At 65.8% G+C, this 48,440-nt stretch carries 43 protein-coding genes and 1 riboswitch (1 of these 44 cut by a window edge); of the genes, 20 read left to right on the top strand and 23 right to left on the bottom strand.

Features of this window, described 5'->3' with window-relative positions; all coding sequences use genetic code 11:
- On the top strand, positions 1-790 hold a 790-nt coding region (locus tag VJ673_RS15810), incomplete at its 5' end, for a type I glyceraldehyde-3-phosphate dehydrogenase (protein ID WP_324127093.1).
- A 66-nt stretch (positions 791-856) separates the two neighbouring features.
- Positions 857-2,041, top strand: coding sequence for a phosphoglycerate kinase (locus VJ673_RS15805; protein ID WP_324127092.1), 1,185 nt, complete (start codon positions 857-859; stop codon positions 2,039-2,041).
- Positions 2,042-2,125: 84 nt separating this feature from the next.
- Here the strand turns inward: VJ673_RS15805 and VJ673_RS15800 are convergent, their stop codons facing one another.
- Positions 2,126-2,380: a hypothetical protein gene (locus VJ673_RS15800; protein ID WP_324127091.1), complete on the bottom strand. Its 255-nt coding sequence runs from the start codon at positions 2,378-2,380 to the stop codon at positions 2,126-2,128.
- A 125-nt stretch (positions 2,381-2,505) separates the two neighbouring features.
- Positions 2,506-3,381, bottom strand: a complete 876-nt coding sequence (locus VJ673_RS15795) for a cache domain-containing protein (RefSeq protein WP_324127090.1) — start codon at positions 3,379-3,381, stop codon at positions 2,506-2,508.
- Between the two features lie 189 nt (positions 3,382-3,570).
- On the opposite strand from VJ673_RS15795, the gene pyk reads away from it, so the two are divergent.
- The 5 genes from pyk (at position 3,571) to VJ673_RS15770 (ending at position 9,180) form a co-directional block, all read left to right on the top strand.
- On the top strand, positions 3,571-5,019 hold the full coding sequence (pyk, locus tag VJ673_RS15790; RefSeq protein ID WP_324127089.1) for a pyruvate kinase: 1,449 nt from the start codon (positions 3,571-3,573) through the stop codon (positions 5,017-5,019).
- Positions 5,020-5,058: 39 nt separating this feature from the next.
- A riboswitch (cobalamin riboswitch) is annotated at positions 5,059-5,262 on the top strand.
- A 45-nt stretch (positions 5,263-5,307) separates the two neighbouring features.
- Entirely contained in the window at positions 5,308-6,063 is a 756-nt protein-coding gene (gene bluB / locus VJ673_RS15785) for a 5,6-dimethylbenzimidazole synthase (RefSeq protein ID WP_324127088.1), read from the top strand.
- Between the two features lie 135 nt (positions 6,064-6,198).
- Positions 6,199-7,218: a peptidoglycan-binding domain-containing protein gene (locus tag VJ673_RS15780; protein WP_324127086.1), complete on the top strand. Its 1,020-nt coding sequence runs from the start codon at positions 6,199-6,201 to the stop codon at positions 7,216-7,218.
- A gap of 169 nt (positions 7,219-7,387) precedes the next feature.
- Positions 7,388-8,452: a class II fructose-bisphosphate aldolase gene (fba, locus tag VJ673_RS15775; RefSeq protein WP_324127085.1), complete on the top strand. Its 1,065-nt coding sequence runs from the start codon at positions 7,388-7,390 to the stop codon at positions 8,450-8,452.
- Positions 8,453-8,508: 56 nt separating this feature from the next.
- A complete protein-coding gene (locus VJ673_RS15770) occupies positions 8,509-9,180 on the top strand; it encodes a hypothetical protein (RefSeq protein ID WP_324127084.1) in 672 nt (223 codons plus the stop codon).
- A gap of 43 nt (positions 9,181-9,223) precedes the next feature.
- On the opposite strand, the gene VJ673_RS15765 is transcribed toward VJ673_RS15770, so the two are convergent.
- The gene (locus VJ673_RS15765) at positions 9,224-11,092 is read right to left on the bottom strand and encodes a diguanylate cyclase (RefSeq protein ID WP_324127083.1); all 1,869 of its coding nucleotides are present in this window, start codon (positions 11,090-11,092) and stop codon (positions 9,224-9,226) included.
- Positions 11,093-11,234: 142 nt separating this feature from the next.
- Here VJ673_RS15765 and VJ673_RS15760 point away from each other — a divergent pair, with 142 nt between their 5' ends.
- From VJ673_RS15760 to VJ673_RS15700, 13 genes are all read left to right on the top strand, one after another.
- Positions 11,235-11,939, top strand: coding sequence for a methyltransferase family protein (locus VJ673_RS15760; RefSeq protein WP_324127082.1), 705 nt, complete (start codon positions 11,235-11,237; stop codon positions 11,937-11,939).
- 116 nt (positions 11,940-12,055) lie between these two features.
- Complete coding sequence (locus VJ673_RS15755; RefSeq protein WP_324127081.1) at positions 12,056-14,629, top strand: putative bifunctional diguanylate cyclase/phosphodiesterase; 2,574 nt, start codon at positions 12,056-12,058, stop codon at positions 14,627-14,629.
- 100 nt (positions 14,630-14,729) lie between these two features.
- Positions 14,730-15,455, top strand: coding sequence for a YiaD family glycine zipper/OmpA-like lipoprotein (locus VJ673_RS15750; RefSeq protein WP_324127080.1), 726 nt, complete (start codon positions 14,730-14,732; stop codon positions 15,453-15,455).
- Positions 15,456-15,566: 111 nt separating this feature from the next.
- Positions 15,567-16,874, top strand: a complete 1,308-nt coding sequence (locus VJ673_RS15745) for a DUF3422 family protein (protein WP_324127099.1) — start codon at positions 15,567-15,569, stop codon at positions 16,872-16,874.
- A gap of 50 nt (positions 16,875-16,924) precedes the next feature.
- A complete protein-coding gene (locus VJ673_RS15740; protein WP_324127079.1) occupies positions 16,925-17,860 on the top strand; it encodes a phosphoribosylaminoimidazolesuccinocarboxamide synthase in 936 nt (311 codons plus the stop codon).
- 317 nt (positions 17,861-18,177) lie between these two features.
- Positions 18,178-18,690: a type IV pilin protein gene (locus tag VJ673_RS15735; RefSeq protein ID WP_414635665.1), complete on the top strand. Its 513-nt coding sequence runs from the start codon at positions 18,178-18,180 to the stop codon at positions 18,688-18,690.
- On the top strand, positions 18,684-19,190 hold the full coding sequence (locus tag VJ673_RS15730) for a GspH/FimT family pseudopilin (protein ID WP_324127077.1): 507 nt from the start codon (positions 18,684-18,686) through the stop codon (positions 19,188-19,190). Before VJ673_RS15735 ends, VJ673_RS15730 begins: the two co-directional genes overlap by 7 nt.
- Positions 19,184-19,663 (top strand): type IV pilus modification PilV family protein, encoded by a 480-nt coding sequence (locus tag VJ673_RS15725; protein WP_324127076.1) that lies wholly within the window; start codon positions 19,184-19,186, stop codon positions 19,661-19,663. The genes VJ673_RS15730 and VJ673_RS15725 overlap by 7 nt, the downstream gene beginning before the upstream one ends.
- The gene (locus VJ673_RS15720; RefSeq protein WP_324127075.1) at positions 19,651-20,802 is read left to right on the top strand and encodes a PilW family protein; all 1,152 of its coding nucleotides are present in this window, start codon (positions 19,651-19,653) and stop codon (positions 20,800-20,802) included. Before VJ673_RS15725 ends, VJ673_RS15720 begins: the two co-directional genes overlap by 13 nt.
- Positions 20,790-21,380 (top strand): pilus assembly PilX family protein, encoded by a 591-nt coding sequence (locus tag VJ673_RS15715; RefSeq protein WP_324127074.1) that lies wholly within the window; start codon positions 20,790-20,792, stop codon positions 21,378-21,380. Before VJ673_RS15720 ends, VJ673_RS15715 begins: the two co-directional genes overlap by 13 nt.
- 25 nt (positions 21,381-21,405) lie before the next feature.
- A complete protein-coding gene (locus VJ673_RS15710) occupies positions 21,406-24,648 on the top strand; it encodes a pilus assembly protein (RefSeq protein WP_324127073.1) in 3,243 nt (1,080 codons plus the stop codon).
- A 123-nt stretch (positions 24,649-24,771) separates the two neighbouring features.
- Positions 24,772-25,548, top strand: coding sequence for a DUF2189 domain-containing protein (locus tag VJ673_RS15705; RefSeq protein ID WP_324127072.1), 777 nt, complete (start codon positions 24,772-24,774; stop codon positions 25,546-25,548).
- A 153-nt stretch (positions 25,549-25,701) separates the two neighbouring features.
- Complete coding sequence (locus VJ673_RS15700) at positions 25,702-27,765, top strand: M3 family metallopeptidase (protein ID WP_324127071.1); 2,064 nt, start codon at positions 25,702-25,704, stop codon at positions 27,763-27,765.
- A 47-nt stretch (positions 27,766-27,812) separates the two neighbouring features.
- Here VJ673_RS15700 and VJ673_RS15695 read toward each other — a convergent pair whose 3' ends face one another.
- The 20 genes from VJ673_RS15695 to epsL form a co-directional block, all read right to left on the bottom strand.
- Positions 27,813-27,992, bottom strand: coding sequence for a hypothetical protein (locus tag VJ673_RS15695; protein ID WP_324127070.1), 180 nt, complete (start codon positions 27,990-27,992; stop codon positions 27,813-27,815).
- Positions 27,993-28,178: 186 nt separating this feature from the next.
- Complete coding sequence (locus tag VJ673_RS15690; protein ID WP_324127069.1) at positions 28,179-29,282, bottom strand: nucleotidyltransferase family protein; 1,104 nt, start codon at positions 29,280-29,282, stop codon at positions 28,179-28,181.
- A gap of 49 nt (positions 29,283-29,331) precedes the next feature.
- On the bottom strand, positions 29,332-30,156 hold the full coding sequence (locus VJ673_RS15685; RefSeq protein ID WP_324127068.1) for a polysaccharide pyruvyl transferase family protein: 825 nt from the start codon (positions 30,154-30,156) through the stop codon (positions 29,332-29,334).
- A gap of 45 nt (positions 30,157-30,201) precedes the next feature.
- Positions 30,202-31,680, bottom strand: coding sequence for a lipopolysaccharide biosynthesis protein (locus VJ673_RS15680; RefSeq protein WP_324127067.1), 1,479 nt, complete (start codon positions 31,678-31,680; stop codon positions 30,202-30,204).
- Entirely contained in the window at positions 31,677-32,717 is a 1,041-nt protein-coding gene (locus tag VJ673_RS15675) for a glycosyltransferase (RefSeq protein ID WP_324127066.1), read from the bottom strand. The genes VJ673_RS15680 and VJ673_RS15675 overlap by 4 nt, the downstream gene beginning before the upstream one ends.
- A gap of 23 nt (positions 32,718-32,740) precedes the next feature.
- Positions 32,741-34,156: an MBOAT family O-acyltransferase gene (locus VJ673_RS15670; protein ID WP_324127065.1), complete on the bottom strand. Its 1,416-nt coding sequence runs from the start codon at positions 34,154-34,156 to the stop codon at positions 32,741-32,743.
- Positions 34,153-35,187 carry an SGNH/GDSL hydrolase family protein gene (locus tag VJ673_RS15665; RefSeq protein WP_324127064.1) on the bottom strand — a complete coding sequence of 345 codons (1,035 nt, stop codon included), beginning with the start codon at positions 35,185-35,187 and terminating at the stop codon, positions 34,153-34,155. The genes VJ673_RS15670 and VJ673_RS15665 overlap by 4 nt, the downstream gene beginning before the upstream one ends.
- 41 nt (positions 35,188-35,228) lie before the next feature.
- Positions 35,229-35,978, bottom strand: a complete 750-nt coding sequence (locus tag VJ673_RS15660; protein ID WP_324127063.1) for a WecB/TagA/CpsF family glycosyltransferase — start codon at positions 35,976-35,978, stop codon at positions 35,229-35,231.
- The gene (locus VJ673_RS15655; protein ID WP_324127062.1) at positions 35,975-37,159 is read right to left on the bottom strand and encodes a glycosyltransferase family 2 protein; all 1,185 of its coding nucleotides are present in this window, start codon (positions 37,157-37,159) and stop codon (positions 35,975-35,977) included. Before VJ673_RS15655 ends, VJ673_RS15660 begins: the two co-directional genes overlap by 4 nt.
- Positions 37,156-38,361: a glycosyltransferase gene (locus VJ673_RS15650; protein ID WP_324127061.1), complete on the bottom strand. Its 1,206-nt coding sequence runs from the start codon at positions 38,359-38,361 to the stop codon at positions 37,156-37,158. The genes VJ673_RS15655 and VJ673_RS15650 overlap by 4 nt, the downstream gene beginning before the upstream one ends.
- Positions 38,358-38,948 (bottom strand): serine acetyltransferase, encoded by a 591-nt coding sequence (locus VJ673_RS15645; protein WP_324127060.1) that lies wholly within the window; start codon positions 38,946-38,948, stop codon positions 38,358-38,360. Before VJ673_RS15645 ends, VJ673_RS15650 begins: the two co-directional genes overlap by 4 nt.
- Positions 38,949-38,970: 22 nt before the next feature.
- Positions 38,971-40,389: an Atrophin-1 multi-domain protein gene (locus VJ673_RS15640; RefSeq protein ID WP_324127059.1), complete on the bottom strand. Its 1,419-nt coding sequence runs from the start codon at positions 40,387-40,389 to the stop codon at positions 38,971-38,973.
- On the bottom strand, positions 40,386-41,786 hold the full coding sequence (locus VJ673_RS15635; RefSeq protein ID WP_324127058.1) for an O-antigen ligase family protein: 1,401 nt from the start codon (positions 41,784-41,786) through the stop codon (positions 40,386-40,388). The genes VJ673_RS15640 and VJ673_RS15635 overlap by 4 nt, the downstream gene beginning before the upstream one ends.
- Position 41,787: 1 nt before the next feature.
- A complete protein-coding gene (locus tag VJ673_RS15630; RefSeq protein WP_324127057.1) occupies positions 41,788-42,750 on the bottom strand; it encodes a glycosyltransferase family 2 protein in 963 nt (320 codons plus the stop codon).
- 3 nt (positions 42,751-42,753) lie between these two features.
- Complete coding sequence (gene epsG, locus VJ673_RS15625) at positions 42,754-43,623, bottom strand: chain length determinant protein tyrosine kinase EpsG (protein WP_324127056.1); 870 nt, start codon at positions 43,621-43,623, stop codon at positions 42,754-42,756.
- Between the two features lie 3 nt (positions 43,624-43,626).
- The gene (epsF, locus tag VJ673_RS15620; RefSeq protein WP_324127055.1) at positions 43,627-45,042 is read right to left on the bottom strand and encodes a chain length determinant protein EpsF; all 1,416 of its coding nucleotides are present in this window, start codon (positions 45,040-45,042) and stop codon (positions 43,627-43,629) included.
- A gap of 13 nt (positions 45,043-45,055) precedes the next feature.
- Positions 45,056-45,874, bottom strand: a complete 819-nt coding sequence (epsE, locus tag VJ673_RS15615) for a polysaccharide export protein EpsE (protein ID WP_324127054.1) — start codon at positions 45,872-45,874, stop codon at positions 45,056-45,058.
- 17 nt (positions 45,875-45,891) lie between these two features.
- Positions 45,892-46,848 carry an EpsD family peptidyl-prolyl cis-trans isomerase gene (locus VJ673_RS15610; RefSeq protein ID WP_324127053.1) on the bottom strand — a complete coding sequence of 319 codons (957 nt, stop codon included), beginning with the start codon at positions 46,846-46,848 and terminating at the stop codon, positions 45,892-45,894.
- A gap of 105 nt (positions 46,849-46,953) precedes the next feature.
- Complete coding sequence (locus VJ673_RS15605; RefSeq protein WP_324127052.1) at positions 46,954-47,421, bottom strand: hypothetical protein; 468 nt, start codon at positions 47,419-47,421, stop codon at positions 46,954-46,956.
- A 331-nt stretch (positions 47,422-47,752) separates the two neighbouring features.
- On the bottom strand, positions 47,753-48,440 hold the 3' portion of the coding sequence (epsL, locus tag VJ673_RS15600; RefSeq protein WP_324127051.1) for an XrtB/PEP-CTERM-associated polysaccharide biosynthesis outer membrane protein EpsL. Its footprint extends 509 nt past the window's final position; only the last 688 of its 1,197 coding nucleotides appear in the window; the start codon falls outside the window, past its right edge; the stop codon is at positions 47,753-47,755.

Below are 48,440 nucleotides of genomic sequence, written 5' to 3'. Positions count from 1 at the left end.
CCCCTTCTTCTCGACGAAGGATCCGCTGGGCGTGAATTGGGGCGACCTGGGCGTCGACGTGCTGCTCGAGTGCACGGGCGCGTACACCGCCAAGGCCAAGGCCGAAGTGCTGCTGAAGCAGGGCGCGAAGAAGGTGCTGATCTCCGCCCCGGGCGGCGACGACGTCGATGCGACCATCGTCTACGGCGTGAACCACGAGGTGCTGACCTCGGCGATGACCGTCATCTCGAACGCCTCGTGCACGACCAACTGCCTCGCCCCCGTCGCGAAGGTGCTGCAGGACAACATCGGCATCGAGAAGGGCCTGATGACGACCGTGCACGCCTACACCAACGACCAGGTGCTGGTCGACGTGCGCCACAAGGACCTGCGCCGCGCCCGCGCTGCCGCTCAGAACATCATCCCGACCAAGACCGGCGCGGCGAAGGCCGTCGGCCTGGTGCTGCCCGCGCTGAAGGGCAAGTTCGACGGCTTCGCGCTGCGCGTGCCGACGATGAACGTCTCGCTCGTCGACCTCACCTTCACCGCCAGCCGCGCGACCACGAAGGAAGAGATCAACGCGCTGATGAAGGAAGCCGCCAAGGGTCCGTTGAAGGGCGTGCTCGCCGTTAATGAAGATCCGCTGGTGTCGATGGACTTCAACCACGACTCGCACTCCTCGATCTTCGACGCGACCCAGACCCGCGTGATGGACGGCAACCTCGTCAAGGTGCTCGCCTGGTACGACAACGAGTGGGGCTACTCCTGCCGCATGCTGGACGCCGCCCGCGCTGTCCACAACGCCAAGTAAGCCACCGGCTCCGCACGCAATCCGACGCCCTGCTCAGCGGGGCGTTTTCACATCGGGAAGGAATCCATGCAAGTCAAGAAACTCGCCGAGCTCGACGTCGCCAGCAAGCGCGTCTTCATCCGCGCCGATCTCAACGTGCCGCAGGACGAAGCCGGCAACATCGTCGAAGATACCCGCATCCGCGCCTCGCTGCCGTCTATCAAGTACTGCCTCGACAACGGCGCCGCCGTGATGGTCACCTCGCACCTCGGTCGTCCGACCGAAGGCGAATGCCGCGCCGAAGACACGCTCGCACCGATTGCGGTGCGCATGGGTGAGCTGCTGCACAAGCCGGTGCGCCTGATCCGCGACTGGGTCGAGGGCGGATTCGAGGTCAAGGCCGGCGAGATCGTGCTGCTCGAAAACTGCCGCTGCAACAAGGGCGAGAAGAAGGACAACGAAGAACTCTCGAAGAAGATGGCCGCGCTGTGCGACGTCTACGTCAACGACGCCTTCGGCACCGCTCACCGCGCCGAGGCGACGACGCACGGTATCGCCCGCTTCGCCCCGGTCGCCTGCGCCGGCATGCTGATGGGCGCCGAAATCGACGCGCTCACCAAGGCCACCGAAACGCCCGCACGTCCGCTCGTGGCGATCGTCGGCGGCGCCAAGGTGTCGAGCAAACTCACGATCCTGAAGACGCTGGCCGAGAAGGTCGATCAGCTGATCGTCGGCGGCGGCATCGCCAACACCTTCCTGCTCGCCTCGGGCAAGCGCATCGGCGACTCGCTCGCCGAACCGGAACTGGTCAAGGAAGCGCAGGCCGTCATGGACATCATGAAGGCGCGTGGCGCCGAAGTGCCGCTGCCGGTCGACGTCGTCGTCGCCGACGAAGTGTCGGCACTGGCGCGCGCGAACCGCATCCCGGTCGATGAAGTCGGCCCGCATGACCGCATCCTGGACGTCGGCCCGAAGACCTCGGCCAAGCTCACCGAAATCATCGCCCACGCCGGCACCATCGTCTGGAACGGTCCGGTCGGCGTGTTCGAGCACAATCAGTTCGCCGGTGGCACGAAGATGATGGCCTCCGCGATCGCCCACTCGGACGCCTTCTGCATCGCCGGCGGCGGCGACACGCTGGCCGCGATCGCCAAGTTCCACATCGCTCAGGACGTGGGCTACATCTCGACCGGCGGCGGCGCCTTCCTCGAGTTCCTCGAAGGCAAGACCTTGCCCGCGATCGCGGCGCTCGAAGCGCGCTTCAACGATTGAAAGGCTTCACCCGGGGCCGGGTTTCCGGTCCCATCATGAAAAACGGCCACCCGAGGGTGGCCGTTTTGCTGACGCGCAGGCGAATCAGTTGCAGCGACAGCTGCCGCAACTGCCGCAGCCGCCTTTCTGTTTGCGCGTGACCAGGTATTCGGCAATCTGGTCGCGATCGAATTCGAAATCGTCGCTGCTCTCGTAGCCGATGCCGGGGCGGAAGCTCTCACCGTCGATCACGATTGTCAGCGCATGCAGATTGCTTTCGGCATCGTGCACCACCGACAGGTCGTAGCTGGCGCCACGCGGCAGGCTGTCAAGCAGGGAACGGGTTACCTCGTCGATCATCGGGACTCTTCCTCGGATATTCAGATAGTTAGACGCCGAAACCGGCGACGCCATTGTCACGGATCAACGCCGGGGCGATATTGTCCGAGGTCAACCCGCGGCGTCGCAGCGTCCGATGAGCCCGATCAGCGCGTGTAGTACCCGACACCGACCAGCATGCCATCGACCTTGCGGATGAACGAGTGCTTAGTTTCAACCTTGTCGGTGACCGGATTGCGCCAAGTGTAATCGAGCTCGCCCGCGCCTTTGCGGCTGGCGATATTCACCATGTCAGCAACGATCGCCTTGCCCTGGGCGTCCCGCAACTCGTGGCCGTCCGTGCCGACCATCTTGGGCATCGCACCGTGCGCGAGGAAACGCTGGGAATCGAGATCGATCGCAAACACGTAGAGGTCATCCTGCATGAAGCCGCCATTGAGCGCGTTGAAGGATTCCAGCGCCGCCTGCGCCCCCTTCTCCTTCACCCGCGCAACCGCGCGCTCCAGCAGGTCCTTCGCCTGCGCCGGGGTTGCACGCGGCACGTAATAGCCGACCGCGACCACGCGCTCGCCCACCTTGCGGAACAAGGTCACCTTATGCTCCTCGCGCTTGTCCTCGCGATTGAGCCAGCGATACTCGACGCGGCCTGCGTCGCTCTTCGCCGCGGCGTCGAGCATTTCGCGGAAGAAGGGCTTGCCGGCGGAATCCTGCATCGTGGCGACATTGCGTCCGACCAAGGCCACCGATGTCCCGCCGCTGGCGAGCATGGTGCCATCCATGCCGAGCACGTACACGTAGAGCTCGCGATCCTTGAACTGCGGCGCGCGGTTGAATTCGTCGAACGCCGCGTCGCCGACCTCCCGGAAGCGCGCGACCGCCTTGTCGAGCAGTCGCTGACTGCGGCTCTCGTCGACCCGTTGTACGAGCGGCCCCTGTCCGTACGCGGGGACGGGATCGGCCGCGAGCACGGGCTGCACCATCAGGATGACTGCACAGAGTGATGCGAGGGAAGCAGGTTTCATGGCGTTCGAAGGTCCGGGAGTTGGATTGATGCAATCAAAATTATAGGAAGCCGCAGCATCTGTCGAGGGGCTTGCGTAAGGCAAGCTGCGCACGATTCCGACCGGCGACGAAACCGGGTGACGCCCGGCCTTGCAAGCGGCCGCAGAGGTAGAATCATGCTCTCGGATGCATAACGACACGGAGACAGCATGCCCCGCCACACCAAGATCGTCGCTACCCTCGGCCCCGCGTCAACCGATCCGCAAGTTCTCGAACGTATGGTGCATGCCGGCATCGATGTCGTGCGGATGAATTTTTCGCACGGCAAGGCGGAGGACCACATCGCGCGGGCGGCGGCGATTCGCGAAGCGGCGGCGCGATGTGGACGCTCGGTCGGCATCCTCGGCGACCTGCAGGGGCCGAAGATCCGCGTCGGCAAGTTCGCCGGCGATCGCGTGCATCTGCAAAAAGACGCGCCCTTCATTCTGGATGCTCAATGCGAGCTGGGCGACAGCAGCCGGGTCGGTCTCGACTACAAGAATCTGCCGAAGGACGTGAAGCCGGGTGACGTGTTGCTGCTCGACGACGGGCGCCTCAAGCTGATCGTCAACCGGGTCGTCGGCCACGAGATCCACACGACCGTGCGTGTCGGCGGGGAGCTCTCGAACAACAAGGGCATCAATCGCCAGGGCGGCGGCCTGACCGCGCCGGCCCTGACCGCGAAAGACATGGACGACATCAAGACCGCCGCGCAGATCGGCGTCGACTTCGTCGCGGTGTCCTTCCCGAAGAGCGCGGCCGACATGTACATGGCGCGCCAACTGCTGCGCGCCGCCGGCTCCGAATCGCTCCTGATCGCAAAGATCGAGCGCACCGAAGCCGTTGCCAACCTCGACGAGATCCTCGACGCCTCCGACGGCATCATGGTCGCCCGTGGCGACCTCGCGGTCGAAGTCGGCGATGCCGCCGTGCCGGCACTGCAGAAGAAGATGATCCGCGCCGCGCGCGACCGCAACAAGCTCACGATCACGGCGACGCAGATGATGGAGTCGATGATCACGAGTCCGGTGCCGACCCGCGCCGAAGTCTCGGACGTCGCCAACGCCGTGCTCGACGGCAGCGACGCGGTGATGCTGTCCGCCGAGACCGCCTCGGGCAAGTATCCGGTGGAGGTCGTCGAAGCGATGAGCCGCGTCTGCCTCGAAGCCGAGAAGTCCTCCGATGCCTCGCTCGATCGCGACGTCCTCGACCGCGTCTTCACGCGCATCGATCAATCGATCGCGATGGCGGCGATCTGGACCGCCTGGCACCTCAAGGTGAAGGCCATCGCATCGCTCACACAGACCGGCTCGACCGCGCTGTGGATGAGCCGCCTCAACAGCGGCGTGCCGATCTACGCACTGACGCCGGAAGCCGCGGCCCGCAACCAGATGACGCTGTACCGCGAGGTCTTCCCGCTGCTGATGTCGCAGACCCATCAGGACCGCGACGTGCTGTTGTGGGAAGCCGAGCAGATCCTGCTCGACCAGGGCGTCGTCGAACGTGGCGACCTGATCGTGCTGACCATCGGCGAACCGATCGGCACCACGGGCGGCACGAACACGCTGAAGATCGTGCGCGTGGGCGAACATCCGGCGCCGCATCTGACCGAGCAATAAGCGCCAGGGACCGAGCACGACTGCTACACTTCGGCGCTCGACCAGATATTGCCTCCGGGTGCCTGCCATCGGCAGGAGAATCGGAAATGCGGTGAGGCGCCTTCGAAAGCTCGCGCCGATTCCGCTACGTGCCCAACGCTGTGAGGGGGACCGCCGCCGCAAGATGCCACTGCCCGTCCGGGCGGGAAGGCGCGGCGCGGGACGATCCCGAGTCAGAAGACCGGCCTGGAGGCTACTTTGCGGCAGGCAGGCCCGCTTGCCGCCCACTGTGCTTCAGAAGGGGAATCCATGAACAGCACAAGCCCGGGCCATCAGGCTCACCACCATTTCGACGACGCCGAGCGCGCCACCGTCTATCGCAATATCCTGGCGCGGCGCGACGTGCGCGGCCAGTTCCTGCCCGATCCGGTCGGCGACGACGTGCTCGCGCGCATCCTCACCGCAGCCCACTTCGCGCCCTCGGTCGGCTTCATGCAGCCGTGGAGCTTCGTCGTGATCCGCGACAAGGCGGTCAAGCAACAGGTGCATGGCGCCTTCACCGAAGCCAATGCCGAAGCCGCGCAGATGTTCGAAGGCAAGCAGCGCGAGGTGTATTCGGGACTGCGCCTGCAGGGCATCCTCGAAGCGCCCGTGAATCTCTGCATCACCTGCGACCGCGACCGCGCCGGCCCTGTCGTGATCGGGCGCACGCACATCAAGGCGATGGACCTCTACAGCACGGTCTGCGCCGTGCAGAACCTGTGGCTCGCGGCGCGGGCCGAGGGACTCGGCGTGGGCTGGGTCAGCATCTACCGCCAAGCCCGCATCCGCGAGATCCTCGGCCTGCCCCAGCGCATCATCCCGGTCGCCTACCTGTGCGTCGGCCACGTCAGCCATTTCCTCGACCAACCGGAGCTGCAGACGGCCGGATGGCGCCCCCGCCTGCCGCTCGAGGACCTCGTCCATTTCGACGGCTGGGGCGGGGCGGCGCCCGAGGGTGAGACTCTCCGGGAGGCCCTGAAACGGGCGCAACATCGCGCGGCGCAGGGCATTCCGCCTATCTGACCCAGAGCAGCCATAACGCGTTGAGAGGGGCCGATCGGTAACCTATACTGGCTAACGTATGGTTACACCCGCGGCGGCGTCGCACACATGCGGCGTCGAGTTCAAAAACAGAGAACAATCGCGTGAGGCCCCAACATGAAGGCTCAACTTCCGGTAATTGCCCTTGCCGTAGCCGCGACCTTCATGGGCGGCTGCGATCAGATGCCGATCAAGATGGGGGACGCTGGCGCGAAGACGCCGGCCACGGGCGCCGCAGGCGGAGGCTCTGCGGAAAACGCCAGCAGCCAGCTCGAGCGTTGCGACAAACCCTTCGGCACCGCCGCCGTCGTCGAAGACCAGAACTCCGGCTGGTATCGCATCCTGACCAGCCGCTATCAACTCACCTCGACCGTGCCGGTGCTGCGCCTGCTGATGCAGCAGTCGAACTGCTTCATCGTCGTCGAACGCGGCCGCGCGATGGCCAACATGCAGCAGGAACGCGCGCTGCAACAAGGTGGCGAACTACGCGCCGGCAGCAACTTCGGCAAAGGCCAGATGGTGAGCGCCGACTACTCGGTAAACCCTGAAATCCTGTTCAGCGAACGCGGTACCGGGGGCTTGGGCGCCGCAGCGGGCGCAATCGGCGGCGGCGTAGTCGGTGCGATCGTGGGCAACATGAAGACCAACGAGGCCTCGACTATGCTGACCCTCGTCGATAACCGCTCGGGCGTGCAGGTGGGCGTCGCCGAGGGCAGCGCCAAGAACACTGACTTCGGGCTGGGAGGCCTGATCGGAGGGGGCGGCGCGGCGGCCGGACTGGGGGGCTACACCAACACGCCGCAGGGCAAGGTGATCGCCGGCGCCTTCATGGACTCCTTCAACCAGATGGTCAGGGCGCTGCGCAACTACACGGCGCAGTCCATGGGCGACCGCGGACTCGGCACCGGGGGCAAGCTCGCCGTCGACGGAGCATCCCAGCCGGGGGGCTACTCCGGTGGAACTATCAGCATGAAGGACGCTCAAACTAAACTCAACAAGCTCGGTTTCGATGCGGGGACGCCGGACGGCAAGATGGGCAGCAAGACGACGAATGCGCTGCGCCAGTACCAGACCGACCGCAACATCCCCGTCACCGGACGTCTTGATGCGGCAACGCAGGCGGAGTTGCTCAAGTAAGGTAACCCCCTCCAGCCCCGTCTGTGGTGGCCGCGATGGCCCGGAGTTCGCTCCGGGCCATTTTCTTGTGTGCGTCCCGGCCACGCACGAAGCCCATCGGGTGCCGACTGACGTTAAAATGCGCGGTTAGTCGCACAAATTGCGTCAGAAAACCTATCGGAGAAGTTCCATGCCCCTCGTTTCCATGCGCCAGCTGCTCGATCACGCCGCCGAGAACGGCTACGGCCTGCCGGCGTTCAACGTCAATAATCTGGAACAGGTCCAGGCGATCATGGAAGCCGCGGCCGAAGCCGACAGCCCGGTCATCATGCAGGCCTCGGCCGGCGCGCGGAAATACGCCGGCGAAGCCTTCCTGCGCCACCTGATCGACGCCGCCGTCGAAGCCTACCCGCAGATCCCCGTCGTGATGCACCAGGACCACGGCCAGTCGCCCGCGATCTGCCAGGCTGCGATCCGCTCGGGCTTCTCCAGCGTCATGATGGACGGCTCGCTGATGGAAGACGGCAAGACGCCCTCCTCCTACGATTACAACGTCGCCGTGAGCCGTGAGGTGGTCAAGTTCTCGCACGCGATCGGCGTGACCGTCGAAGCCGAACTCGGCTGCCTCGGCTCCCTCGAAACCGGCCAGGCCGGCGAGGAAGACGGCGTCGGCGCAGAGGGCACGCTGGATCACTCGATGCTTCTCACCGATCCCGACCAGGCCGCCGACTTCGTCAAGCAGACCGACTGCGACGCCCTCGCGATCGCGATCGGGACGAGCCATGGCGCCTACAAGTTCACGCGCAAGCCCACCGGCGACATCCTCGCGATCGAGCGCGTCAAGGCGATCCACGCACGCCTGCCGAACACCCACCTCGTGATGCACGGCTCGTCGAGCGTGCCGCAGGAACTGCTCGAGATCATCCGCCAGTACGGCGGCGACATGAAGGAAACCTACGGCGTGCCGGTCGAGGAAATCCAGACGGCCATCAAGTTCGGCGTGCGCAAGATCAACATCGACACCGACATCCGTCTCGCCATGACCGGCGCGATCCGCAAGTTTCTGTTCGAGAACCCGTCGAAGTTCGATCCGCGCGAATACCTGAAGCCGGCGCGCGAAGCCGCCAAGCTCGTCTGCAAGGCGCGTTTCGAGGCTTTCGGCTGCGCCGGCCAGGCGAGCCGCATCAAGCCCGTGCCGCTCGATAAGATCGCCGCCCGCTACAAGTCCGGCGAACTGACGCAGGTCGTTCGCTGACGGCCGAGCCGGTCGGCCTGCGGCACAAGAGGCCAGCCGACCGACCGGCGACTTTCATGACACGAGCCAATCTCAAACTCAGCATCGGGTTCGAATTCGAACTGGATGCGCCCGAAGCTTTCCTCCAGGCCAGCCACGAAAAATTGTGCAAGGCCATGCAGGAGCTGCTCGGCAATATGGTGCTGCAAGGGATGCCCACGGTCACCGCGAAGCAGCTGGGGAAGGCGGGGATCTCGCTCGTCTCGCATCATCACCATCTCGACGTCGTGAGCACCGCAGCTGCGGCTTTGCCGCGCGAAGCGCTGGTCGCCGCGGGCCCGCATCTCACCGACGAAGAATTGGAGCAACTCTCGCGCCGCACCGCGGGACGCGCGCCGCTGCAGGGAGCCGAACTGGCTCGTTTTCTGCGGCGGCATGCGCTGACCTTGGTCGCCGATTTCCGGACCCTGCCCTGCATCGTGGCGGGCAAACTGAGTTCGGGCCGGGACGTGAGCTTGCGCGGACGATTGAACCTGACCAACGGCAGCGTCGTCCTCGACGAGCAGGACCGGCATAACCGTCTGCAGCCGAACCAGGACGCGCTGCGCGTGGACGTCAGTGGAACCGACGCCAGCCTGCGTGCGACGTGTGCCGGCAACACGCTGAGCGGACCGGTGATCGAGGTCGCGCTGACGGAGCTTGCAGCCCACCGCGACCCTCTGGTCGCCGCCTGGCAACAGACGAGCTGAAAAGGAAGCGGGCTGGAGCGGGGACGCAGCTCCGGGACGGTCGTCAGTACGACTCGGCCGAGTGCCCTTCCCACAGTTCCGGACGGAAGCGCACCACGCGGTTGCGCCCATCTTCCTTCGCCCGATAGAGCGCCACGTCCGCAAATTTGACGCTTTGCCAGAAGGTTTCGCTGTCTTCCGGGAACATCGCGACGCCGATCGAGATCGTCTTCTGCAGCGTCGAAGAGCCGACCTGAATCTTCATCTCGGCGACCGCGATGCGAATATTCTCGGCGACCCGCATGGCGTTCTCGGCGTCAGTTTCCTGCAGGATGATGACGAACTCCTCGCCGCCGAAGCGGATGACCATGTCGGACGCGCGCACCGAACTCTTCAGCACGTTGGCGAGCGACTTCAGTACGATATCCCCGGCGTCATGACCGTAGGTGTCGTTGACGACCTTGAAGTAGTCCAGATCGAGCAACAGCACCGCCAGCGTCGTCTTGCGGCGTCGTGCCGAGGCGATCAGCGTATCGACGTACTCCTCGAGGAAGCGCCGGTTATTGAGGCCGGTCATGGCGTCCCGCAGCGACGATTCGCGCAGTGTCTCCGTGAGCCGCTTGGCTTCGAGCACCGGCGTCATCTCACGCACATAGACGTTGACGTAAGGCACCTGTGACTGGAAGGCCTGCGCCTCGGACTCGCGCACGACGATCTGGATGACGTTGCCGACCGCGCCCGACTGCATGATCGGCACACAGTAATGGCGCCGCCCCTCGCCCAGCCCCTCGGGCGGCTGGAAGGCATAGCAGATGCCGGGCTGGCTCAGGCCGTCGACGACATGACCTGAGCGCTTGGCGCGACACATGTCGCTGCGCACGAGGATCTGCGGATCGCACCAGCGGCAAGGCGCACCCTGCACGCCATCGACCGAAAGCGGTTCGAGCTGTTTCGGGCCGGAGGTCTCGTAGATTGAGAATTCACGCACGCCGAAGCGCTCGGTCAGCACCTTGCCGAAGCGGTCGAAGATCTCCGCCTTGGTCTCGTCCTCCTCGATCGCCTGCTTGAAGCTCGATGCGTCGGCCAAGCCATTGACCATGTCGATCGCGACCTCGAGCTGATTGTCGTCCTGGCGCATCGTGCGGCCCGTGAGCTGCACGACCCGCTGGCTGATGCGCGCGAGACCATCGTCGAGGAAGACCAGCAGGCTGTTGGTCTCGGTCGCGATCTGGCCGATCTCGTCGTCGGTACGCTTTTCGACGCGCCCCTTGAAATCCCCGCGCAGTGCGCGTTGCACCGCGCGCTCCACGGCCTGTGCCGTCGAGCCGACGGGCAGGATCAGGCGGCGCGCGAGCAGGATCGACAGCAGCGAAAAGACCGCCACCGTGACGATGATCAGCGCGACGGTCGTGAGCGCCTTCTCCTTCAGTTCACTCAGCGAAACCTCCATCGTGACCGCACCGAGCACGGTCCCCTCGGTGACGTGGTGGCACTGCAGGCAGTTCGGTTTGCCGCGGGTCGAGGCCGCAAAGGGAATCGTGCCGCGGAACACCGAATCGCCGCGCTCGTCGACGATCACGTAGCGAGGCTGGCCGTCGGCGAGGACCAGCTTCTCGATATCGTCGGGATGCATCTCGCGCGCCATGCCGGCACCGAACTGCTGCGTGACGTAGGACGACCGGATGATCCGCGCCGAGCGCAGCCCCTGCACCTCCAGGAGGCGATCGAGGAACTGTTCGCGCTTGTCGATCGTTCCCTGGATCATCGCTTCGGTCAGATGCACCCGCACCATTTCGGCGGCGGTGCGCACATGCGCGGTCGACGACGCGATCGAGTAACTGCGAAAGGCGACAAGGCTGATCAGGACGAGCATCACCAGGGTTCCCAGGGCGATGGCGCCGAACAACAATGTCATTTTCCGGTTGAGATTCATTCCAGCTCCAGAGGTGCCGGCAGCGGCCCGCTCCGATTAACTTTTTTGATTGGCGCGATTATGCCCTGAAACGGATCGGCTTATGCCGAAAGGCATGGACGGTGCTGGCATTCAGGACGCATTTGCCGCACAGTAGCGGCGCATGGCGACCCTGGACACCTGGCCGATTCTTCACATCGCGGCGCTCGCGGCCGGCTGGGCGGCGTACGGAGCGCTGCATTCGCTACTCGCGTCGAACGCGGTCAAGCGCGCCATTGGGCAGCATTGCCGGTTTGCGACGAGCGCGTACCGTCTTCTGTTCAATGCGATCGCAGCGATCCTGCTGCTTCCGCTGCTGTGGCTGACTTTTGCATGGCGAACGGCGCCGCTCTGGCAGTGGACCGGGATTTGGGGCTGGGTGGCCGACGCGTTGGCGCTCGCCGCTTTCGGCGGCTTCCTATGGTCCTGCCGCTACTACGACATGGGCGAATTCAGCGGATTCGCACAGTGGCGTTCCGGAGGAAGTCCGTTCCATAACTGCGGGCCACTGCGGATCTCGCCGCTGCATCGCTACGTTCGCCATCCCTGGTATTTCCTGGCGCTGGTCATCCTATGGACGCGGGACATGGACGGCGCGCGCTTGGTCACGACCCTATGCGTATCGATCTATTTCTGGATCGGCTCGCGCTTCGAAGAACGCAAGCTCGTCGCCTGTCACGGCCGCGCCTATGAGCGCTACCGACGACGCGTCGCCGGTCTCTTTCCGATTCCGTGGCGCCATTTGAGCGCTGCCGAGGCACGCGAATTGTGCGACGCATCAGCCGCTTCGCGCTCGCCGCCTTTCCCTGAACGGGGCGGGAGAGTATAGTCCGCGCAAAAGCCCTGGTTGTTACGGGGTGTTACGACTTTCATCCTACTTCGCGCACGAATCCGGCCTGAGACGGACAGCATCCGATCATCGGCGGGACCAGGACAGCTCGCTCGATGACTCGAATCAAAACAATCCGGGGCCTGCTGCTGATCGCGGCAATCGTGTTCTCGGCGGCCCTCGTTGGCGCGACGCACTATGCCGTGTCGAGCCTCTTCGAACGCTCCGTGCGCGACAACGCAATGCGCGACGCGAACACCTTCGCGGAGATGACCTTCCAGTCGATGTTCCAGCTGATGCGCACCGGCTGGTCGCGGCAGCAGCTCGAGGAATTCATCCGCGCGGTCCGGCGCTCGGTGGACAACACCCAGCATCAAATCCAGATCTACCGCGGACCGCGGGTCGCCGAGTTGTTCGGCGAAATCGCCCAGCCCGCCTTCGACGACCCGATCCGCAAAGTCATTGCCAGCGGCGATAGCCTGCGCCTCAACAACGGCCCGGAAGTGCGCTTCATCCACGCGCTGCGCGCAGAGGACCAGTGCCGGGTCTGCCATACGAACGCCCAGCCCGGCGAGGTGCTCGGCGTGATCGATGTCCGCCAGGACATCACGCCGCTGCTCGCGGCGAGCAACCGCCAGTTCCTGCTGGCGTTCGCACCGATCCTCCCGGTCGCCATCATCGCGACCTTGCTGATGGTCGCTTACATCCGCCGCCGGCTCGACCGGGGGATCGGCAGTTTTGCGACCAATATCCGCTCCGTCAGCAAGCTCGCCGACCTGCGCCAGATCGAAAAGGCGAGACTCGACTTCGGCTTCAGCGAATTCAGCCCGGTCGCCGGCGAAGTGAAGCAGTTGCTCGAACGCGTGCGCGGCGTTGCCGTCGATAAGGAGATGCTCGAATTCGAGATCCGCCTGCTCGAGAAATTCATTCTGACTTCGGACGTCGTCAAGGACTGGCGCGAGTACGTGAACCGGCTGCTCCTCGACATCGACGACGTGATGCCGGCCTACGCGCTGTTCTCGATCTTCAAGATCGGCGACGACATCTTCGATCTCGAAGTGTTCTGGCGCTACACGCCTTCCGCCAAGAGTCAGCAGCTCTTCGAGACGACGGTCAAGGAATCGCTCGGACGCAACCCCTACTTCGCCGGCGGCTACGCGGTCAGCATCGAACACAACATCGCCGACAGCTCGCGGCCCCTGCCCGAACTCGTACGCGAGGACATCGAGGTGCAGACGAAGTCGCTGCTCGTCGAGGCGCCGAAGATCGGCGGCATCGTCGGCATCGGCATGCAGGCGCAGCCGGGAGCGGACAACACGCGCTGGTTGGTCGTCGAAAGCATCCTGTCGACGCTGCTCAACGTCGTCGGCTCGGTGAAGGCGATCGACAAGTACACCAAGGATCTCGAGTACTACGCGACGCGCGATCCGCTCACGAACCTGTACAACCAGCGCGTGTTCTGGGAACTGCTCGAGAGCGAGACCATCCGTTCGGGGCGCCACGGCTACAAGTTCGGGTTGCTGGTGGTCGACGCGGACAACTTCAAGTCCGTCAACGACACTTACGGCCACGGCTTCGGCGACATCTTCCTGCAGGAGGTCGCCGCGTCGATCCGCAGCGCGATCCGCGAGGACGATCTACTCGCCCGCTACGGCGGCGACGAGTTCGTCGTGATCCTGCCGGAGACGGATCTCCCCGGAACGACGGAAGTCGCCCAGCGCATCATCGACTCGGTAACCACGATGTCGATCGAGACGCCGGATGGGGCCAGGGTGAGCGGTTCGCTGTCGGTCGGGATGGCGGTCTATCCCGATCACGCGGTCGAGACCAAGGATCTCTTCCTCTTCGCCGACACGATGATGTATCGCGCGAAGGCCGAGGGTAAGGGGCGCCTGGCGATCCCCACGCCGCAGGACGTGGTCGAGGTGTTCCGCTCGCTGTCCGAGAAGAGCATCCTGATCCTCGCCGCCGTCGAAGCACGCGGCGTGATTCCCTACTTCCAGCCGATCGTCAATCCCAAGACGGGCGAAGTCGAGGCGCTCGAAGTGCTCGCCCGCATCCGGCTCGAAGACGGCAGCATTCTCGTCGCCGACGCCTTCGTCGCGATCGCCGAGAAGATGGGCCTGATGCACAAGCTCGACTACATCCTGATGGAGCGGGCGCTGGAGCTCGTCAGCCAGTCCGATTACAAGGGGCTGCTGTTCCTGAACATGTCGCCGCGGGCGCTGGTGCTCAACGACTTCGTGCAGGAGACGCGCCGCATCGCCGCCTCGTTCGACTTTGATCCGGGCCGGATCGTATTCGAGATCACCGAGCGCGAAACGATCAAGAACATGGCGCTGCTCGATCGCTTCATCAACACCCTGCGCGCGGAAGGCTTCCGGCTGGCGATTGACGACTTCGGCTCGGGCTTCTCGTCCTTCCATTACGTGAAGCGCTTCCCCATCGACTTCCTGAAGATCGAGGGCGACTTCATCGTCGGCATGAAGCACAACGAGAAGGACCGCGCGCTGGTGCGCAGCATCGTCGCACTCGCCCGCGATCTCGGCATCCGGACCGTCGCCGAATACGTCGAAGATACGGAGGTGCTCGCGAAGGTGGTCGAACAGGGCATCGATCTTGCGCAGGGCTACCACATCCGCCGTCCGACCCCGTCGATCGAGGAAGCCCTCGATATCACGCTCGGTTGAAGCGCCCCGCCACTTACATTTGCTTATCGATGCTGCGCACCGCTTTCTGGGGAAGCGCGCACAATGAAAGCCTCCTGACTACCCGACAACGGAGGCGAACATGTCGAAAAAGGCGTGCATCTTCGCCGCAGCTGCCGTCATGGTGGTTGCCGGCTGTGCCCAGAATCCCTTCTACGGTGAAAACGCCAACACCAGCCGCGGCGCGGCGATCGGCGCTGGCGCTGGCGCCGTACTCGGCAACGTCGCCGGCGGCCACGGCGATCGCATGAAAGGTGGCCTGATCGGCGCCGCGATCGGAGCGACCGTGGGCGGGCTGATCGGCCGCCAGATGGACAAGCAGGAAGCCGATCTGCGCCAGCAGATGGCCGGTACTGGCGTCGCCGTTCAGCGGCAGGGCGACACGATCCGCCTGCAGGCCCCGGAGAGCATCACCTTCGATACCGGTCGCGCCGACGTCAAGCCGCAGTTCACGCCGGTGCTGACACAGATGGCGCAAAGCATCCGGCAGTACCCCGGTACGGTCGTGCAGATCGAAGGACACACCGACTCGACCGGCTCGGCCGGCTTCAACCAGACGTTGTCGGACAATCGCGCCGAAGCTGTGCGCAGCACGCTGATCCGCAGCGGGGTCGACCCCCGCCGGATCGCTGCGGTCGGATACGGAGAGTCGCGCCCTGTCGCCAGCAACGACACGACGCAAGGCCGCGCACAGAACCGCCGCGTCGAAGTGCTCATCGTACCGGCGCAGGAGGGCTCGCAATCCGCTCCCGCACCGTCCTCGGAGCGCCCGACAGGCCAGCCGGCGCTGCAACCCTCACGCTATTGACGAGAGGAAGCGCCTGCGCGTGTGGCGGCTTCGCGACGCCACGCAGCGCGGGGGCTTCCGCCGCATCTCCCGGACCGGTACGCTAGCGCCACCATGGATCGCGCGCCCAACATGCCCCTGTTCGAACAACACCCGCTGCGTCAGACACTCAATGACGAGGTTCACGCACGCCCGCCCGTGCCGTTGCAGACGCCCGAGTTCGTCACCTATCTCGCTTTCCTGCACACCGAGGACAGCGCCGACGCCGAAGCCGCGCACCTGTGCCAACTCGCGGAACAGCTCGGCCTTCCGGCACCGCAGACGGCCTCCGGACACGTATTCCTCGACGCCGGCGACTTCCGGCTGAAGTGGGAGCGCCACCACGAGTTCACGAGCTACACCTTCGTCCGGCGTATCGAAACGACGGACACGGCGGGCGAGCACGCGCTGATCGAAGTCCCGGCGAACTGGCGCCAGGACATCCCGGGCCTGCTGATCGTCGCGACCCACATCGAGTTGCGCAGCATCCAGGAAGTGTCGCCCGAGACCGTGCTGAGCCAGTATTCGCCCACCGGCATGAACTCGATCGCCTCGCAGGTCGCAGACGGCGCCGGATGGGTATTCACGGACTTCCAGATCGCCGACGGCTTCTCGCGCTTCCTGGTTCTCGACGATTCGCTGACACCGCGACAGGCCGGACGTACGGTGCAGCGCCTGCTCGAGATCGAGACCTACCGGGTCATGGCGCTGTTGGCCTTCCCCGTCGCGAAGGAAGTGCGCGCGAGGTTGTCGCAGGCCGAAGGCGAACTCGCCGACCTGATGGACAACATGGGCGACGCGGGCTCGCCCGAGGACGAGCGTCACGTGCTCGGCCATCTGACGCGACTCGCTGCCGACGTCGAGCGGTCGGTCGCCCGGACGGCTTTCCGCTTCGGCGCCGCCGCAGCGTATTACGGGCTTGTGCGCCAGCGCATCGACGACCTGCGCGAGGTGCGCGTGAGCGGCTATCCGACTATGCGCGAGTTCATGCAGCGGCGTCTCGCACCGGCGATCGATACCTGCGCGACGACCGCGCGACGCCAGGAAGATCTGTCCGGCCGCATCGCGCGCAGTTCCCAGCTGCTGCGTACCCGCGTCGACGTCGAACTCGAGCGCCAGAACCAGGCGCTGCTTGCGCAGATGAATACGCGCTCGCGCTTGCAGCTGCGGCTGCAGGAAACGGTCGAGGGATTGTCGGTCGTTGCGATCACCTACTACGGCTCGCAGCTCGTGCAGTACATCGCGAAGGGCGCCAAGGACCTCATCGCGCCCGTGACGCCCGAGATCGCCACCGCCGTGTCGATCCCGATCATCGCCGGACTCGTCGCGCTCGGTCTGCGGCGCATGCGCCGTCAGCTCGCCGCCGAAGAGAGCGGCGCGGGGCACGACGGCGGGCATTGAGAGCAAGCTGTCCTATAATCCCGTTTTTGCCTGAAAGAGCGTTAACCATCGTGGCCACTCCCCTGTTCGAATCCTCCATCAAGAGCCTGCAATTGCTGGGCCGCGGCAAGGTGCGCGACATCTATGCCGTCGACGCCGACAAGCTCCTGATCGTGACCAGCGACCGCCTGTCCGCCTTCGACGTCATCCTGCCGGACCCGATTCCCGACAAGGGGCGCGTGCTGACCGCGATGGCGAGCTTCTGGTTTGACCGCCTCGGCGCGATCATCCCCAACCAGCTGACCGGCATCGATCCGGAATCGGTCGTCGCCGCCGACGAGCGTGAGCAGGTGCGCGGCCGCGCGCTGGTCGTCAAGCGCCTGAAGCCGCTGCCGATCGAGGCCGTGGTGCGCGGCTATGTAATCGGTTCGGGCTGGAAGGACTACCAGGACAGCGGCGCGATCTGCGGCATCAAGCTGCCCGCCGGCCTGCAACAGGCCGCGAAGCTGCCCTCGCCGATCTTCACCCCGGCGTCGAAGGCCGACGTCGGCGACCACGACGAGAACATCTCCTTCGAGCAGGCCCAGACGCGCTGCGCAGCGGCCCTCACCGAGGAGCTCGCCGGCACCGGCAAGAACGGCGCCCAGCTCGCAGCCCAGGCGCGCGATGCGGCCATTGCGCTATACACCGAGGCTTCGAACTACGCCGCCGGCCGCGGCATCATCATCGCCGATACGAAGTTCGAGTTCGGCGTCGACGCCGCGGGCACGCTGCACCTCATCGACGAGGCGCTGACGCCCGACTCCTCCCGCTTCTGGCCGGCCGACGGCTACCGCGAAGGCATCAGCCCGCCCTCCTTCGACAAGCAGTACGTGCGCGACTATCTCGAGACGCTCACCTGGAACAAGAAGGCGCCCGGCCCGCGCCTGCCCGCCGAGGTCATTGAGCGCACCGCGGCGAAGTACCGCGAGGCGTACGAGCGCCTGACGGGTCTTACGCTGGCCTGATCCCTTCCGCCGGGGCTATTCAGCCCCGGCTCCTCCTGCCGAACGCAACACTCCTCCCAATCGGCAGTCCTCGCCTCCGCGCACCCCCTCGACGTTTTCTTTGCGACGACGCCCCACATGTGGGGAAATGTCCTGAAAAACGTGAAATAATTTGCAATATTTCCGGCAGCGCGCTTGCCGGCGGGATAACGCGGAACGTAACATCCGCGCGCCAAAGATGTCTGACATCTGCGGCTGACACTCGCGTGGAACGGCCGCAGGGACATATACCACCCACATGCTCAGGCAATCCCTGGGCAAGATGATCGACTCAGACGATGACTGCATCCAATGCGCCGCTGGCGCCTGCGCGCGGCCGAAATCCGCATAAAAGACCACGCTCGAACCATTGTTATCGACCGCCCGCGCTGCGCGGTTTCACACTCATCGAGTTGCTGATCGCGATTGTCGTCATTGCGATTTTGGCCGCCGTGGCCCTGCCGTCTTATCAGGATCACGTTCGGCGTAGCCGGATCGTCGAGGCGACGAACGAGCTTTCGACGCTGCGGATTCGACTCGAGCAGTATTTCCAGGACAACCGCAATTACGGTTCGACTGCCACCCACTGCGGCGTCGGCGTTACGACGACCGACTCGTTCGACTTCAGCTGCACGAACAACGGCGCCGACAACCAGGCCTTCCTCGCGACGGCGACCGGAAAAGCGTCCGTCGGCATGACCGGTTATACCTTCACGATCGACAACAACAACCGGCGCCAGACGACGGCCTTCCCCGACACTTCCGGGCTGCCCGTCGACTGCTGGATCACCCGCAAGGGGGGTACATGCTGAGATGGTCGCGGACTCGCGCGGCCGGTTTCACCCTGATCGAAGCGCTGGTCACGATTTCCATCCTCGCGATCATCACCGCGATCGCGGCGCCCAGTTTCGAAGGTGCGTTCGCAAATTTCCGCATCCGCACGAGCGCCGAGGCGATCATGTCCGGCCTGCAACTCGCGCGCATCGAGGCCTTGCGCCGCAACCAGCCCGTCTCCTTCACGCTGACGACGGGGACGGCCGACTGGACGGTGGCCACGCTCAGCCCTGCGAGCCAGATCCAGGCCAGCAAAGGCAACGGCGCCGGCAACCTGTCGATCGAGACGAACTCGAGCCAGTCCGCCGTCACCTTTCTTTCCAGCGGCATGGTCGATACGTCCGGCAGCCGTCTCCAGCAGATCGACATCAGCAGCGACCTGATCGACCGGCAGCTGCGCATCGCAGTGCATAACGGCGGACAACTGCAACTATGCGATCCGGCGATCACGATCTCCGGTGATCCACGTACATGTTGAATTCCGGGACGTCGCGGCGCAAACAGGCAGGCTTCAGCCTGCTCGAAGGGCTGGTCGCCATCCTCGTCTTTTCGCTTGGCGCGATCGGTGCAATCGAAATGCAGGCCAGGGCCGTCCAGTTCGGCAGCGAAGCCCGGGATCGCGCGACGGCCGCCTTTCTCATCAACAAGCTGATCGCCCAGGTCGAGCTGCAGGACGCGACGAGCGGCGATCCGTCGTCGGAGTTTCTGCTCGACCGGACCGAATGCCCCGCATCCTTGGGCACCCATCCGGCAGCGGCCTGGGTGCTCGAAGCTTGCGAAAACTTTCCCGAGGCGAGCGTCACGATCGCGAGACCGTCCGGCGTGACCACCGGCTTTCTGACCATCACGCTCGAATGGAGCGCGGAGTTCAAGCAGCCCGACGGGGCCGGCGGAGCAGTACGCGACTCGCACAGCATGAGCGTCACCAACCGCTTTCAATGGCAGTCATGATGACCGACAAGGGCCCCGGTTGCTCCGGTGCACGAGGCAAGCAGGTGGGCCTCTCGCTGATCGAATTGATGATCGGCCTCCTCATCGGCCTCATCATCACGCTCGCGATCACGGCCTCGGTGGCGACGATCAGCAAGCAACTGCGCACGACGGGCGGCGGGACCAATGCGGGAGAAGAGGCGCAACTCTCAGTCACGCTGATCGACCGCGACCTGCGCATGGCCGGCGCTGCGATCTTTGCGAACTCGGTCGCGACGATGTGCCCGAGCGTGAATGAGTACAAGAACGGGACCACGCTCTACGACGGCGCGACGCTCGGGTCCGCGTTTGCGGCAGTTCGGATTACCGACGGCGGGGCGACGGGGTCCGACACGATCGACGTGGAGAGCTCACCTCCCAGCACCGCCGGCACTTTCACCGCCGCGATCGTCAAGGAAATGCCGGCGACTGCCGGGGTACTGAAGGTCACCGACCCCCGGAACAATCTCTACAACGGAGACCTCATCTTCGTCGCCCACCCCTTGCCCAATCCAGACGGCGATCCTTGCACGCTGATCCAGGTCACCGGCATTACAGGCTCATGCACGAGCAGCACGACGGGCTGCAACGTGGTCTTCGACTCCGGTCAGTCCGGCTACAACCCGTCGAATCCGAACACCGCATTCAGCAGCCCCCAGACCTACGGCCCGGGCTCGGTGCTGGTCAAGATGCCCGCGTTTGCGTACACGCGCTACGAGGTGAAATGCAACGCGCTGCTGCGCCACGACAAGACTCTGACTCCATCCTGCACCGGTTCGCCGTCCTTCCACAACAGCGCAATTGCCGACGGGATCGTGATGCTCAAGGCCCAGTACGGCATCGCCGACGCGGGCAGCGACGTGATTGCAAGCTGGAAGAGTGCGGCGGCCATCACGGAGGACGAGATGGACCACGTCAAGGCAGTGCGCGTCGCCGTCGTCGCTCGTAGCCGCGAGGCGGACGCCAGCGCCGTGACGACCTCGGCGCCGACGGTTTTCGGCGGCGCGCTGACGCTCGACCTGTCCGGCACGAGCGTTCCCGCCGGCAAGACTTGGCAGAACTTCCGCTACCGCATCTTCGAAACGATGACGCCCTTGAGGAACGTCGCATGGAACCGCTGAACCGGGGGCTCCGCGCGCAGACCGGCGTGGTCCTGATCGTCGCGCTGATCATGCTCGCGCTGCTGAGCCTGGCGGCCCTCGGCGTCATCCGTGCAACAGATACCGGTACCCTCGTCGCGGGCAACCTCGCCTTCCGGCAAGCGACGATGCACGCCTCGGAGGTCGCAGTCGACCATGGCTGGGAGGAGTTGGCGAGCGGAAGCTTCGCGTCCAAGGCCTACTATTACGCGATCCGCCAGACCGGCTCCCCGGACCTATCGAGCACCGCCGCGATTGCAACGAGCGCGATATGGGACGGCAACGCCGTGCCGTGCATCGACGAACGCGGCGCGAACACGAACTGCGGCACTGACACGGGCGGCGTGCGCATCCAATACGTGATCGAGCGTCAGTGCGAGAGCGCGCCCGACCTCAGCAGCGCCGACAGCATCAAGTCGGTGTGCGACGTCGATCCCGCGACGGCGGCGAACACCACGCCGGACACGCTCGGCATCTACTATCGCGTCATCATCCGTGCCCGCGGTCCGCGCGGCACGCTCGGCTTCTACGAAGCGATGATCAGCGGCCCCGCCACCTGAGCTCTCCCCCATTGCAGAGAACGTCGTGAATACGCTCCTCCGTCGGATCACCCTGCCGGTTCTGCTCGGCATTGCCCTGTTCAATCCGTTCCTGAACGCGCCCGACGCGGCCGAGACCGACATTGCCGACACGCCGATGGCGGTCGCGAACAACGTGCCGCCGAATTTCATGCTGATGGTCGACAATTCGGGCTCGATGAGCAACATCGTTCCGGATTCGCCGTACAGCACGACCGGCGCATCCTACCTTCCGGGAAGCTGCACTGCGGCCAACCAGCTGATCGACACGGGCAATCCGGTGTCCTTACGCGTGGTCGGCGGCGCGCCGAAAGTCGAACTCGCCAACACGCTCGGAAGCGGCCGCAGCGCAACCAGCTGCACCGCGGGCTGCGCCCTCGGTACCGGCAGCGGTCAGGTGTGCTTCGACGACGCGGCCACCTACACGAACGTTCGTCTGGTGGCGACCCAGTCCTGCGGCACCAACTGCACGACGGCGGCAGGCGCGTCCTACCTCCCGTCCCAGTACTCCGGTCGCTACCTCAACTGGTATTTCGGGAGCGGAACGCTGTCCGGCTGGAGCTCGCGCAAACCGGGCACCGAAACGCGTCTCGAGATTGCCAAGAAAGGCGCCAAGGCCGCACTTGACACGATTCCGCTGAAGACCGCATCCACCGCGACCAAGGCGCGCGTCGGCCTCGCGAGCTATAACGGCGATAACGGCGGGACGCTGCTGCGTGCCGTTGCCGCCCTCGACGCGACCCAGCTGAGCAACCTGAAGACCAGCATCGACGCGTTGACGGCGACCGGCAGCACGCCTCTCTCCGAAACGCTGGCCGACATCGGGCAGTATTTCACGACCGGCTACGGCGGCAATCTGACGATCCACCCCGGCAAGGCGTCGCAGGCCAGCGTCACCGTCCCCGCGCTGTTCAAGCAGGGGACGACCTCGCCGCATAAGCTTAGCGGCGCGCCCGCGGGCTGCACGGGGAGCGCGTGTCCCGTACAGTACTGGTGCCAGGGGTCGGCCGCGGTGCTGATGACGGATGGGCGTCCTCAGCAGGACCAAGCGCTGTCGACCAATTCCTACCTGTGCGACTACGACGGCGACAGCGGCTCCTGCACGACCAACGGCTCAAAGCAGTACGACGAGAAGACCGGCGCAGCGGCGACGAGCCACCCGGGGCACATCGGCGGTCCGCACACCTACGAGAGCGCGGGCAGCGACTACCTCAACGACGTCGCGCAGGCAATGTATGAGACGGATCTCCGGCCCGACATCGTTGCGCCCAACGGCCGCAGGAAGTCGAACAACATGCGGACCTACACGGTCGGCTTTGCCGACGATCAGGCGAAGAACGACCCGCTGCTGCAGGAGGCGGCCCACCAGGGAGGCGGGCTCTTCACCACCGCCGACAATACGGCAGCGCTCACGAAGGCCTTCACCAACGCGATCAACGACGCGCTGGCGAGGGACGGGGCCGCGGCAGCGGTCGCGGTGACGAGTTCGCAGATCGCGACGAACAACACCAGCTACGCCTCAAGCTACAACTCGGGCTACTGGAGCGGCGATCTCGAAGCGTTCTCGCTGGACCTCGCCACCGGACTTCCGATCACCCCCCATATCTGGTCGGCCCAGGAGAAACTCGATGCACTGACGAACGCGGCGAGTTCGCGCAAGATCGTCTCCTACAACGGATCGAGCGGAAACGCGTTCACGGCCGCGAACTACGAGAATGCGGGCATCGGCCTAACGGCCGGCGTCATCGACTTCCTGCGGGGCAACCGCAGCGGCGAAGGCAGCACCTACCGCATTCGCCAGCATCTGCTCGGCGACATCATCGATGCGGAACCCGTGCTCGTCACCGACGGCGGCGCCACGACCGTCTATCAGGCCGCCAACGACGGCATGGTGCACGCGTTCGACGGCAACACGGGGAGCGAGCTGTGGGCCTATATCCCGAGCATGGTGCGCCCCGCACTCGCCCAGCTGGCGGACCCGATGTACCGCCACCGCTATTACGTAGACGCGACCCCGGCGGCAGCCAAGGTCGCCAACGCGACCTTCAGCAAGAAGATCCTCGTCGGTGGTCTCGGCAAGGGCGGTCGCGGATACTACGCACTCGATGTGTCGACCTCGGGCGCAAGCAGCGAAAGCGACGCCGCAAGGAAGGTGCTGTGGGAAGCGCTTGCGACGAACGCCAACATGGGCTTCGGCTTCGGTACGCCGCTCATCGTCAAGACGCCGAACGACGGCTGGGTGGTGCTGGTGACGTCGGGCTACAACAACGGCAGCACCACCGGCGGCGATGGCGCCGGCTACGTCTGGGCGCTGGATCCGAGCGACGGGCACGTCCTGTCCCGCTCCCCCCTGACGACCGGCGCCGGCAACGCGGCATCGCCGTCCGGCCTCGTGCATCTGTCGACGCTCGCCAATGCGACGGCAGGACAAACGACACCCTTCGTCTACGGCGGCGACCTTGCCGGCAACGTCTGGCGCGTCGATCTGAGCGCCTGGTCGATCACGCGGATCGCCCAGCTCGCCGACGGTAATGGTGCGTCGCAGCCGATCACGACGGCGCCCGTCGTACGGCAGGTGCCCGGCTCCACGACCAAGTACCTGGTCATGGTGGGTACCGGCCAATATCTTGGCTCGAGCGACGTGCCCGGCGATGCAGCCCAGAATTCCCATGCGACGCAGACCCAGTCGATGTACGGCATCATCGACGACACGGCGAGCGCGCCGCCGACGCTGGACATCCGCGGCAGCAACGGCAACACCTGCCCGTCAGACGGCGGGAACGGACAGTTCCTCTGCCAGCGCATCGTGAGCTCGACCTCCTCGACCTTCACGCTGAGCAACGTGGCAATGGAGTCCACGCGTCGCGGCTGGTATTTCGATCTTCCGATCGCCAATGGCCGGGTCAATACACACCCCGCGATTACGCAGTCCGGCACACTCGTGTTCACAGTGAACGTTCCGACCAACACCCTGTGCGATCCTGGAGGCTCCAGCTGGTTCTTCGCCGTCAACGCGGACAACGGCGGTGCGATCCTCAAGACCACGGGCGGCGCCAACACCTACGAAAGCGGATGGTTCATGGATTACACGATCGCCAGCCGCGCCGTGGTGATCCAGACGTCGAGCGGCGACCGGGGCCTGATCCAGTTCTCGGACAAACAAAAACGCTCGCCGCCGATCCCCAAGACCGCTCCCGCGACCTCGTCGGCAGTGAAGTGGCGACGGGTTTACTGGCGCGAATTGATGTAGTCCGGCCTCGCCCGGGGAAACGCGAACTTGGCGCCCGGATACTTCTCTAAGAGGAGTCCGGGGCAGGCCCCCTGTTGGCAGAGGCTGCTGCGCCCTGGTACTTCCAACCCCGAGGAGGCCACCATGGACAAGCCGCTAAACTCGTTGGATCGCCATTTCCACCTGCCCGACGTGCGCCGGGTCGAAGCCGACCGGCCGCTGATGTGGCTACGCATGGGATGGAATGACATGCGTTCGAGTCCGGCTGCGAGCCTCGGCTATGGCGCACTTGCCGCGGTCATCGGCTATCTGATCCTCGCCTACGCGGCGAGGATGCCCTACCTGTTCGTGGCGGCGATGTCGGGCTTTTTCCTCGTCGGTCCACTGGTCGCGGCTGGGCTGTACGAGATTTCGCGGCGCAATGAGCGCGGTGAAACCGTGAGCTTCATGGAGTCGCTGAAAGGATTGCAGCGCCACGGCGATCACCTCGCCTACTATGGCGCTTTTCTGGCCTTCGCGCTGATCGGTTGGGAACGCCTGTCCGCGATCCTGTTCGCGCTGTTCTATCACGAGACGGCTTCGCCCGATCTCGCGAACTTTTTCCAGGACGTCTTCCTGTCGGGCAATTATGTACAGTTCGTCGTCTCGTATCTGGTGATCGGTGCCGCCATCGCGGGGCTGATCTTCGTGCTGTCGGTGGTGTCCGTGCCGATGATGATCGATCGTGACGCGGACATCGCGACCGCGATGATGTCGAGCGTACGCGCCGTCGGTCACAACCCTGACGCCATGGCGGTGTGGGCAGTCTTGATCGTCGCCCTGATCGGCGTCGGCTTCGCGACGATGATGATCGGCATGGTGGTGCTGCTGCCGCTTGTCGGTCATGCCACTTGGCATGCGTACAAGGACTTGATCGAATAAGGCGGCTGCGTGTGACACGCCGGACGGGGCCCGAGGGCCCCGTCTCGTTACCGGGCCGCACGCGAAGCGGCGCGGTTAGAATGGCTGCCAGAGCCGGTGCCGGCCGGAGGGCCGGCATCCTTCCCCAACACACTAGCGTTTCCGGGAACCCGAATGACAAATCCCCTTCTCGATTTCACCGGCCTGCCGCGCTTCGATGACATCCGGCCGGAGCACGTCGCGCCGGCGATCCGCCAGCTCATCGATGAGAACCGCGCGATGATCGCCGCGCTCGTCGCCGAGCCGGCCCCGCCGACCTGGGCGAACTTCGTCACGCCGCTGACGGAGGAAGGCGAGCGGCTCGGCCGCGCGTGGGGCATCGTCGGCCATCTGCACAGCGTGATGGACGTGCCGGAGTGGCGCGAGGCTTACAACGCGCTGCTGCCCGAGGTGTCGAGCTTCTATGCCGAGGTCGGCCAGAACCTCGAACTGTTCGACAAGTACCGCCAGCTCTTCGAGAGCGCCGAGTACGACATGCTGTCGCCGACGCGCCAGCGCATCGTCGACCATGAACTGCGCGATTTCCGCCTGTCGGGCGCAGAGCTTCCGGAGAGCGACAAGCCGCGCTTCAAGGAGATCCAGGAAGAGCTGTCCTCGCTCGCGGCGAAGTTCTCCGAGAACCTGCTCGACGCGACCAACGCTCACGCGGAGTGGATAGCGGACGAAGCCGATCTGGCCGGACTGCCGCCGGACGCGATCGAGGCCGCGCGCGCCGCCGCTGAACGCGACGGCAAGCCCGGATGGAAATTCACGCTGCAGATGCCGGCCTACCTGCCGGTGATGCAGTACGCCGACAACCGCGAGCTGCGCGCACGGATGTATCGCGCGTATGCGACGCGGGCCTCTGAACAGGGCAAGGCGGAACTCGACAACGGCCCGCTGATCGGGCGCATCCTCGCGCTGCGCAACGAAGAGGCGCAGATGCTCGGCTATGCGAACTACGCCGAAGTGTCGTTGGTCGCGAAGATGGCCGAAACGCCGGCGCAGGTGCTCGGCTTCCTGGATGAGCTCGCAGCGAAGGCGAAGCCCTTCGCCGAGCGCGATCTCGCGGAATTGCAGACCTTCGCCCGCAGCGGGCTCGGCCTCTCGCCGCTCGAACCTTGGGACATGGCCTACGCTTCCGAGAAGCTGCGCCAGGCGCGCTATGCCTTCTCCGAGCAGGAAGTGAAGCAGTACTTCCCCGAGCCGAAGGTGCTCGAAGGGCTGTTCGGGGTGATCCGCAGCCTGTACGGCGTGGAGATCGTGGCCGAGCAAGCGCCGCGCTGGGATCCGAGCGCGCACTTCTTCCGCATCGAGAAGGACGGCGCCGCGGTCGGCCATTTCTATCTCGACCTGCACGCGCGCGAGACGAAGCGCGGCGGCGCGTGGATGGACTCGGCGCGCAGCCGTTATTCGAGCATGCGTGGGCTGCAGACGCCGGTCGCGTACCTCGTCTGCAATTTCCCCGGCCCGGTCGGCGGCAAACCGGCGACTTTCACGCATGACGACGTACTGACGCTGTTCCACGAGTGCGGCCACGGGCTGCACCACCTGCTGACGCGCGTGGACGACCTCGCGGTGTCGGGCATTCACGGCGTCGAGTGGGACGCGGTCGAACTGCCGAGTCAGTTCATGGAGAACTTCTGCTGGGAATGGGATGTGCTCTCCGGCATGACGGCCCACGTCGACACCGGCGCGCCGCTGCCGCGCGAGCTCTTCGATAAGATGGTCGCCGCGAAGAACTTCCAGAGCGGCATGCAGATGGTGCGCCAGCTCGAATTCTCGCTGTTCGACCTGCGCCTGCACGATGAGGTGGCGCCGACCGAGGCGCGGCAGCCGGTGGCGATCGAACGCGTGATGGCGCTGCTCGATGAGGTGCGCAGGGAGGTCGCGGTCGTCGTGCCACCGGCATGGCACCGCTTCCCGCACAGCTTCTCGCACATCTTCGCCGGCGGCTATGCGGCGGGCTATTACAGCTACAAGTGGGCGGAAGTGCTGTCGGCGGATGCGTTCGAAGCCTTCGAGGAGGCTGGCCGCGGCAAGGGCAGCTTACTGGATCGGGCGACCGGGGAGCGTTTCTGGCGCGAGATCCTCGCGGTGGGCGGAAGCCGTCCGGCAATCGAATCGTTCAAGGCTTTCCGCGGTCGCGAACCAAGGGTCGATGCCTTGCTGCGGCACAACGGGATGGCGGAGGTGTAATCAGCGTACGCGTCGCGCGTCGCTCGTGCAGGTAAAAGAAACGGCGGTCAGTCGACCGCCGCCTTGCCCTCGAGTACCCGGCGCTGCACATGGACGGGCACTCCCCGCTCGGTCATGTTCATGCGTGCATTCGCTTGGTCTCCGCCGTGGGCGAGATAGTAGATGATCGTGCCGACGTATTGGCGCATGGCCCAATCGACACGCAGCTCGGCTCCTTCGTACACCATGGCGATCTCCTCGGGGGCCGCGTGCCGGCTTGGCAGGCGAACTCCGCGCGCCCTCATGAGCGTCCGAGCAAAATTTGTGCCTTAATGTAAAAACCGCGCGGCGACAACGCTTTGGCGCCGGGATCCGACAGGCGACCGGGCGGCGCGGCGAGCCGGTGTAAAGTCTTCCGACAGCCGCGCCGGTGCTCAAGCGCGCGCGTCGCCCCAGCGCAGACTGCTGCGGTCGTCGCCGACATAGAGCGTCTCGCCTGAGCGATCGGCGCAGTACTGCGGCGACAGGATCTTCTCGCAGAAGCGCTGCCCCTCGCCCACCCGCGTGTACTCGAACAGGATGCTGCGTTCGACGCGCGAGCCGCCGCGCAGGTGGCAGCCGTGTCCGATCCAGGCCGGCCCGATCACGGACACGCCCGGTTCGATGCGCACGCCGGAGCCGATGTACACCGGCCCGCTGATGTGCACGCTGTCCCACTCGATCGAGGTGTTGAGGCCGGCCCGCACGTCCGGGCGCACTTCGACGCCGGGCATGCGGATCTGCGCCACCTCGCCGCGCAAGACCCGCTGCAGCACGTCCCAATAGTCGGTCAGCCGCCCGATGTCGATCCAGTTGAAGAAGCGTTTCTGGGCGAAGAAGGGCAGCTTCTCTTCGACCAGCAGGGGGAAGAGATCGCTGCCGATATCAAAGTTGCGGCCGGCGGGGATCAGGTTGAGGACTTCCGGTTCGAAGATGTAGATGCCGGTGCTCGCCAGCGTCGAGCGGGCCTCGGAGGGCTGCGGTTTTTCCTGGAAGGACTTGACGCGGCCCGACTCGTCGGCGACCACGATGCCGTAGTTGCGCACCTGCTCGCGCGGCACCTCCAGCGTCACGACGCTCGCGAGCGCCGCCTTGTGGCGATGTTCGTCGAGCGCCGAGCGGATGTCGAGGTCGATCAGCGCATCGCCGCAGATCACGATCGTCGTTTCGTCGAAGAAGCCGCCGAAGTCCTGAATGCGGCGCATGCCGCCGGCCGAACCCAGGGCTTTGGGAACGATCTCGCCGTGGTCGCGCATGCCTTCAAAGGAATAGCCGATCTCGACGCCCCAGCGATGGCCATCGCGGAAGTAATCTTCGATCTTGGAATGATTGAAGGCGACGTTGATCATGATCTGCGTCACGCCGAAGCTGGCGAGGTGCTCGATCAAGTATTCCAGCACGGGCTTGCCGAGTATCGGCACCATGGGCTTCGGTACGGTTCTCGTCAGGGGGCGCACGCGCGTGCCTTCCCCCGCGGCCAGAATCATCGCTTTTGCCATAGCACTACCTCTCTCTTGTTGGAAAACAGTCGTCGATCCCCTGCCCGGCTCATCGCCACAAGTCCCACGGGAAGGCGGCCAGCAGGGTTTGGGGATCGAAGTCGATCGCGGGCATTCCGCCCATCTCCAGCCCCTCGGGGATCGAGTTTGCATAGCGAAAGTCGCTGCGGCCGGTGCCGTAGTAGTAGTCCTTGTACTTGAAGAGGTTCTCGGTCTCGGACAGGCGGACATAGCGCGCGGGGATGCCGAAGGATTCGGCGATGACGAGGCCATGCAGCGAGCTCGCGAGCACGAGCCGTGCCTTGACGATCTCGGCGATGACGGTGTTCCAGCCCGCGAGCGGCGACACGACGCGGGGGTCGCCGACGACGAGCCGAAGGTCGTGCAGGTTCGGCACGAAGACGTAGGGTTTCTCGCCCGTGCGCCGGAAGCGGCCGGCGAAGAGATGCCTCACCAGCAATCCCGGGTCGCCATACACCGGCGGCACGCGCATGCCGCGCCGACGCAGGAATTCCTCGGTGAGCGGACCGCGCACGGCGCGGACGTCGAGGCCCTGGGCGGTAAAGCAGGACTCCTCGACCTTGCCGTTGACGCCCGCCCCCCAGATGACATCGCCGTCGCGGGCGAAATGGAGGATCGAGCCGATCGCGAGCAGCCGCGCGGAGCGCGTGACCTCGTCGTCGAGCGTCAGGCCGCGCATGCCGAGCACGCGCGAGACGACGATCTGCGACAGATGGTCGCCGAAGTTCACGCTGCCGTTGGCCGGCCGCCAATGGAAAAGGGAAACATGTCCGTAGGGCAGCGCCCCGGGTATCGGCAGCGCCTGCGTCTTGGTCTCGTGGCCTGAGATAAGGGTTCGGATCCTGTTCAGCATGGTCTCGTGTGGAGTCGTTGGGGGATCGGAGTGCGAGGCCTGCGCTCAGCCGGCGCGCAATAGCGAGCGACCGCGCAGGATGTCGGCGACGCTGCGGCGAAAGGCGGGCCACAGGGAGGTCACGAGCAGGAAGGCCGCCAGCATGACGACGGTCCCGAGGGCGAGTCGCGGGGCGAGCGGGCCGGCCAGAAAGGCGGACGCCGCCGCGGAGGCGACGCCGCACGAGCCGTAGGCCGCGACGATGCGCAAGCCGTTGCCGAGCATCGCCCCGACCGGCGCGCCCGTGTCGCGCAGCCACGCGAGCCCCCAGAGCCAGGTCGTGGCGGCACCGACCGACAGCGCCACGGCGATCCCCGGCACTCCCCACAGCGATCCCAAGGCGATGCCACTGATCACGAACAGACGGGACGACAGCGTGAAGCGCAGATTCGAGCCCGTGAGTCCCTTCGACAGGAAGACCCAGTAGGTGGCGGTTGCTGCCGCCTGAAAGATGCCGGCGAAGGCGAGGACCCGGAAGATGGGCACGGCCGGCGCCCACTGCGGCCCAAGCACCAGCACGATGAGCGGCTCGGCCTGTGCGCAGGCAAAGGTGAAGATCGCGATCGTGACATGCAGGATCAGCGCTTGGCCGTGCAGCAGGAAACGCGCGTAACGCTCCGGGTCGTTGTGCAGCCGCGACAAGACCGGCAATGCGACCGAGGTTGCCGGCGCGTTGATCTGGTTCAGCGGCAACATCAGCAGCTGGTAGGCGCGGTTGTACAGCCCGAGCAGTTCGGCGCCGAAGCGGTTGCCGATGATCAGCGCGTCGATGTTGCGGCTCGCGTAGGAGATCAGTTGCGTGCCCATCAGGTTTCCGCCGTAGCGCAGAAAGCGGCCCATCTCGACGCCGCGCCGCGGCAGGCCGGGACGCCAGCCGCTCGCGACGATCAGCATCGTCAGCGTCGCGACCGCCTGGCTGAGCTGCTGGCCGACCAGCGCCCAATGGCCGCGGCCGTTGAACGCAAGGCTCAGTCCGACGGCCAGACCCACCGCCATCGCGGTGACGTCCACGGCCGCCAGCCGCCCGAAGCGCATGTCGCGATTGAGCTGGGCGCGGAACTGGGTGGCGAGGCCGTTGAGGAAGAAGGAGAACGCGAGTGCCCGGGTGACGGACTCGAGCGCCGGCTGGTGGTAGAAGGCGGCGATCGCCGGCGCCGCGGCACATACTGCCGCCGCGAGTACGGCGCCGATCCCGCTATTGATCCAGAACAGGTTGCTGCGCTGCGCCAGGGACACGTTGGGCGCCTGGACCATCGCCGAGGACAGCCCGAAGTCGCGCAGGACCTCGGCGACGCCGACGATGGCGGTGACCATCGCGACCAGCCCGTAGTCGGCGGGCGACAACAGGCGGGCGAGGAAGATGATGCCGCCGAACTGGAGCGAGACCTTGCATGCCTGCCCGCCGAAGGTCATCGCGGCGCCGCGCGCAGCGGCCGCGCCCAGGCCGACGGGAGCCGTCGCGGCGGATGCGTTGTCGGCGCTCATGCATGCCTCCCGTGGCCGCGGATCGCGGCGAGATAGGCGAGGTAGTGCAGTTCGCCGGCATCGGCCCACTCGCGGTGAGAGAAGTTCGGCGTCGGCGCACGGGCGGTCGTCCTGACGCGCCACAAGGCGTTGGCGAGCGTCGCAGCGTTGAGTTCGCCGTCGTAGAGATAGACCCAGTCCCGTCCGACTTCGTCCGCCAGGGCGACGTTGGGTGCGTTGCGCGGCACCAGCACGGGGCGGTTGAGCGACAGCGCGAGCAGCATCGAGCCGGAGTTGAGCATCTCGCGGAAAGGCAGGACGACGAGCTCCGCCCGCCCGATCTCTTGTGCGAGCGTCGCGTCGTCGACATAGTCGAGCAGCGCGCTGACGCGCGCGTCGGCCGCGCAGGCATCGGCCACCTTCTCGCGCAGGGCGTCGGTGGAGGGTCGGCCGACGATGCGCAGCTCGGCGTCCGGGGCGAGCGCAGGCGCGAGGGCGAGAAAGCTGTCGAGCAGGTCCTCGACGCCCTTGTAGGGACGGATCAACCCGAAATACAGCAGGCGCCCCGGCTGTGGCGGCGGCACGTCCATCGCGGCGAACCAGTCGCGGTAGTGGCCGTGCAGGATCGTCATCGTCTGCGGCGGGCGTTGCGCGGTCACCGCGTTGAGCCGGATCCACATCCGGGTGCGGCGATCGAGCAGGCGCAGCAACAGGCGCTCAAGCATGCCGGCGCCCTCGTGCGGCGCGAGGTTGTGCAGCGTGCGCACCACGGGCCGACGCAGCAGCGCGGTGCGCAGGATCAAGGCGAGGAAGAGCGCGTATTGCAAGCCCCTGCTGCGCTCGGGCGCCCGCAGCAGGAACTCCGGCCAATGCACATGCAGGACGTCGTAGCGGCCGAACAGCGCGGTGCGCCACGAAAAGAAGGCGACCTCGGCGTGGCATGCGACGGCGGTCATGACCTGCTTCACGTAGGGGTTGTCGTTGTCCGTCTGAGGCCGCACGGACTGCAGGACCGTGATCGGCCGGGTTTCCTTCCCCCGTGTCATTTGAGCTGCCATCGCTCGTCTCCCTTTCCGCGCGCTTAGAACTTGAAGTAGATGAAGGCCGCCCCGCCCGGCGACAGCGCCGGCAAGACCAGCACAAGGGCGGCGAGCGCTCCTCCCTGCAGCAAAAGAGGTACCCGGAAATAGCCGCGCGAGGCCGCGTCGAAGAGGCGGGGCGGCAGGTAGTGCAGCAGGATCGCGAGGAGCAACGTGAGGACACCGACCGTCGTGAAGGGCGCGAGATCCGACACGGGCCGCAACATCGCGGACACGTAGGCACCGGCGCTCGCGAGGTCGGGCGCGCGGAACAGGATCCGGGACAGGGAGACGATCTGGAAAGTCAGCAAGATCGCGAGCACGCGGCCGAGACCGGTAGGTTCTTCGGCCAGCCCCTGCGCGCGACGGCGCCCGCGCCGCCAGCGGTCGAAGCACACGCAGCTGCCGTGGATCAGGCCGTAGACGACGAAATTCCATCCCGCGCCGTGCCACAGGCCGATCGCGACGAAGGTGATGTAGAGGTTGAGATAGACGTTGCCGCGCTTCGAGCCGCCGATGCCGAAATAGAGATAGTCGCGGAAGAAGCCCGACATCGTGATGTGCCAGCGTTGCCAGAAGTTCGAGACGCTGGTCGAGTGGTAGGGCCGGTTGAAGTTCTGCGGCAGCTCGAAACCGAGGAGCTTCGCGACGCCCCGCGCGATGTCAGTGTAGCCGGAGAGGTCCATGTAGATCTGGAAGCTGAACGCGTACACGGCGACGAGCAGGTAGAACGGTGAGTAATCGGCCGGCGACGCGAAAGCGGGGTTCACGAGCTGCACCGCGAGCACGTCGGCGAAGGCCATCTTCTTGATGAAGCCGCGCATCACCAGCACCAGGCCCTCCTCCGCGCGCTCGCCGCTATCCGGCAACGGGCTTTCGAGCTGGGGCATGAAGTCGCGCGCACGCGTGATCGGGCCGGACAGCACGGTCGGGAAGAAGGCCACGAAGAGGGCGAAATCGCGGAAGCTGCCCGAGGCGCGCTCGCGGCCGCGGTAGATGTCGAGCGTGTAGGAGAGGCTCTGGAAGGTGAAGAAGGAGATGCCGATCGGCAGCAGCAATTGCAGCGTGGGCAGATCGGCGCGCAGACCGAGCGATTCGAGCAGCATGGCGGCGCTGTCGATGAAGAAGTTCGCGTACTTGAAGTAGCCGAGCACGCCCAGCGACAGGATGAGCGCGAACGCGAGCCACCCCTTGCGGGAGCGTTGCGAGCGGCTTTCGTCGATCTTGCGGCCGGCGATGAAATTCACGCCACTCATGAAGGCGAGCAGCGCCGCATAGCGCCAGTCCCAGCACATGTAGAAGTAGTAGCTGGCGGCGAGCAGCAGGTTCTTGCGCAGGTCGAGGCGTGCGACGAACACCCGGTTCAGCGTGAACACGAGGGTGACGAAGAGCAGGAAGTGAAAGGACTGGAAGTTCATGACCGGTCAGGGCCGAGAAGGCCGACGCTGATGAGGAATCCGAAGATCGTGTCGGCGGCACGCCGTTCGCCGTCGGGCGAGAAGTGGCTGGCGTCGGCAAAGTAGCGCGCCCCGCCGGGGATCTGTGCATGCAGCGGCAGCACCGGAACGCCGAAACGGCGTCCAGCGTCCAGGATTTCGGCGTTGTGACGGTCGTAAAGGGTGTGCAGGCCGGAGAGGTCGAAACAGCGGTTGAAGTAGCGGGCCGTCTCCGACAGCCGCAACTGTTCCTCGATCGGCTGATCGTTGCGGTAAGCACGGGCGTTGGTCGCGAGCAGCAGCGGAACGTGGGCTTCGCGCACGGTCTCGATGAGTCGCTCGAGGCGGGCGCGATAGGGTGCGATGTCGATCGCGGCGGCGTCGCGCACCGATTTCGTGCCGGGCGGCGCCGCCCGCAGGAAGGCCGTCTGGCGTCTTATCGCATCGACCGACAGCAACCAGCCCGGAGCCGAAAGCAGCGGCAAGCCCTCCCGCGTCGAGGCAGGCGCGGGCGGCTCGGCGCAGTAGTCGGCAAAGTCGTTGAAACCGGGATAGACAATGATCAGGTCGGGCCGCAAAGGCAGCACGATCTTGCGCAGCATGCGCAGCTGGTCTTCGAGCCGGTAGCCAGAGATGCCGGCGTTGACGACCTCGACCTCGCGATTCGGATAGCGCTGACGCAGCCGTTGCGCGAGCAGCGCCGGAAAGGTCGTTTCGTTGTTGGGCGTGAGCTCGCCCATGACCGTAGAGGCGCCGACGACGGCAATGCGCAGGCTCCCGGGGGCGCGAGCGGGGAGGATTTCCGGGCTGCGCAGCCCGAGGCTGTTGCTGCGGATCTCGACGTCCTGCCCAGGGAACACGTGGCTCGGGCGCAGCAGCTTCAAGCCGGTCCGCATGTCCTCGACGTAGCGGGTCTCGCCGCGCACGGCGTTCAGCACGCTCTGGCCGAAGCGGAGCTGCGAGCGGATCTGCAGGCCCACTTCGAACGTGGCCAGGAGTAGTGCCGCGGTCAATGCGATCCTCCCGATGCGCCGACCCGGTCCCGACGCGCGAGTCATCGCGCCCCCGCTGTGCGGCAACGCCACGCCCTCAGCAGGAACAGGGGGTTGCCGATGACGTAACGATGGAACAGGCGCTTGGGCTCGCGCACCAGCCGGTAGACCCATTCGCCGCCAAGCCTGCGCACCCAGCGCGGCGCGCGCTCAACCTTGCCGCCGAGGAAATCCAGGATCGCGCCGCCGCAGACGATCAGCGGGGCGCACACGGCGGTCGACCGCATGAGGCCCGCGACCAGCTCCTGCTTGGGCATGCCCATGCCGAGCACGATCAGCTCGGGCCGCGTCTCGTGCACCTGCTCGCAGTAGTAGGCGGTGCTCTGGAAGCCGTTTTCGCAGGACACGACCTCCACGCCGAACTCCGCCTCGCATCGAGCGGCGGCAGCCGAGAGATAGGGTTCGGTCGTCCCCCACAGCGCAACGCGCCGGCCACGATAGGCGGCGAGGAGCTGCGGGATGAAGTCCGTGCCGTTCATGTTCAGGCCGGGCACACCGCCCAGCATGCGGTACAGCATCGCCATGCCGGAGCCGTCGCGCAGCAGCAGGTCGGCGTCGCACAGCGCCTTGTAGAAATCGTAGTCGCCGACCACCGAATTCATGGCGTGGGCATTGACGAAGGCGAGCATGCGCGCGCCCGGCCCCGCGGCCAGCTCTTCGGCAAGCGCAGCGGCCTCGGCCTCGCTGTCGACGGTGCGGATGCGATTCAGGACCTGTTCCCAGCGGGCATACAAGACCGTCGGCGCATTCACGATGCGTCCCTCCGCGAACGCACCCAATCGACCTGCCGGTGCCAGACGAAGCGCAGGTAGAGCGGGATCTTCGACAACGCGTAGAGCGGCGCGCGCGCAAGATCGCCGAACGAGACGATGCTGCGGCCGCAACCGATCCAGGCCAGCAGGACTGCTGCGGCGAGCAGCACCCCGCCGGCCGCGGCCATGCCGAACGGCTCGACCGGGCCGCCCGCGGCCGCCAGCGCAGTGGCCGCGACGAAGAGGGCGACGACCAGCAGCGTCAGCAACGCGAGCGGCGGCACGCACAGGTCGAGCACGAGCGCCGCGAGGCCCAGCCTGCCATGGACGAGCGCCGACCACAGCATGCGCGGCGCGTCGCTCGCGATCATCCCGAGGTGTCCGTGCTCCCAGCGCGTGCGCTGCGATCGACGTCCCTCCTCGGAGAGCGGGAAGACGCTCGTCACGAGCGCATCCGGGCAGAACAGCGGCGCCTTGCCGGCGCGGGCGAGGTCGAGCCCGAGCTTGAGGTCCTCGACGATATGGCCGCTCGCAAGCTCGGCATCGCGCAGCATCGGCCACGGGAAGGCCATGCCGCTGCCCATCAGCTGGCAGGGCAGACCGAGCCGCCGGTAACCGAGCGGGCGCAGATAGTTCTTCACCGCCCAGGCGAATTCCGCGATTCGCGTCTTGAGCCCGGCCGCCGCCTGCGCGCGCGTGAGGTAGAGCGCCTGCACCGGCCGCCCGCTTGCCGCGCACACACGTGCGAGGCGATCGATTGCGCCTTCGCCGACGTTGCAATCGGCGTCCACGATCATGACGACCTCGGGCGGCAGCGCTCCGAGGTAGCTCACGCCGAAATCGAGTGCATAGCCCTTGCCGCGCCGTTCCGGATCGTGCCGGACGACGGCCTCGGCGCCCGCCTCGCGCGCCTGCAGCGCGGTGTGGTCGTGACAGTTGTCCGCGACGACGACGATGCGATCCCCGTTGCCGAGCTGCGAGCGGATCCCCGACACGGTCGCGGCGATCGCGTGCTCTTCGTCGTGCGCCGGCACCAGTACGGCGACCCGCGGGCGCGGCGTGGAGGGCGCCGGCTGGGCGCGACGCCGCGGCAGCGCGACGAGGACCTGCAGCAACAGCAGCAGCACCGGCACGAGCAGCAGCAGGATCGCCGCCGCGAGGATCACGGCCAGAACACTCATGCGTGAGCCTCCTGGAAGTGGCGCGCGAGCTTGCCCGCTTCGGCATCGACGTCGTGCCGTTCGAGCACGCGCCGCCGGCCCGCTTCGCCCATGCGCTCGAGATCCGCCGAGGGGGTCGCCAGCACGGTTTCGAGCACGCTCACGAGCTTCTCGACCGAGCCCGCGGGGAAGAGCCAGCCGTTCTCCTGCGGTCGCACTAGCTCCGGAATGCCGGCGACGTAAGTCGTCGCGACCGGGCGCCGCAAGGCCAGCGCCTCCATGATCACCACCGGCAGGCCTTCGGAGAAACTCGGCAGCACCATCGCCCGCGCGGCGAGGATCTCCTCGCGGACCTGCTCGCCAGTGATCCAGCCGGTGATGCGGATCTTTCCTTCGAGCGCGTGGCGGACGATCTGGCGTTCGATCTCGCCGCGCAGTTCGCCGTCGCCGGCAAAGACCATCTCGAAGTCGATGTTCCGCGCCGCGAGCCGGGCCAGCGCCTCGACGAGGAGCAGATGGCCCTTCTCGCCGCACAGCCGCCCGACGCAGACGAGCCGCGGCGCCTTCGGCGACGGCGCCGGCGGGACCTCATGGAAGGCCGGCTCGACGCCGCAATGGACGACCTTCACGCGCGGCCAGTGGCGGTGCTCGACCCAGCGGAAGAGCTGGCTGCGGCCGAAAGAGCTGATTGCGACGACGAAGGCCGAGCGACGCACCTTCTCGCCCGTGCCGAGGAACTGCGGCTTGTCGAACTCCTCCGAGCCGTGAACGGTGAAGCTGTAAGGCAGCCCTGACAAGGTGCTGATCAGCATCGCGACCTCGGCCGGGTTCGTGCCGAAGTGCGCATGGATGTGCCGCGCACCGAAGGCACGCAAGGCCGGCAGCGCGTGACAGGCTTCGGCGAGATAGACCAGGTGATAAGGCAAGGGCCGCTCGGCGCGGCGCCCCATGGACAGCGCGAGGCGCAGTCCGGCGAGAAAACGCCGCGGCGAGCTTGCCGCCACGCGCACGACCGAGGCGACCAGCGGTGCGATGCCGTGGCGCAGCAGATACGTCGTGCGCGTGCGCTCGCGTCCGTCCTCGGGGTCCAGCAACTCGGCGTCCCAGCCGCGTACGGCGATGCGCAGCACGTCGAAGCCCTGCCGCTCCAGCGCGAGGATCTCGCGCCGGATGAAACTGTGACTCACCTTCGGGTACTGGTTGATCAGGTAAGCGATCTTCAACGTCTGCTCTCCACGGCTAAATCCAGTTCGTTCATGTGTCCCATCGCCTTGCGCATGAACGGCGTCGCTACGCTAGTGGTCCCGCCGACGATGCGCGCCGGGTTTCCGACCGCGGTCGCCCCGTCCGGCACATCGCACAGCACGACCGACATCGCGCCGATCCGGCAGCCGTTGCCGATGCGCACGCCGCCCAGGACCTGCGCATAGGCACCGAACTCGACGTCGTCGCCGACCACCGGCACCGGGCCGCCCTCGTCGCGATTGCCGATCGTCACCCCCTGGCGCAACGTGCAGTTGCGGCCGAGCACCGCATCGGGATGGACGAAGACCCCGCCGAAATGCCAGATCCGTAATCCGCCGCCGATCGCCGCGCTCTTCGGCAAGCTGATGCCGACCGCCGTCTCGACGAGCCGGAAGGCGAACCAGTAGAACGCGCCCATCAGGCGCGTCAGACGGCCCGGGCAGCGTGCATCGAGGCGCCGGCCGAAGCGATACACGGCCACCGCCCAGATCGACTGCTCCTTCAGAAATGGGCGACGCAGGCCATAGCGGCGCAGATCGTCCGCCCAGTCGGAATCAGGACTCATCGCTGCCCGCACTCCCCCTCGCCTACTGGACGACCCGCAGCAACTCGCCTGCTGCAGATGAGCCGTCCCCTACCCCGCTGGTCGCGGTGAGCACGAGATTCACGTTGCCCGCCGGCCACGCGAAATCCGCCGTCTGGCCGTTGGCGAGATCCTTGCTGTCGAAGAGCAGCGCACCGGTGGAACGGCTGAGCAGTTTCATGCGCAGCAGCGCCCCGCCCGTCGTGACCGCGCGGAAACGGTAGGGCTGGCCGGCCGCCGGAAGCGCCCAGAGCACCGAATGCAGACCACGATTCGTCGTGTTGACTGCCACCGACGGCGTCGCCGTCGCCGGGAACGCCACCGCCTGCTGCCAGGTGTCATAGGCACCGGGCACCGTGCCGCTCTTCAGGGTCCACGTCCCGCGCATCGACAACCGGTTCAAGTTGAAATCGGGGGTGTAGGATTGCTCGGCGCCGTCGAGCCAGCCGTCGACTGAGACGACTTGGCGCAGCGCGACTCGGATCCGCTCGAGGTCCGCCGCGGCCGTACTGTTCCAGCCCCCCTTATTCAGGTTGAAGCCCGAACCGTTCTCGACGTAGATCACATACGGCGTACCGCTATTCCGATCCACAACGTATGCGCCGTAGGTCTTCAGCGTTTCGGCCACCTTGCGCAATGCGGCGGTGTTGATCGTGCGCACGTCGAAGCTTGGCGGCAGCATCACGAGCGAGCCTTCGGGGATCTGACCGGTATTCGTCGAGGCCGCATTGCTGTCGGCAGCGGTCGCCGGCGCGACATAGGTCGGATTCGGCGCCAGGCCGCTGTAGGTCAGCGACATCGCAAGCGCGTGGTTGTACATCGTCTGACCGTCGTTGATCTCATGCTTGCGCATCAACCCGCCGGATGTCGCCACGCCCACCGCGCGAGCGCCCTGCATGTAATGCGCGGGCGTGCCCCAGCCGCGTCCGTCGATGCGCGTCCAGGCATACTGCTTCGCAACCCACTGGCCGGTGGTGTTCTGCGAGAGGCGGTAGAAGGAATGGATGATCCCGGTCGTTGGATCGACAACGTCGGCATGGCCGTCGGCAGCCGACGCCGGCACGACGTCGATCGGCCAGTGCGGGATCGTGATCGACGGGTAGTAGGTTTCCGCATCCGGATCCCAAACGCCCTTGCTGTTGTCCGGCCCGACGATCGTGACCGGCGGGTCGTTGGGCTCCGCGAGGAACATGCCCGTCGACCAGGCCCCTTCCGCCACCGCCGGGTAGTAGCTCGCCTTGGGGATCACGAAGGACGAGAACTGCGGGTTCACCGGACGGCTGTTCCACGGCGAATTCGCCGAGAAGGGCGTCAGGTAGCTGCCCCACTGCGGTTGCGCCGCGGCCTCGACCGCGACCAATGCGAGCGCGATTCCGAGTAGCGCGCCCCACCTTAGCCCCGATTCATGGATGTTGCCGTTCATGGCTTGTCTCCTTCCACTTGTACCGTCCCGCTCTCCGCCTCCGGCCGCCGCAGCGCGACTGCGCAACCGGCTCCGAGTACGAACCAGACGTACCAATTGAAGGCGAGATACGAGAGGATGTTGTCCGACGCTGAAATGATCAGATACTCGACGATCAGCGCGATCGCGACGAACGCGCCGAGCCGGTCTGCCGCCGCCATGCGCCTGAGCGTGCCGATCAGCCGGACGACGAGCCAGCCGAAGGCAGCCAGGCCGATCGCGCCCAGTTCGAACACGATCTGCACATAGATGTTGTGGGCGCCGAAATTCGTCTCGCCCGCGTAGGGGAAGAAGGTCGTCACGTAATACTTGAAGGCCCCGAGCCCGTAGCCCATCGGCAGGTTCGACGCGTGGATCCAGCGCAGCCCGTACTCCCAGAGCTGCATCCGCCACGCGAAGGAATTGAGCTTCGCGTACTGGTACACCTCGTTGCCGCTGCCCAGGTCGAGAATGCGCTCGCGCACATGGGGCACGAGCAGGGCCAGGAAGGGCACCAGGAACAGATAGACGAGGTAGCGCCGCTCGAACATCAGCGCGTACAGCGCAAAGATCGCGAAGCAGGCCACCCACGCGCTGCGCGTCTGCGTCAGCAACAGCAGGCCCAGCAGGTAGGGCACGTAGACCATCAGCAGCACGCGGCGCACGCCCGACAAGGCCATCAGCGGGCTCTTCAGCGCATAGAGCGACACCAGCAGCACCAGCGTCAGGTAGAAGGCCAGGATGTTCGGATGGCTGAAGGTGCTCCTCAGCCGAAACTCGTGCAGATTGCCGCCCGCGTTCAGCGCGACATCGACGAGCGCATAGGCCGCCGGCAGCAGCGAAGACAGCAGCACGATCTTCACGCACACCTTGAAGTCGCGCTCGTCCTTCACGAAGTAGAAGGCGCTGACGAAGACCGCGAAGTAGGACACCAGCGCCAGGAAGTCGCGTGCCGCCTCGCCGTGGTCGGGGGCGGTCACCACGCCGATGAGCGCCGCGAGCAGGAATCCGATCCACGCCGGCGCGAGCCGCCGCGGGAAGCGCTCGGGCCGCGCGGCCACGAGCAGCATCGCGATCAGGATGACGAAAATATTCACCAGCCCGCCGAAGCCGATCGACAGCCCGCCGGCCGTGATGCGCGTCTCCTCGAAGACGAGGTCGGCCGCGGCGCGGAACAGCAGCACCAGCGCGAGCAGCAAAGTGCGGTCAAGCAGGAAGATGAAGCCCAGCACCAGCAAGGCCGGCAGCGCGAGCAGACGCACGGCGCTCTCGGACATCGCGTCCGCGTAGAGCGGCAGCGCGACCCCGAGCGCGAGCGCGACCAAGAGCGCGCCGCCGATCAATACCGCAGGAGGGGAGGACTGCATCTCGCCGCGCATGTCAGTAACCGAATTGCCGGGTCACGTTGCGCTTGGCGGCTCGCGCCATCGCCCGCGCACACACTCCAAGGCCCCACAGGTCGCGCCGCAGCCCGACGATGCGGCAACCGAGACGCCACACGTCGCCGAAGGACCCGGCCGACGCGAAGACATCGAGGAAGCCCCTCAGCGCCTGCACCGCGAGATCCTGCGGAAGGCGCGCGTATTCCGCGGCGAACTTCTCCAGCATGCGCCGATGTCCCTGCACCAGCGCCCGCGGGTTCGCCGAGATGCGGTGACGGTCGCGACCGTTGTGGAGGTAATAGACGAGGTACTCGTCCACGCAGCAGATCTTCGTCACGCGCCCGAGACGGATCGACAAGTCCCAGTCCTGGCAGCTCTGCAGCTTCTCGTCGAGCCCGCCGACCTCCTCGAAGAGGTCGCGTCTCACGACGATGCTCGAGAAGGTGCCGACGAAATTCGATACCAGCAGCGAGTCACTCACCGAGCCGTTCAAGGTATGGTCCGAACGCGACACTTCGTGGCCCGCCTGGTCGCGGCCGATGAACCACGTGTAGGCGACGCCGTATTCCGGGCCGCACTCGCCGAGCCACGCGATCTGCCGTTCGAGCTTGCGCGGCGCCCAGGTGTCGTCGCTGTCGAGAAACGCGATGTAGTCGCCGGTCGCGACGCGCACGCCGGTATTGCGTGCTGCCGCCCCGCCCCGGTTCTGCGGATGGGCCACGTAGCGGATGCGCGGATCGCCGATCGCCGCGACGCGGGCGCAGGTGTCGTCGCCCGACGCATCGTCGACGACCACGATCTCGAAATTCTGCAGCGTCTGCGCGAGCACGCTTTCGATGCAGGCCCGTATCGTATGCCCCCGGTTGTAAGTCGGGATCACGACCGAGACGAGCGGGCGCGGCTGCGCCGACGCCTTCGCCTGCGCGAGGAGGATTTCCGGATCATCGATCATGCGGGTCATGATTCAGTCCCCGTTAATCACCGAACCCGCGAGCCCCACGCCCGCCTCGTTCAGTCGGCGCGCATAGCGGCGCACGGAGGCGACGCGGCTCACATGGGGACGGGCGACCATCAGCACGCCCTTGGCACGGACGGCGACCATCATGCCGTCGGCGCAGTCCTCGCCGGCTGGCGTGTCAATGATGATGACGTCGAAGGAGGCCGCGTACTGATGCAGGAGCATGCCCAGCGACGGCCGCGCGAGCAGTTCCTGCGGATTCGGCGGCAGCACTCCGGCGGGCAGCACGGCGAGCATGCGCAGGTCGGGCAGCCAGCGGATCGCGTCGGGCACAGCGCGGCCGTGCAACAGCGAGGACAGGCCGCTGCGGTTGTCGACACCGAAGAGCTTGTGCTGGGCCGGCCGGCGCAGGTCGGCATCGACCAGCAGCGTGCGCTCCCCGAGCTGCGCGAACATCACGGCGAGGTTCGCCGCCATCCACGACCGCCCCTCGCCCGGCTGCGCGCTGACCACCGCCAGCATCTTGCGCCCGGCCTGCGGGTTGAACCAGCGCAACATGAGCTGGCTGCGCAGCGCGCGCAAGGCTTCCGACTGCGCGCAAAAAGGACTGTAGGCCGCCACGACGCTCATCGAGACGTTGCTCTTGCCGCGCTGCAGATACGGATAGTCGAACTGGCGCGCCATTGCGTAGTCGATGTCCGTCGTCGTGACGACGCCCAGCTGGAGCGCCGCATCGCCGAAGCGCAGGCCCTTTTCCCGCTGCAGGCGCAGGATTTGTTCGTTCTCGTCCGCCCGCAATCGCCCGGCGGCCATCAGGATCGCCCCGATCGGTTGCTCGCCGGACACATTCACAGCGGAAGTGAGGGGTGCATTCATGAATCAATAACCTCCTGTTGTGCGCCCGAGCAGCCGGGGCCGGAACAGCAGCGCACGGACCTCCTGTGCATCTCCGAACCGGCCGCCGGGCACGCGCCCGAGCAGCGGCACGCCAGGCAAGGTGATGAGGTCGGCCTCGCTGCGCACGCGCTGATCGACCAGTTCGAGCAGCAGCGCCGTCCCCGTACCGAGGATGAGTCCCACGACCATCGCCAGCGCGAGCTTCACCAGCAGCCGCGGGCCCGTGGGCCAGATCGGCGCCACCGCGGGCGAAAGGACTGCAATGTTCGTCTGCTGGGTCTGGCTTTCGAGGTTGGTCGCCGACAAGCGCTGCGCCACCTGGTCGTAGGCTTTCTGGGCGCTTTCCACATCGCGCTGCAGGACCGCGATCTGGTCGCGGTGCGCCTTGAGCTGCAGCACCTTCGCCTTCTGCGCCTCAACCGCCGCGGCGATCTCGCCTTCGCGCGCCGCATTGACGCGGTTGGCGGTGCCGAGCGACGCGGCGATGCGCTGCGTCTCGGTCGACACGCGCTGGCGCATCGAAGCGATCATCGCTTGCATGCGGCCGACTTCCGGGTGATTGGGGCCGAGCCGTCCGCGCAACTGCTCGAGTTCCCCTTCACGGCGTGCGAGCTCGCTCTTCAAATTCGCGATCAGCGGGTTCTGCATCACCTCCGGAAGAGCCTCGCCCCCACCGGCCTGGCTTTGCCGCGACTGGCTTTCCGCGCGCTGCCCCTGCACCGCCACGAGCTGGCTCGACAACTCCGCGAGCCGCGCGGTCTCGACGTCGATCCCGCCCTCGGGGATGATGATGTGATGTTCCTGCTCGTAGTCGGACAAGCGCTTCTGCGCCGCTTCGAGCTCATCGCGCAGCCCCTTCGTGCGCTCGTTGAACCAGCCCGCGAACTGCCGCGCCGGATCCACCTTCAGCGCCACCGACGTCTCCATGTAGGCCTGCGCGAAGGCGTTCGCGACGCTCGCCGCGAAGCCGGGGTCGTAGCCGGTGTAGCTCACGTTGATCACGTTGCTGTCGCGCGACGGCTTCACGTCGAGCTTCCCCTGCAACGCCGAGGCGATCCACACCTTGATGTCACCGGCGCCGTCCGTCTCCTCCTGCCACAGGTCCTGGAATTTCTGCATCCTGTCGAGACCGAGGATCTCCACGACGCGCAACGCGACGCGGTCCGAATCGATGATGTCGGCCTGGGTCGAGATGTAGCCCGCGATCATCTGCGACGGCAGCAGGCTGCCGATGATCGGGTCGGCGAACTTCGCATCCACGACCAGGGCGACATTGGCCGAATACTTCTTCGGCAACAGCAGCCCCGCCGCAAGCGCGGCCACGAGGACCACGAAGGCGATCGTGCCGATCAGCCTCAGGCGCGCGCGCAGGACGCGCAAAACTTGTCCGAAATTCATGTCACGCCCCGCCTCAGAAGAGGCTTTCCTTCACGTAGATGATGTCGTCGGGACGCAGCCGGTCGTCGAGCGAAGGCTCGAGCACCTTCAGGCTGCCATCCGGCTCGCGACGATGGACACGCAGCCCGCGCACCGTGCCGCGCAGCGTCGTGCCACCGCCCGTCGCCAGCCCCTGCATCACCGTCATGTTGCGGTCGAGCTTGAAGGCGCCCGGCTTCTGCACCTCGCCGTAGATGTAGAACACGTCGGCGCGGCGCACGTAGATCACGTCGCCCGGCGCGAGCAGTACATCGGCATCGGACTCGCCGCGCTGGAACAACGTCGGCAGATCGAGCTCCTGCCGCACGCGCTGGCCGTCGCGCAGCCCCACCAACACCACCACGTCGTCGCCGTCCTCGGCCACACCCCCGGCGCTCGCCACCATATCCGTCACGCGCGTGTTGAAGGTGTCGAGCGGATAGCGCCCGGGCTTATTCACATGCCCCAGCACCGCGACCTGATTTCCCCGCACCTGGATCGGCAACACCGTCACCTGCGGCTTCACGACGAAACCACCCTTGCCCAGCCGCTCGGCGATCATCGCCTCCGCATCCGACACCGTCCGCCCGCCCAAGGGCACGCTCCCGATCAACGGAAAAGTCAGCGCCCCGTTTTCCGAGACCCGCCCCTCGGTCGTCAGGTCCTGGTTCTGGAAGACCGTGATGCGCACGATGTCGCCCGGCCCGAGCACATATTCGCGCACCCTGTCGGCGGCGAAGCCTGGAGCGGCCCATGCGCATACGCAGGCCAAGAGCATCAGGATCCGGATTCGAAGCAGTGTCGACCTTGGCATTTGGGTCTTCCTCGTCATTAATGGTTAAGGGATGCGGCGTCCGGAGCGGCCACCGTCTCGGGGACGGCCGCATCGGTCGGAGAAGTCGGAGCGGGAGCGGCTGCCAAGCCGCGCGCCCCATCGACTGAGGCGACGCCCTTGGTCTCGGCGGGCCGCACGCCCTTGGCCGGATACTCGATACGAGCCCGCCCGCGCAGGCGCTCGACCTCAGCCTTCGCGAGCGCCACCTTGCGGGCATTGATCAGGTAGCGTTCGATCATCGGCCGCGCGCTGGTCTCATTGAGGGGCGCAGTGCGCGAGGCAGCGAGCCGGACGAGCAAGGCACCGCCCGGAGTCTGCGTCAGCACCATCTGGCCGTCCTTCATGCGGGCAAACCCCTTCAGGCTGTCGAACGGCAGCTGTTCGGCCGGCGTCACCGAGTTCGTTAGGCGGAAGACGATCCGTTCCCCCGTCAGCCAGTCCGTCACCTCCTGCAGGCTCGCCGTCGGCCGCGCAAGAGCCCGCAGCTCCTCGAAGCGCCCCGCCGGCAAATCGATTTCCACCTCTTCCAGGCTGTAGATCCGCCGCTTCGCGAACAACTCGGGATGCGCCGCATAGAACGCCGCGACCTCCTTCGCAGTCGGAGGAGAAATCTGTTCGGTCACCTGCTCCAGGTAAGCGCGCGCCAGGATCTCGCGCTGGGCCGCCTCGAAGGATTTCAATACGCGGGGGTCCCGATCGAGATTGCGCTCGCGCGCCTGCTGCACCATCAACTCCTGATCGATCAAGCGCTCCAACACCGCGCCGTCCTCGCTTCCGGGGGGCGCACCATTGGCCACCATCGAATTCAATTCGTTTGCCTGAATTTCTTGTTCGTTCACTTTTGCGACGATCTCGAATGCGGGCTTGCCGTCGGCCTCGCCCTTGCTGCATGCGGAGAGCACGACGATCGCAAGCAAACCAACCGGGAATGCGAAACGTACGGCCAATGCCATTGATTTATCCGAAGCGATGCGGGAATTGAGGTCGTTAAATCGCCACCACCGGCACCCCGTGCAGGTGCACCTGGCTGCGACTACCGAGTGGAATTGGCGAGCTAACTAGAGAAAGCCCGGCGAATGCGAGAAACGTGACAAGGCAGCGATTCTCTGCCGGACAATGAGTCCGAAAAGTCCCAAGCCTGCCAACAAGAGCGAATAAAGACGGGGCTCGCCCCCGCGGCTTTCACCGACCGAGAAACTGAGCGCCACGCCTTCGGCAAAAGACCGCGGCAGTTCCTCCTGTGCCAGCGCCGCGATGGTGACCGCACTATCGCCGATGCCGTCCGCCGGCCCTTCCAGGCCGCCTGCCGCCTCCACGACCCCGCGCTGCGCTCCGGCGAAGGTGCCAGTGAAGCCCATCACACTCGTCGCGAGGAACGATGGCGTGCCGATCAATGCCATGGCCTTGTCTTCGTAGCGGATCGTCATGTTATCGCCCGCCAGCGTGATCGTTGTTGCGTTCGCCGCGGGAACCGCGGCCCCCAGACAGGCCGATAGAACGGCACACTTTCCGGTAATGAAAGACATGAGCACAACCTCTCTCTGCGCACGCAAATCTCTCCCGCGTGCAATCCGGGGCGTAATCCGAGCGATACGACCTCTTTGTTTGATGGCGCTGTTTTCGAGCAGAAACGGCTTATATTGCTCTGCAACCTAGCAAGCTGGAGTTGCTAGATCAACGTCTCTTAATTTAATTTTCAATTCGAAATAGAGTCGTTGCGTCATTAATTGGCTGCAACAGCCTTAATAATAAGGTCATTTTGATTCGGAATACTGTCGATTGAGTAACAAGCCATAACGAGAACCACGATAAAGATCGTCACGATATTTCATGACCTTCGTTCCCGAAAATCACGAACTAGAATTCAAAATTAGCGACAAAGTCGACGACGTTGGCCGAATAGCCCCTAGCCGAATCCGAACCCTGCCGTGCCTGGTGCTGCACGTTCAGCAAAAAGCTCAGCGCCCGCATCGGCCGATATTCCGCGAACAGTCCATAGCGATAACTGCGATCCGTCGGTCTGGGCCGCGTTGAAACAGCACCGAGTTCAGGATCGCCGCGAAAGTCCCGTCGCCGCCACTCGAGTCCGGCCCCCACGGCCACCTTGTCACTGATCGCCCAGCGGGGCGTCAGCGTCACCGCCTCCGTCACCGCGAAGTTTGCCGCGACATCCTGCTGCGCCCCGATCTCGCGCCTCACGCTGAGGGCCAGTGAGGACTTCGCGGTCGCATTCCACAGCACCCCGATCCGTCCAATCGTGCCGCTGAAGTCGCGCTCCGGCGCCAGTCGATACTCGACGCGAGTCCGGCCGATAAAGCCGGAAAGGTGCGTCGCGCCAGTGATTTGCCACTCGCCCGCGAGCCGGACCTCCCGCTGCCGGTAGTCGCGGATGGACCCTGCCACCGCCGGACGGTTGGGGTACAAGCCATCCGTGTCCCGCAGGGTCAGCACCGCGCGATTGCCGGTCGCTGGTCGGTACGTCAGGTTCACGTCGACAGTGTCGGTATCGAACTCGCCTGAGGATTGGCGCGGGTCGTCGAAACGG

The organism is Aromatoleum sp., assembly GCF_035254505.1.
Lineage (GTDB): Bacteria > Pseudomonadota > Gammaproteobacteria > Burkholderiales > Rhodocyclaceae > Aromatoleum.
This window is presented reverse-complemented; position numbering and strand designations above follow the sequence as displayed.

Bases quoted from the DNA above. Each gene is read 5' to 3' on its own strand.
- VJ673_RS15715 (WP_324127074.1), top strand. From the start codon at position 20,790: ATGGAACCGCTGAACCGGGGGCTCCGCGCGCAGACCGGCGTGGTCCTG.
- VJ673_RS15680 (WP_324127067.1), bottom strand. From the start codon at position 31,680: ATGAGCGCCGACAACGCATCCGCCGCGACGGCTCCCGTCGGCCTGGGC.
- VJ673_RS15635 (WP_324127058.1), bottom strand. From the start codon at position 41,786: ATGCGCGGCGAGATGCAGTCCTCCCCTCCTGCGGTATTGATCGGCGGC.
- VJ673_RS15640 (WP_324127059.1), bottom strand. From the start codon at position 40,389: ATGAACGGCAACATCCATGAATCGGGGCTAAGGTGGGGCGCGCTACTC.
- VJ673_RS15760 (WP_324127082.1), top strand. From the start codon at position 11,235: ATGGCGACCCTGGACACCTGGCCGATTCTTCACATCGCGGCGCTCGCG.
- fba (WP_324127085.1), top strand. From the start codon at position 7,388: ATGCCCCTCGTTTCCATGCGCCAGCTGCTCGATCACGCCGCCGAGAAC.
- VJ673_RS15695 (WP_324127070.1), bottom strand. From the start codon at position 27,992: ATGGTGTACGAAGGAGCCGAGCTGCGTGTCGATTGGGCCATGCGCCAA.
- VJ673_RS15610 (WP_324127053.1), bottom strand. From the start codon at position 46,848: ATGGCATTGGCCGTACGTTTCGCATTCCCGGTTGGTTTGCTTGCGATC.
- VJ673_RS15735 (WP_414635665.1), top strand. From the start codon at position 18,178: ATGACTGCATCCAATGCGCCGCTGGCGCCTGCGCGCGGCCGAAATCCG.
- VJ673_RS15725 (WP_324127076.1), top strand. From the start codon at position 19,184: ATGTTGAATTCCGGGACGTCGCGGCGCAAACAGGCAGGCTTCAGCCTG.
- VJ673_RS15630 (WP_324127057.1), bottom strand. From the start codon at position 42,750: ATGACCCGCATGATCGATGATCCGGAAATCCTCCTCGCGCAGGCGAAG.
- VJ673_RS15690 (WP_324127069.1), bottom strand. From the start codon at position 29,282: ATGGCAAAAGCGATGATTCTGGCCGCGGGGGAAGGCACGCGCGTGCGC.
- VJ673_RS15645 (WP_324127060.1), bottom strand. From the start codon at position 38,948: ATGAGTCCTGATTCCGACTGGGCGGACGATCTGCGCCGCTATGGCCTG.
- VJ673_RS15800 (WP_324127091.1), bottom strand. From the start codon at position 2,380: ATGATCGACGAGGTAACCCGTTCCCTGCTTGACAGCCTGCCGCGTGGC.
- VJ673_RS15755 (WP_324127081.1), top strand. From the start codon at position 12,056: ATGACTCGAATCAAAACAATCCGGGGCCTGCTGCTGATCGCGGCAATC.
- epsE (WP_324127054.1), bottom strand. From the start codon at position 45,874: ATGCCAAGGTCGACACTGCTTCGAATCCGGATCCTGATGCTCTTGGCC.
- VJ673_RS15805 (WP_324127092.1), top strand. From the start codon at position 857: ATGCAAGTCAAGAAACTCGCCGAGCTCGACGTCGCCAGCAAGCGCGTC.
- VJ673_RS15730 (WP_324127077.1), top strand. From the start codon at position 18,684: ATGCTGAGATGGTCGCGGACTCGCGCGGCCGGTTTCACCCTGATCGAA.
- VJ673_RS15770 (WP_324127084.1), top strand. From the start codon at position 8,509: ATGACACGAGCCAATCTCAAACTCAGCATCGGGTTCGAATTCGAACTG.
- VJ673_RS15705 (WP_324127072.1), top strand. From the start codon at position 24,772: ATGGACAAGCCGCTAAACTCGTTGGATCGCCATTTCCACCTGCCCGAC.
- epsF (WP_324127055.1), bottom strand. From the start codon at position 45,042: ATGAATTTCGGACAAGTTTTGCGCGTCCTGCGCGCGCGCCTGAGGCTG.
- VJ673_RS15780 (WP_324127086.1), top strand. From the start codon at position 6,199: ATGAAGGCTCAACTTCCGGTAATTGCCCTTGCCGTAGCCGCGACCTTC.
- VJ673_RS15655 (WP_324127062.1), bottom strand. From the start codon at position 37,159: ATGAGTGTTCTGGCCGTGATCCTCGCGGCGGCGATCCTGCTGCTGCTC.
- bluB (WP_324127088.1), top strand. From the start codon at position 5,308: ATGAACAGCACAAGCCCGGGCCATCAGGCTCACCACCATTTCGACGAC.
- VJ673_RS15605 (WP_324127052.1), bottom strand. From the start codon at position 47,421: ATGTCTTTCATTACCGGAAAGTGTGCCGTTCTATCGGCCTGTCTGGGG.
- VJ673_RS15765 (WP_324127083.1), bottom strand. From the start codon at position 11,092: ATGAATCTCAACCGGAAAATGACATTGTTGTTCGGCGCCATCGCCCTG.
- VJ673_RS15750 (WP_324127080.1), top strand. From the start codon at position 14,730: ATGTCGAAAAAGGCGTGCATCTTCGCCGCAGCTGCCGTCATGGTGGTT.
- VJ673_RS15745 (WP_324127099.1), top strand. From the start codon at position 15,567: ATGCCCCTGTTCGAACAACACCCGCTGCGTCAGACACTCAATGACGAG.
- VJ673_RS15675 (WP_324127066.1), bottom strand. From the start codon at position 32,717: ATGGCAGCTCAAATGACACGGGGGAAGGAAACCCGGCCGATCACGGTC.
- VJ673_RS15720 (WP_324127075.1), top strand. From the start codon at position 19,651: ATGGCAGTCATGATGACCGACAAGGGCCCCGGTTGCTCCGGTGCACGA.
- pyk (WP_324127089.1), top strand. From the start codon at position 3,571: ATGCCCCGCCACACCAAGATCGTCGCTACCCTCGGCCCCGCGTCAACC.
- VJ673_RS15685 (WP_324127068.1), bottom strand. From the start codon at position 30,156: ATGCTGAACAGGATCCGAACCCTTATCTCAGGCCACGAGACCAAGACG.
- VJ673_RS15670 (WP_324127065.1), bottom strand. From the start codon at position 34,156: ATGAACTTCCAGTCCTTTCACTTCCTGCTCTTCGTCACCCTCGTGTTC.
- epsG (WP_324127056.1), bottom strand. From the start codon at position 43,623: ATGAATGCACCCCTCACTTCCGCTGTGAATGTGTCCGGCGAGCAACCG.
- VJ673_RS15700 (WP_324127071.1), top strand. From the start codon at position 25,702: ATGACAAATCCCCTTCTCGATTTCACCGGCCTGCCGCGCTTCGATGAC.
- VJ673_RS15795 (WP_324127090.1), bottom strand. From the start codon at position 3,381: ATGAAACCTGCTTCCCTCGCATCACTCTGTGCAGTCATCCTGATGGTG.